54 protein-coding genes (2 of these 54 only partly in view) are annotated in these 57,671 nt (G+C 43.9%); 50 read left to right on the plus strand and 4 right to left on the minus strand.

Translation table 11 applies throughout. From position 1 onward, the window contains the following. The 6 genes from MHH93_RS12995 to MHH93_RS13020 all read left to right on the plus strand — a co-directional run. A protein-coding gene (locus MHH93_RS12995) for a segregation and condensation protein A (RefSeq protein ID WP_017687652.1) crosses the window boundary here: on the plus strand, positions 1-783 show its 3' portion. Its footprint begins 18 nt before the window's first position; 783 of the gene's 801 nt are visible here — the last part of the coding sequence; its start codon lies beyond the left edge, outside the window; its stop codon occupies positions 781-783. Next, positions 752-1,399, plus strand: a complete 648-nt coding sequence (scpB, locus tag MHH93_RS13000; protein WP_500054338.1) for an SMC-Scp complex subunit ScpB — start codon at positions 752-754, stop codon at positions 1,397-1,399. Before MHH93_RS12995 ends, scpB begins: the two co-directional genes overlap by 32 nt. Positions 1,400-1,559: 160 nt before the next feature. After that, on the plus strand, positions 1,560-2,297 hold the full coding sequence (locus tag MHH93_RS13005; protein WP_500054339.1) for a DUF2953 domain-containing protein: 738 nt from the start codon (positions 1,560-1,562) through the stop codon (positions 2,295-2,297). A 148-nt stretch (positions 2,298-2,445) separates the two neighbouring features. Continuing rightward, a complete protein-coding gene (ytfJ, locus tag MHH93_RS13010) occupies positions 2,446-2,928 on the plus strand; it encodes a GerW family sporulation protein (RefSeq protein ID WP_500054340.1) in 483 nt (160 codons plus the stop codon). A 160-nt stretch (positions 2,929-3,088) separates the two neighbouring features. After that, entirely contained in the window at positions 3,089-3,514 is a 426-nt protein-coding gene (locus MHH93_RS13015) for a phage holin family protein (protein ID WP_500054341.1), read from the plus strand. Next, positions 3,511-4,278, plus strand: a complete 768-nt coding sequence (locus MHH93_RS13020) for a peptidoglycan recognition protein family protein (RefSeq protein ID WP_500054342.1) — start codon at positions 3,511-3,513, stop codon at positions 4,276-4,278. The genes MHH93_RS13015 and MHH93_RS13020 overlap by 4 nt, the downstream gene beginning before the upstream one ends. Before the next feature lie 24 nt (positions 4,279-4,302). Here MHH93_RS13020 and MHH93_RS13025 read toward each other — a convergent pair whose 3' ends face one another. The 4 genes from MHH93_RS13025 to MHH93_RS13040 all read right to left on the minus strand — a co-directional run bounded on the left by MHH93_RS13025 (position 4,303) and on the right by MHH93_RS13040 (position 6,274). Further along, a complete protein-coding gene (locus MHH93_RS13025; protein ID WP_500054343.1) occupies positions 4,303-4,491 on the minus strand; it encodes a hypothetical protein in 189 nt (62 codons plus the stop codon). Between the two features lie 187 nt (positions 4,492-4,678). Further along, positions 4,679-4,906 carry a hypothetical protein gene (locus MHH93_RS13030; protein ID WP_105599493.1) on the minus strand — a complete coding sequence of 76 codons (228 nt, stop codon included), beginning with the start codon at positions 4,904-4,906 and terminating at the stop codon, positions 4,679-4,681. A gap of 173 nt (positions 4,907-5,079) precedes the next feature. Next, a complete protein-coding gene (locus MHH93_RS13035; RefSeq protein WP_500054344.1) occupies positions 5,080-5,349 on the minus strand; it encodes a hypothetical protein in 270 nt (89 codons plus the stop codon). A 184-nt stretch (positions 5,350-5,533) separates the two neighbouring features. Further along, positions 5,534-6,274 carry a GT-D fold domain-containing protein gene (locus tag MHH93_RS13040; RefSeq protein WP_500054345.1) on the minus strand — a complete coding sequence of 247 codons (741 nt, stop codon included), beginning with the start codon at positions 6,272-6,274 and terminating at the stop codon, positions 5,534-5,536. A 189-nt stretch (positions 6,275-6,463) separates the two neighbouring features. On the opposite strand from MHH93_RS13040, the gene MHH93_RS13045 reads away from it, so the two are divergent. From MHH93_RS13045 to MHH93_RS13260, 44 genes are all read left to right on the plus strand, one after another. Next, positions 6,464-7,123, plus strand: coding sequence for a glycosyltransferase family 2 protein (locus tag MHH93_RS13045; protein ID WP_500054346.1), 660 nt, complete (start codon positions 6,464-6,466; stop codon positions 7,121-7,123). Next, positions 7,101-8,192 (plus strand): glycosyltransferase, encoded by a 1,092-nt coding sequence (locus tag MHH93_RS13050; RefSeq protein WP_500054347.1) that lies wholly within the window; start codon positions 7,101-7,103, stop codon positions 8,190-8,192. Before MHH93_RS13045 ends, MHH93_RS13050 begins: the two co-directional genes overlap by 23 nt. Next, positions 8,176-8,814 (plus strand): hypothetical protein, encoded by a 639-nt coding sequence (locus MHH93_RS13055; RefSeq protein ID WP_500054348.1) that lies wholly within the window; start codon positions 8,176-8,178, stop codon positions 8,812-8,814. Before MHH93_RS13050 ends, MHH93_RS13055 begins: the two co-directional genes overlap by 17 nt. 212 nt (positions 8,815-9,026) lie before the next feature. After that, complete coding sequence (locus tag MHH93_RS13060; RefSeq protein ID WP_500054349.1) at positions 9,027-9,848, plus strand: YomU family phage tail tube protein; 822 nt, start codon at positions 9,027-9,029, stop codon at positions 9,846-9,848. 129 nt (positions 9,849-9,977) lie between these two features. Continuing rightward, on the plus strand, positions 9,978-10,457 hold the full coding sequence (locus MHH93_RS13065) for a hypothetical protein (RefSeq protein WP_500054350.1): 480 nt from the start codon (positions 9,978-9,980) through the stop codon (positions 10,455-10,457). 20 nt (positions 10,458-10,477) lie between these two features. After that, entirely contained in the window at positions 10,478-10,810 is a 333-nt protein-coding gene (locus tag MHH93_RS13070) for a hypothetical protein (protein WP_223199730.1), read from the plus strand. 67 nt (positions 10,811-10,877) lie between these two features. Beyond that, the gene (locus MHH93_RS13075; RefSeq protein WP_500054351.1) at positions 10,878-14,732 is read left to right on the plus strand and encodes a hypothetical protein; all 3,855 of its coding nucleotides are present in this window, start codon (positions 10,878-10,880) and stop codon (positions 14,730-14,732) included. Positions 14,733-14,746: 14 nt separating this feature from the next. Next, positions 14,747-15,397: an S-layer homology domain-containing protein gene (locus MHH93_RS13080; RefSeq protein WP_500054352.1), complete on the plus strand. Its 651-nt coding sequence runs from the start codon at positions 14,747-14,749 to the stop codon at positions 15,395-15,397. Positions 15,398-15,512: 115 nt separating this feature from the next. Further along, entirely contained in the window at positions 15,513-16,850 is a 1,338-nt protein-coding gene (locus MHH93_RS13085) for a hypothetical protein (RefSeq protein ID WP_500054353.1), read from the plus strand. Between the two features lie 15 nt (positions 16,851-16,865). After that, positions 16,866-20,006 carry a M23 family metallopeptidase gene (locus tag MHH93_RS13090; RefSeq protein ID WP_500054354.1) on the plus strand — a complete coding sequence of 1,047 codons (3,141 nt, stop codon included), beginning with the start codon at positions 16,866-16,868 and terminating at the stop codon, positions 20,004-20,006. After that, complete coding sequence (locus MHH93_RS13095) at positions 20,006-20,422, plus strand: hypothetical protein (RefSeq protein WP_500054355.1); 417 nt, start codon at positions 20,006-20,008, stop codon at positions 20,420-20,422. The genes MHH93_RS13090 and MHH93_RS13095 overlap by 1 nt, the downstream gene beginning before the upstream one ends. 18 nt (positions 20,423-20,440) lie before the next feature. Beyond that, on the plus strand, positions 20,441-20,851 hold the full coding sequence (locus MHH93_RS13100; protein WP_076331348.1) for a DUF8551 domain-containing protein: 411 nt from the start codon (positions 20,441-20,443) through the stop codon (positions 20,849-20,851). A gap of 11 nt (positions 20,852-20,862) precedes the next feature. Continuing rightward, positions 20,863-22,818: a hypothetical protein gene (locus MHH93_RS13105; protein ID WP_500054356.1), complete on the plus strand. Its 1,956-nt coding sequence runs from the start codon at positions 20,863-20,865 to the stop codon at positions 22,816-22,818. A gap of 13 nt (positions 22,819-22,831) precedes the next feature. Then, positions 22,832-23,968: a hypothetical protein gene (locus MHH93_RS13110; protein ID WP_076328285.1), complete on the plus strand. Its 1,137-nt coding sequence runs from the start codon at positions 22,832-22,834 to the stop codon at positions 23,966-23,968. A gap of 101 nt (positions 23,969-24,069) precedes the next feature. Further along, complete coding sequence (locus MHH93_RS13115) at positions 24,070-29,868, plus strand: hypothetical protein (RefSeq protein ID WP_500054357.1); 5,799 nt, start codon at positions 24,070-24,072, stop codon at positions 29,866-29,868. A 102-nt stretch (positions 29,869-29,970) separates the two neighbouring features. Beyond that, complete coding sequence (locus MHH93_RS13120; RefSeq protein ID WP_500054358.1) at positions 29,971-34,566, plus strand: hypothetical protein; 4,596 nt, start codon at positions 29,971-29,973, stop codon at positions 34,564-34,566. Between the two features lie 16 nt (positions 34,567-34,582). Continuing rightward, the gene (locus MHH93_RS13125; RefSeq protein WP_500054359.1) at positions 34,583-35,716 is read left to right on the plus strand and encodes a hypothetical protein; all 1,134 of its coding nucleotides are present in this window, start codon (positions 34,583-34,585) and stop codon (positions 35,714-35,716) included. A gap of 59 nt (positions 35,717-35,775) precedes the next feature. Then, on the plus strand, positions 35,776-37,542 hold the full coding sequence (locus MHH93_RS13130; protein ID WP_500054360.1) for a hypothetical protein: 1,767 nt from the start codon (positions 35,776-35,778) through the stop codon (positions 37,540-37,542). Between the two features lies 1 nt (position 37,543). Further along, on the plus strand, positions 37,544-37,897 hold the full coding sequence (locus tag MHH93_RS13135; RefSeq protein ID WP_500054361.1) for a hypothetical protein: 354 nt from the start codon (positions 37,544-37,546) through the stop codon (positions 37,895-37,897). Positions 37,898-37,910: 13 nt separating this feature from the next. Further along, positions 37,911-38,975 carry a hypothetical protein gene (locus MHH93_RS13140; protein WP_500054362.1) on the plus strand — a complete coding sequence of 355 codons (1,065 nt, stop codon included), beginning with the start codon at positions 37,911-37,913 and terminating at the stop codon, positions 38,973-38,975. A 3-nt stretch (positions 38,976-38,978) separates the two neighbouring features. After that, complete coding sequence (locus MHH93_RS13145; protein ID WP_500054363.1) at positions 38,979-39,932, plus strand: hypothetical protein; 954 nt, start codon at positions 38,979-38,981, stop codon at positions 39,930-39,932. Positions 39,933-39,948: 16 nt separating this feature from the next. Then, a complete protein-coding gene (locus MHH93_RS13150; RefSeq protein ID WP_500054364.1) occupies positions 39,949-40,740 on the plus strand; it encodes a hypothetical protein in 792 nt (263 codons plus the stop codon). A 14-nt stretch (positions 40,741-40,754) separates the two neighbouring features. Further along, on the plus strand, positions 40,755-41,315 hold the full coding sequence (locus tag MHH93_RS13155; protein ID WP_500054365.1) for a hypothetical protein: 561 nt from the start codon (positions 40,755-40,757) through the stop codon (positions 41,313-41,315). Next, complete coding sequence (locus MHH93_RS13160) at positions 41,312-41,707, plus strand: hypothetical protein (RefSeq protein ID WP_036672279.1); 396 nt, start codon at positions 41,312-41,314, stop codon at positions 41,705-41,707. Before MHH93_RS13155 ends, MHH93_RS13160 begins: the two co-directional genes overlap by 4 nt. Positions 41,708-41,721: 14 nt before the next feature. Next, positions 41,722-42,636, plus strand: a complete 915-nt coding sequence (locus tag MHH93_RS13165) for a hypothetical protein (RefSeq protein WP_500054366.1) — start codon at positions 41,722-41,724, stop codon at positions 42,634-42,636. Positions 42,637-42,791: 155 nt separating this feature from the next. Continuing rightward, a complete protein-coding gene (locus MHH93_RS13170; protein WP_500054367.1) occupies positions 42,792-43,115 on the plus strand; it encodes a hypothetical protein in 324 nt (107 codons plus the stop codon). Further along, the gene (locus MHH93_RS13175) at positions 43,084-43,281 is read left to right on the plus strand and encodes a hypothetical protein (protein ID WP_500054368.1); all 198 of its coding nucleotides are present in this window, start codon (positions 43,084-43,086) and stop codon (positions 43,279-43,281) included. The genes MHH93_RS13170 and MHH93_RS13175 overlap by 32 nt, the downstream gene beginning before the upstream one ends. A 233-nt stretch (positions 43,282-43,514) precedes the next feature. Then, the gene (locus MHH93_RS13180) at positions 43,515-43,931 is read left to right on the plus strand and encodes a Na-translocating system protein MpsC family protein (protein ID WP_500054369.1); all 417 of its coding nucleotides are present in this window, start codon (positions 43,515-43,517) and stop codon (positions 43,929-43,931) included. Positions 43,932-44,525: 594 nt separating this feature from the next. After that, on the plus strand, positions 44,526-45,092 hold the full coding sequence (locus tag MHH93_RS13185; RefSeq protein WP_500054370.1) for a sigma-70 family RNA polymerase sigma factor: 567 nt from the start codon (positions 44,526-44,528) through the stop codon (positions 45,090-45,092). Between the two features lie 135 nt (positions 45,093-45,227). Then, on the plus strand, positions 45,228-45,614 hold the full coding sequence (locus MHH93_RS13190; protein ID WP_500054371.1) for a hypothetical protein: 387 nt from the start codon (positions 45,228-45,230) through the stop codon (positions 45,612-45,614). 79 nt (positions 45,615-45,693) lie between these two features. Continuing rightward, positions 45,694-46,068, plus strand: a complete 375-nt coding sequence (locus MHH93_RS13195) for a hypothetical protein (protein ID WP_500054372.1) — start codon at positions 45,694-45,696, stop codon at positions 46,066-46,068. Next, positions 46,065-46,280, plus strand: a complete 216-nt coding sequence (locus tag MHH93_RS13200; RefSeq protein ID WP_500054373.1) for a hypothetical protein — start codon at positions 46,065-46,067, stop codon at positions 46,278-46,280. Before MHH93_RS13195 ends, MHH93_RS13200 begins: the two co-directional genes overlap by 4 nt. A 63-nt stretch (positions 46,281-46,343) precedes the next feature. Beyond that, positions 46,344-46,970 (plus strand): lytic transglycosylase domain-containing protein, encoded by a 627-nt coding sequence (locus MHH93_RS13205; protein WP_500054374.1) that lies wholly within the window; start codon positions 46,344-46,346, stop codon positions 46,968-46,970. Between the two features lie 66 nt (positions 46,971-47,036). Next, positions 47,037-47,840: a sigma-70 family RNA polymerase sigma factor gene (locus tag MHH93_RS13210; protein ID WP_500054375.1), complete on the plus strand. Its 804-nt coding sequence runs from the start codon at positions 47,037-47,039 to the stop codon at positions 47,838-47,840. Between the two features lie 161 nt (positions 47,841-48,001). Continuing rightward, positions 48,002-49,189 (plus strand): D-alanyl-D-alanine carboxypeptidase family protein, encoded by a 1,188-nt coding sequence (locus tag MHH93_RS13215; RefSeq protein ID WP_500054376.1) that lies wholly within the window; start codon positions 48,002-48,004, stop codon positions 49,187-49,189. A gap of 31 nt (positions 49,190-49,220) precedes the next feature. Beyond that, complete coding sequence (locus tag MHH93_RS13220) at positions 49,221-49,847, plus strand: nucleoside recognition domain-containing protein (protein ID WP_036672256.1); 627 nt, start codon at positions 49,221-49,223, stop codon at positions 49,845-49,847. A gap of 6 nt (positions 49,848-49,853) precedes the next feature. After that, complete coding sequence (locus MHH93_RS13225) at positions 49,854-50,387, plus strand: spore maturation protein (protein WP_440389932.1); 534 nt, start codon at positions 49,854-49,856, stop codon at positions 50,385-50,387. A gap of 63 nt (positions 50,388-50,450) precedes the next feature. Further along, a complete protein-coding gene (locus MHH93_RS13230) occupies positions 50,451-51,269 on the plus strand; it encodes a S1 family peptidase (RefSeq protein ID WP_500054377.1) in 819 nt (272 codons plus the stop codon). A gap of 197 nt (positions 51,270-51,466) precedes the next feature. Then, positions 51,467-52,216: a pseudouridine synthase gene (locus MHH93_RS13235; RefSeq protein ID WP_124116190.1), complete on the plus strand. Its 750-nt coding sequence runs from the start codon at positions 51,467-51,469 to the stop codon at positions 52,214-52,216. Between the two features lie 134 nt (positions 52,217-52,350). Next, the gene (locus tag MHH93_RS13240; RefSeq protein ID WP_500054378.1) at positions 52,351-52,878 is read left to right on the plus strand and encodes a redoxin family protein; all 528 of its coding nucleotides are present in this window, start codon (positions 52,351-52,353) and stop codon (positions 52,876-52,878) included. A gap of 14 nt (positions 52,879-52,892) precedes the next feature. Further along, positions 52,893-54,566 (plus strand): cytochrome c biogenesis protein ResB, encoded by a 1,674-nt coding sequence (gene resB / locus MHH93_RS13245; protein WP_500054379.1) that lies wholly within the window; start codon positions 52,893-52,895, stop codon positions 54,564-54,566. Further along, positions 54,563-55,825 (plus strand): cytochrome c biogenesis protein CcsA, encoded by a 1,263-nt coding sequence (gene ccsA, locus MHH93_RS13250; protein ID WP_500054380.1) that lies wholly within the window; start codon positions 54,563-54,565, stop codon positions 55,823-55,825. Before resB ends, ccsA begins: the two co-directional genes overlap by 4 nt. 139 nt (positions 55,826-55,964) lie before the next feature. Further along, positions 55,965-56,681, plus strand: a complete 717-nt coding sequence (locus MHH93_RS13255; protein ID WP_017687664.1) for a response regulator transcription factor — start codon at positions 55,965-55,967, stop codon at positions 56,679-56,681. Positions 56,682-56,736: 55 nt separating this feature from the next. Further along, positions 56,737-57,671, plus strand: the 5' portion of a protein-coding gene (locus MHH93_RS13260) for an ATP-binding protein (RefSeq protein WP_500054396.1). It continues 463 nt past the right edge of the window; the window shows 935 of its 1,398 coding nt (coding positions 1-935); the start codon lies at positions 56,737-56,739; the stop codon falls past the right edge of the window.

The raw sequence follows: 57,671 nt of genomic DNA on the forward strand, positions 1-57,671 counted from the left end.
AAACTGGAGACTTTTGAAGGGCCTTTGGATCTGCTGCTTCATCTGATTGACAAGGCTGAAATTCATATCCAGGATATTCCCATCAGCGATATTACCGATCAATACATGGCGTATCTGCATTCGATGCAGGAACTGGAACTGGATATTACGAGTGAATTTCTGGTCATGGCAGCAACACTGCTGTCGATCAAGAGCAAACTTTTACTGCCCAAACCACCGGTGATTGAGGACTTCGAGGATTATGATTATATGGAAGAAGAAGATTATGATCCACGTGCAGAGCTCATTGCACGTCTGATAGAATATCGCAAGTATAAGGGCATTGCGCGTCATCTTCATGAACGGGAGTGGGAACGCAGCCTTATATTTTCCAAAGAGCCCGAGGATCTGCGCCCTTATATGCCTGTAGAAGCTCCTTCGAACCCGGTTGAGGGTTTGCATACCTCTGACCTGATTGCAGCATTCCAGAAGGCACTACGCAAGGCTGAGAAGCGTACAACCGTAACCCGGATCAAACGGGATGAAATTTCGGTTAAAGACCGGATACGGGATGTCATCGGCGCTTTGGAAAGTATGGGGCCGGGAGGCAGACTGTTATTCTCCAAGTTGATGGATGAGCATATCTATCGCCATGAGATTGTCGTGACTTTCTTGGCAGTGCTGGAACTGATGAAGATGAAGCAGATTGTCTGTTATCAGGAACGGATGTTTGAGGATATCGTTATGGAGTGGAGAGGGGAAACAAAGAATCATGGATTTTCCGAAATTGAAATCGATTATTGAAGGCCTGCTGTTTTTGTCCGGAGAAGAGGGTCTTAGTATCAAACAAATTGCTGAGATCGTCGACCAGCGAGTGGAGCTTGTAACGGACGCGATTGAGGAGATGATTCACGAATTTTCACAGCAGGGTCGAGGTGTCCAGATTCTCAAGATCGCTGGTGTAGTTCAGTTGGGCACCTTGCCTGACCACGCTGTATATTTTGAGAAACTGGCATACTCCCCCGCACGCACGTCCTTATCCCAGGCGGCTCTGGAAACGCTGGCCATTGTGGCGTATCGTCAGCCCATCACCCGGGTTGAGATTGAGGAAATTCGCGGTGTAAAATCGGAACGGGCTATTCATACGCTTGTAAATAAGGACCTGATCATTGAAGTGGGCCGAGCGGAGGCAATCGGACGACCAATTCTGTACGGAACGACCAAGTCATTTCTGGATTATTTCGGACTGGCTTCAATTAAAGACCTTCCGGAACCAGGCTTGTTCGAAGATTCGGAAAACCTGGAGGAAGAGACACAGCTGTTATTCAATAAACTGGATTTGCAACAACTGGAACCGGAAAGTGCTGATCCGACAGATGATGCAAATCATGTCGACAGCGAGGATGATATTACCGATTAATCATTTTAAATTGTAAGATCTTATTAACCGACACCGTTAGTGGAGTCGGTTTTTTTGTGTAACAAATATGAAATGGGATTTTTAGGTCAGACGTGAATTTTTTCCAATCCAGAGTGCCATACTAGACGAGAAAAGAATTGAGGGCTTGGAGGTAAGGCCTGTGTGGATTTGGCTTGGAGGAATCGGTTTGTTGTTCGCATTGCTGATTGCCGCAGTCCTCATCTCAAATGTTCATGTACATTTTACATTCAACAAACATAAAAGTGATGATTACGCCAATATTAATGTTCGTCTTCTCTATGGAATTGTGCGGATTAACTATGAGATCCCAAGTATTGTCTTTCGCAATATGAAGGAAGGTTTTCTAGTTAAGACCGAACAGTCCATGAATCATTTCAGAGGGGAGGCCAAGGGAAGCGAGCGGGTCAACAAACGCAAAGTCAAAAAGTGGGCCAAAGATGTAAAGGTTATGCTAAGAGCGACCGATGCACTCAAGCTGTGGCTCAAGCAAACACTCATGCATGTGCATATGACTCAACTGTCCTGGTCTACCCACATCGGGGTTGGTGATGCAGCATACACCGCGGTGCTAACGGGCTGGGTGTGGAGTGTCAAGTCCATTATTGTTGGTTTTCTCACCTATCAGATCCGTTTCGATGATACTCCCGTGCTTCAGGTAATGCCGGTGTGGTCAGACGAAATGGAGTTCAGAACAGAGCTCGATTGTAGAGTAAAGATTCGGATCACAGCTCTTTTGATCGCTGGAGTTACACTGCTCACCCGTGTGCTCCAAGTCGAAGGCGGATGGCGGATGTGGCTCAAACTTCTTCAGGAACAGCGTCGAAGACGTAAGGAGAAGCGAAAGCAAAAGGAAAAACTTAGTGGGACAGCACTGTAGATGCCCATCTTAGTCGGTCCGATTTTGGGATTATGAGGTTGTAATTCAGTGATTGTACTTAAATTGCTTATTTACATAAGTCCCTTCAAGTTTGGGGATGATATGGTTAGATCAAACCTAGCTTACATTGAAACTGGAGGGAATTAAAATGTCAGATCATCCAATTCAAGGCTTAATGGAAACCGCTATGGAGAATATCAAGGCCATGGTGGATGTCAATACAATTGTTGGCGATGCAGTCGAAACACCGGATGGTACCGTGATTCTGCCAATCAGTAAGGTGGGATTCGGATTTGCTGCCGGTGGTAGTGATTTTCACGTCAATGGAGAGAGTAATGGCAAAAGTGGTGCTACGGGTACCTCCGCTGAGCATGCCAGTTCAGCTAAAGTAGCTTCTCCATTTGGTGGGGGTAGTGGCGGCGGTGTATCCATACGTCCTATCGCGTTCCTTGTCGTAGGCAAACAGGGCGTTCACATCGTACCACTCGATAATTCAACACATCTATTTGAGAAACTCATTGACTCCACCCCTTATGTTCTGGATCGAATTCAAGGCATGTTCCAACGCAATACAACACCAACGAATACAACAGGTGTACCCGTCACACCAGATCCATCAACTTATAGCTGAATCAGTTGGTCATGATCCCTCCCGCATCAAGCGGTGAGGGATTTTTGCTGTTTGCATAGCTTATGGTGAATTTTTTCGGAGGTTTCCATACTGAATGAGACTTATGTCTGTGATCCGCCTAACCTAGACATGAAATAGGTTATTTGAAGGGGGAACATGAATGCACAGAGACACCGTTTTTATGGTTTTGTTTGGCTGGCTGCTATCTGCAGTCGTGTACTTGGTAGGGGGAATTGATCACCTGTTTATTGCAGTCACCATCTTTGTGGGGCTGGATTACATTACAGGGGTGCTATCTGCATGGTATAGAAAGGAGTTATCCAGTAGGGTTGGGTGGTGGGGGCTTGCCCGTAAGACATTAACATTTGTTTTTGTCATTATTGCACATCAACTGGATATGGTTGCAGGTAATTCTAATGATTTTATGCGAGATGCAATGTTAATGTTCATTATCGGTACGGAAGGAATCAGTATATTGGAGAACCTGGGGAAACTGGGCCTGCCTGTACCAAAGTTTATCACTTCAGCTCTTTTCAAGCTTCGAGGCAATGAAGATCAAGTGGAAGACAAGGAGAATATGTCATGATACAGATCACCAAGGACTACATACCTGTTAATAAATACAGTCGAGCTGGACTGAAATTAAAAGCAAAACGTGGAATTGTGCTACATTATACGGCTTCTCCCGGAGCGCCCGCGAGGAATATTAGCAAATACTTTGCAAGTTTGGCACAGCAAGATTCCAATAAAGCAGTCAAAGGCCGTTATGCAAGTGCGCATTACTCGGTAGATCGAACTTCGATATATAACAGTCTGCCGGATGATGAACTGGCCTACCATTGTGGGAGCGCAACATACACGAAGGAAGCTTTAGCCAAGCTTGGGACATATCCGAACAATAGTACAGTGGGCATTGAGATGTGCATTGAAAAGGATGGCAGTATCCATGAAGATACATTCAATAATGTTGTAGACCTTGCGGTATACTTGATCAGGGAACGGGGCTTCCCACCTGTCTTCTTTACACATAAAGAAGTGGTTGGATGGAAGGAATGCCCACTCCCATGGATTAAACAACCAAGTGAATATGAAAGATTCAAGCAAGCAGTACATACAAAATTAAAACCGCTGCAACAAATAGCAGTCACGGAGGATGATGATATGAACACCGTTCTGAATTACGCACAATGGGCTTGGAATGAGTTGGATCAATACATTGGAGATGCCTACAACGACAAAGTCATTGACGATTGGGCATGGGTAGAGAAGGTACGCAAGAAGAAGTTAACTTATGGAGAGTTGCTGTTGCTGAAGGTCTTAATTGATGAACGCAGGCGTAAAAAGTCCTAACCGTGAGAGCGTGTGGATAAGGAATTAAGGATGCCTTCCGGTTAACCAAGAGTTAAAGTGTGCTGGATCTTTCAAAAAATAAAAATGTTGTATAATCACGATATGATCAGGATACTCAAGTTCATATTGGGTCTGAATGGAGAATTCATCGACGACTCCAATAACCGCGAGTTGATTTGTATCAATCACATTTGTTGTTGTGGGTGAGCTCATACAACCATCCTTTCGTATATTAAGCCAGAGTCAACAGGGGCGACGGAGAAGTCCGTGGTCCCTAGATGACCTATACGAGACAGGATGGGGAAGGTTAAGCTGATCTGGTTCAAAACTGGTTCAAAATTCATAAATATTGAAAAGCAGAACCCCACGTCGAATGTGATGTGGAATTCTGCTTATGTAACTACTCTTTTGAGAAAGTGTCCAGGGCCTCATCGGTAAGATGGAGTTCTGCAAAAGCCCTACATATCTTTTGGAAAGATCTAATCGTATTCGTTTCGTACAACATCTCAATGGGATCAAAACCTAACATAACAAGCGAATCCACTAGTTCTGTCTGATCTACTTCTGTATGGTGGAGCGCTTCAAGCATGGTTTCAATAACTACTAAAAATAAAATGGCTTTATTCACTGTCTCGATGGGTGTCCCCTCCTTTGTAATACTACTAGAATAAGCGGAGGAGGACGGAAAATAACGAGAAAGTCCAATTTTTTAGTGATGAATCTATTCAATCTAAAGGTGGAGAGAAAAATAGGTTGAGATAATTAAGAATCTGATGATAAGCTCTATCCTTATATGTAAGATTAAGCTTGTTCGTTTACTTCGTGGACAATAGAATCAATTAATTCATCATCAATCAGCGTGCTGGCTTTTTCGAGTGCCAACAAAATACCTTGCGGTTGTTCAAAAAAGACTGTAGAGAGTATGGGAGCAACCTCATCTAGATTAATCTTCTCAGCTTTGACCATACTGATCAAGGCAACAACGATCTCATGTCCCTCTACGTTACCTTCCATAAATCTTGTTTTTAAATGAGTTGCTACTATTTCGGTCTTTGACTGCGAATACGCCATTACTTTTCCCTCCAACGGTTCGAATATCTTAGCAGAGCTCCTCTTCATGCAAGTTTAAACCAGGTTAGATTAGGAGTTATCTTAACAATAATAAGGCAGATAGTTTAATTTATCAACAGCCACTAAGTCAATATAATCGGATTGGAAATACATTTTTTTTCAGTGAAAAAAGACCCGGAGAGGGTCATTTTTTGGGTCTGCCTTCCCAATAATCAGGGAATCCGTTGTAATCCCAGGCATTCAAATTTTCGCTGTCGGCTTGAATTGCAACATCTGCTCCGGAACCAAAGTCAACACCTACGGTTTGCAGTTCTTTGGCTTTAATAACCAGTACCTTCCCGGGTGCACCTGCACAGACCAGAGCAAGCTTCCACGGTGTCTGTTGGTAGATATGTTCCATTTGTTTGGATGCCGTGCTCACATTAGCCCAAGAGGGGCAGTCCACGGTTCCCACGATGCTTGTCCACCCGTATCTCCGCTCCAGAACTTCTCGATATTGCTCGGCTTTGGCCCCGCAGATCAGAATAGGCATGTTCTTGAATGTTTCATAGAATAACTTGAATCGGGCGATGTAATTATTCTCAAAAGCATAGAAGGTCTCTTTGGGTTCCACTTTGTAATAGGCAAGGCACATATCAAATAACGGTTTGAAATACCAGTGATCGGTCTGGATCAGATGTCCGACGTAGTCCGCTTGTCGCAGGCAGTGTACGATAATTTCTCTCGCACTCGCATTAGGTAAGGTTATCCCGCAATAGGTAGGATCGTTCAACCAGCCGTAATGAGACTTGATGAAATCCATAGTCAGAACGGTATCGTGGGCCAGAATGGTGTTGGAAGCATCCCCAAATCGTACAGAAGCATGGGCTTCTCCATCAGAGGCCATTTGGAACCAGTTGTGTATTAAATCTACACTCCCCAGCATGCAGGTCACCTTCTTCCCATGTGTGAATAATGTTTTCATCGGTATACATATTCATCAACTCCTTCTGTACTAGAATAGGAAAAATGCTTCGTTCTCTCTCTTCTTTTGAAGAATCACTACATTTTGTTCAACGCGCGAAGGTTATAGAGGAACAGTCTAGACTATGTAAAAAGGGAGAGGGGATGGACTGTGAAAAAAGTATATATAGGTAGTCCTGTGCGAAATCGGGCTTGGATTATGGAAAGGCACTTGCAATCACTTGAGCAACAAGCTGTGCAGAAGCAGTATATGTACATCCTGAATGATAGTGAAGATCAGACGAAGGATATCCTTGATCGTCACCACATTCCTTATCTGACTCACAATCTGGGGAGAACATATGGACATATACGTGGACAATATTCCTATCACAACCTGGCGTTGTTGAGAAATATGCTTCTGGATGAGTTTCTTAAATCGGACTGTGATTATCTGTTCTCGATTGATACGGATATCATCATTCCTGAGCATAGCCTGCAGCAGTTAATAGATAATGACAAGGATGTATGTTCCATGCTTATACGGAATCATCCAAAGTTGAAGGCTCATAATGCCATGATTGGCGGAAAACATATACCTGAATTCAAAGCGGGTTTGTTCCCGGTAGATCTGACAGGTGCCGTATATTTGATTAAGCGTGAAGTGATTGAAGCAGGCGTTCGATATGGTTCTCATCGAACAGGGGAAGATGCACCATTCTGTGAGCAAGCACGAAGATTGGGGTTTGAACTTTTTGTAGATACTCGGTTGCGCCCCATTCATGCCTATGCGGAAGGAGTGGAGTTGATTGCTCAATTGGCTGCTTCGTAGAAAGCAACGGGAAAATCCGGGTTTTGAAAGTATAGAAATGACTATCGTCTACCCGCCTGCACTTGACTGGAACCTCTTGTTCCAACGTCCTCAGCAATTGATGACCGCCTTCTCCAATATTCCAGGTGTACGGGCTATCTTTATCAATGAAGAAACGTACAAAAAGCAGAGCCGCCCGATTGAAAAGTTAAATGAGGATCTGTTCCTTGTGCAAAAAGGCGTGAACTACGATCACCTAGTCAAAGGGAAGAAGGTACTCTGGTTCTCGAATCCAGGCCAGTACAATTATTCGGATGGGCGGAAGTTTGATTTTACCGTATTCGATTACCTCGATAATTCAGCTGATGAGTTTGCTGTGTGGAAATCCTACATCCCGAAATGTTTTGACCGTGCAGATCTGATCGCTACAACTGCCAAGGTGATGTATGAAGCCCATAAACATGATGGTAAACCAATCTTTATGTGCCCTAATGGGGCAGATGTTCATCATTTTGAGAAAGCTCGAGCGGATCTGCCGAAACCGGCGGACTTCCCCGAAATTCATGATGGGCAAAAGGTGGTGGGTTTCCATGGGGCAATGGCATCGTGGGTAGATTATTCGCTGATTACCGCTATTGCGGATAAAGGTTATCGTGTCGTTTTGATTGGAAACAATGCCCTCTATCAAAAAAATATTGTGCATCCCCATGTGACTTGTCTTCCGCACAAAGATTATAAAGTGCTTCCTGCCTACATTGCTCAATTCGACGTCTGTATCGTACCATTCAAGCTGACAGAGATGATCCGTGGCTGCGATCCAATCAAGTATTACGAATATCTGTCTGCGGGCAAGCCTGTGTTAACGACGCGTATAGAGGAAATTGTTCATAAATACAGCGATGTAACTTACTTTATGAATCAGCATAATTGCGGAGTAATGTTGGAGAAAGCCATTCGTGAGAATAGTGCTTCCAGAATTGCTGAGCGAGTAAAAGTGGCTAAGTCTAATAGCTGGGATGGCAGGGCAATGGATGCCGTGAGGATGATTAATCAGGTGATGGGAGGCAGAAAGAATGAAAAAGATATTTAAACGAATGTTTGGTAGTCATTCGACGACTCCGCCAATGGAGCTTCCAGAAATAGAGATTGATGCGATGGAGTTCAATGTTACGACATACACCCCAAACACGGATACAACGATTGTATATCTGCCTGCGATCGATTTCCATAGTGAACGATTCGGGCGCCGTCCGCAGCGGCTGTTAAAGGCACTCGCGGAAGTTGGCTACAATGTAATATATATCAACTCCAGTGATGAATTCTATCAGGTAGATGCCTTGGAGTATCCTCATCCGGAGCTTCCAAACTTTGTCGTAGCCCGTGTGGGCCAGAATGTCCGTACGCTGTTTCAGGGGAATCGCGTAATCTATTGGGTGAACGATAGCCGACTGGCAAGTTCGGTCGAGACAGCCTATCCTGATCTGGTCGTATTTGATTCGTTGACCGATCCGTATCAATATGAGAAGCACAAGCACAAGATGGAAGCTGTTGCTGACGTTGTCTTTATTACTCCCGAGAGAATCTATGAGCATGGCAAATACTGCTCACATGTTCATCTGGTTACTGCCGATGAATTTGAGATCAAAGAACGAGCAGAACAGGTAGCGCAAATTATAGATGCTTTGCCAAACAGAACGGCCCCTCTGATGTAGGGGTCTTTTCTTTGATCATATGTAGGACGATTTCTTTTGCATTATCGTTAGGGAATGAAGATAGCGTTCTACACTATAAAAAGCAGAGACAGCAAACAGCCTGACGGGTTAAACGAAGGATCTCCCGATCATCACGTCTTTTAACCTGATCCCGGCATAAGCAAGTCTCCGTAGCTAAAATTACATAATTATCCTAAGGAGTGGACTGTTCAATGGCTAAAAAAATGATTATCAAAGGTGTAGGTACGTTCATGGCTAAACGCCTTCCAAAAGATCCGATGGGCGAAATTGAGGTCGTTACCCTGGGTACCCTACAAGATCTGAAAATTGACCTTAACGTGGAGCTTGAGGACATCTTTGGTGGTGACGGTCTGTTCGCGATTGATGTACTGGTGAAGTCCAAATCGATTGAAGTGTCGGCAACAGACGCCAAGTTCGATCTGGATGCAATCCAGCTAATGATGGGTTCAACGGTACAAGAGCAAGTGAAGTCTTATGTATGGGTGCTGAATGAGCAGTCTACAGTGGCTGCAGGCGTGTCCAATTCCGGATTTGCTGAAGCCAAACCGAAGCATGCGAGTGATATCTATGGAAGTAATGGTGATATTACGGTTCGTCTCAAAGATTCCAACATGTTGCTGAAACAACTCACTACTAAAGGAACGGCCGTAGAACCCAATGCATTCTTCTATGACGAAGCGAATGGTGTAGTTATTCTGAATGCTGCCCATATCGGTAAAGAGGTTGTACTGAACTACAAACGTGATGAAATTGTAGACATGGTTGATCTGTTGGTTGATGAAGTTCCATTCCCGATCTCTGTCATTCATCACGGTACGTTCCAGCAAAAAGATGGTTCGTATGCAGGTGTTGAAACCGAGCTGTTCATGTGCCGTGCAAAAGGAACATTCAGCATCAATGCCCAGCGTGCTGCCGCTTCTGCATCTGCAATCTCCTTGCAGATTCTTGATCCGGAACGTGCTGATGGAAAAATCGGCAGTATCAAACGCTTCAGCGCACCAAGCAAGATCTAATATCTAAAATAAGGTTGATTGCTCCTGGCAAGGTATCAAACGGCATCTGTGTCCTCCCCTTCACAGCGCCTTGCCTTGCCAGGTTTTTTATTATATGGGGGAGAATGTCCTGGGGAGGTCTTTAAATTCATGGAAACAGAACAAGAAAAAGCTGAGCATGAGCTTGCGGAAAAGCTGAATGAGGAAGCGGCACAACGAATCAAGGATGATCCGGAGAACAAACGAGTGACGCCAGAAGAAGTGGAAGCAGCTGAGCGAGCATTCTTTGAAGATGATGAGATTATTACGCTGCGGGATCGACGGAAATATCGTATTCCGCCGTGTAATCTGAAGGATGCCCGTCGTCTGATGAAATTGCTGAAGACGGTGAATATCGATGCCATTATTCTTAACTTCATCCCGACGGAGAATGATGAACTGGACGAAAAGCGGCAGCAGGATTTATTTGATGTATTGGCAATGGCATTCAAAAACTATCCACATATCGTGACCAAAGATGAGCATGGTGAGTATATCATCAATCGAGAATATCTGGACGAGTACCTCGATCTGAACACAGCTCGTAAAGTCATTGATATGCTCATTGGACTCAATGGTTTAAAAAAGTAGAACGCACCGAGGGGGAGTCTTTGGAGGGGACCGAAATTCGTGATACGGAAACACAGGAACCCGTTCACTGGGGAGAGATCTTCTTCACCCTCCATAAACACTGTGGGCTGAACAAGTGGGAGATTTGGGAGTACACACTCCCTCAGGTTGCGGAGCTGTGCAAGTCAGCCGAGAAATATATTCAATTTGAGGTTGAACTTATGACAGCACCTCTTCGCATGTTCGGTGGCGGTGGGGGCGAGGAAGTCGAAGAAGATGGGACCGTCAGACGTAAAAGAACCTTCAATGACGAGGATTACACGGAGATATCGGAAGATGATATCGGTATGCTTGCACAAGCGCTCGGAGGATAAGAGAGAGACATCCCGTTTTGCCTAAATGAAGGTAGAACGGGATTTATGCATAAAGGCGGTGATTCTATTGACTGAAATAGAAGGACAAGGAGACAAACACTCCTTAACACAAGAAATATTAACGGATAGAGATCAATTAACTGGACAAAAGGCAGCACTGAAAGGGAGCTACCTATCAGGTGTTAGCACGCTGGTTAGACGTGTGGAGACGATCAGAAGTGATATGCAGTCGCAAATGATTGAAACACTGACTAACGATCTGGAGCTTTTTTATCGTGGTGCATTCAGTGAAATGAAGGATGTAACTGCAACTGGAGCACAGGAGTTGTTAGACTCCGTGATGAATACGATGAAATATATTTCAGCAGGTGAAACCAAGGGGTATTCATCAACAATGCTCAAGCAATCATTTGACTCGTCACAGCAGATGGATCAACAGATGAGCCGGGCCGACCAGAATTTCGCGCTTAGATCGTCTGGAACATCCGAAGACAGTGGGCAATTCACACAAGCCGGAACGGTCAAAAATCTCCAACAGATTGCACTGCAGCATGGTATGGATCAGGAAGATGTAGGTCTTGCCTATCGCATTGGTTCTCGTAATTATGATCATGCCTCTGAAGCTGTCGCGTTTGCCGATGAAGTAGCCAAGCTGCATTCAGTGAGCAATATGGATGTAGAACAGACGGCAACAGGCCTGGAAGCTGTTACTTTGGCATCAGGCAGCAGTGGCTTTGATCTGTCCCAAGTTGCAGACATGATGATCAGGGCTTCAACGATATTGGATATTGGCATTCAGGACTTAATGAATATGATGCGTCAGACCCTTCCGAAGGTTGGGAACACTGATGAAACGACTGCACAAGAGGATGCATTAGCCAACTGGGTTAGTAAGGCTGGATTGTTGGTTCAGTCAAAAGGAGATAATCCGCAGCAGACTTTTACATCAAATCGGGTTAGATTCGATCTTCTTGCTGAACAATTGAAGGCTACGGATGCAAACACGTCAATCCATCAGCGCACAGGTAGTAGAGACAATCTTCAATTCCGACAACGAGAGATCGAGATCGCATTTCAGATTGCAACACATGAGGCGATGCAAGGATTGAAAGAGGAATTTGCAGAGCTGGGCGATTATCTGACCGCAGTTATGCGGTTAATTGGAGATCGTACGGGTGGTATTGTTGATCATATGGAATTGCTTAACCGAATTATGGACGAAGTCGGAGTTCAGGTTGCATGGGATAAGTTCGGTGAAGTGATGAATGAAGGCGATCAGAAAAGATATACTCCCACAACATCAGATCCAGGAAAAGTCGAAATTACGGGGAGCGTTGTTCCCGAGCCACTTCGAGTAACGAATGTGCAACGTGCTGGTGTAGCGCAGGAAATGGGCAGACAGCAGAGTCGTCTGCAGACTCTGGAACATCGCAGAACAGAAATTCAAAGTAGGGCCGCCTCCAAGCAAGATGATGTGGTTCGGGCACGGACTAACCGAGATCATAAACATAATATGTACAATCAGGCTATACAAGATGGGGATACAGGGGCTTCTTTCATTCATGCAGAAGAACGTGACGAAGCTGAGAAGCGAGTCAAAACGTATAGTCGAGAACTTCTTCTGTTGCGAGAAGAAATGCATTCACTCGATATTCAGATTGCAAAGACGAAGCGAAGTCTTGAGTTTCTAGGCCGAGAACTGGATGACACGAGTCGAGCAATGATGCAATTTGAACACCAAGCTAGAGTTTTGATGATGGCGATGGACGATATGGACCTTGATGCAGTTGAACTACGAAACAAGTTGTATTTCCTTAATGCTGAGTTTACATACGGTTCAACCGATGTTCAGCGCTACGAATCCGAGATCCAGAAGCTGCGTAAACAGTCAACGCTACTGAATGATGTTCTCTCCAAACTGAGAACCGAAGTCAATGAGTTGAATGCTTCTTTTAGACAGGGCATGATTGATGCTACAGCATACATATCCAAACTGAAAGAACTAGAACAGGTTCAGCTCGCGAGTATGATGAGTGGTCCAGGAGGATTACTAGTTGTTCCAGGCGCAGGAAGCGGTGGATCTCCTGTGAAGGAGGACAAGGAAGATTCAGCAAACAAACCTTTTTTAGAGAGACATCAAGATCTCATCAATGATGCAATTAAGGATATGGCTACATCAAAGATTGAGGAAGTTATGGATTTTGGCTCAGACAAGAAGAAGAAGGACAAGCCCAAGCGACGAGGGATTAAACAGAGATTCGAAGATATGAAGGAAGTCGGTAGTAAAAAAGCATTTTTTAACGGTCATGCACCTATTCGTGACAAGGATGGAAAAGTACTCAGAGGACCGGATAAGCCAGATGGAACCCCTGGAGATATCCTTACCCAGCGTGATATTACGATCGAGCGTAAGAAAAACGGAGACATCCCAGGGAAATGGGCAAAGCTCGGCAAGTTGGGTAAGACGATACTGAAACCCCTAAAAGCCGTTCCTTATCTTGGTGCTGCGATGACTGCTGTGGATGTCGTATCCGGTCTAGTTGATCCTCTGAGCAATATGGGGAAATCAGAAGCAGAGAAGCAAAGTATTCGTGCAACTAATAAAGAGGAACTAGCCAAGGATTTTAAAGATATGGAGCAATCCTCAGTTGTAGGTAAAGTGTGGAAAGGTCTTAACCTTGGAATGGATGCAGTTGTTAAGGGAGGAATCAGCAGCCTATTCGGAAACAATGCTACCAATAACAAGTTCGGGGATTACTGGAAGGGATTTAAGGCGGTATGGAGCGAAGACGGCGGAGATGCAGTTGAGAAGAAACTGGCCAAAGAGTATAACTACGAGCAAGAGAAAAAAGACGCTCAGGTTCAAATGGATAAAGAGTCAGGAAAGCCACCTGTCGATAACACTCAACAACAACCGCAGATACAATATATTCCACCCCAAATGCAGTACATTCCTGCTGCGGGCGGAATAGGAGCCATGGCAAATGGGTATAGACCTCAGCCGCAAAGCAACGGTATTGATGAAATGATTGCCAAAATTAATCGGCAGCTTAACAAATCGACAAGTGATAACGAAACCAATTACCAAGTCACTCGATCCCGTCTATTGATTAGTGGTGTTCGCGAAGATTCTGGTCAGATGCGCGCGCTAATGGAGAAATATTTGCAAGAGAATATCAAGTTCTTCGATAAGGCCATTGCAAGTTTACAGAAGACGTATGACAAGATGGCTGAAGGTAAAGAGAAAGATGAACTAGGCTTGGAGATCAATGAGAAAAAACAGCAGAAGGCGCAGTCAGAGCTTGAACTGAATGGTGTCAAAAACAGCCAAATTGATGAGCTTAGACGCAAGATGAATGATCAGTTTGAATTGACGGAACTGGATTATGATAAACGAATGTATGATCTCCTGGCGGCTAATGGGGGTAAGGAAGATGCACCAGAATTAATTGCATTGAACAAATCCCGTGCATCAGAAATGAACTCACAAATAAGTTCGATCAAGCAAGATTGGAAGAATCTGCTGAATAGTGGTGTGTTTAAACCGGGCTCGGATGAATATATGCAGATTTTTAAACAAATCCAATCATTGGGTGTAGAACAGTCCAAAAATTTGTATGAAATTAGCAAAAAAATGGATAAACCGATATCTTCATTCAACATTCCAGCAGGTCTTAAGGTCATGGATTACTTTGATTACATGACCACGAACAATACACATAAAAGTGTGATGGTTGGTTCGGGTGATGTTACGGTTCATGTGAACATTGATAATATGACAGGCAGCACAAAAGATGTGGAGAGGCTGACATCTACGTTGGATAAAACACTGCGGCAGAACAGTCCTGGTATTGCAAACCGAATGTCCGGCAATGTTGGTGCGGGAATGGGAACGAATCATATCCCTAGATATAGTAGATAAGGAGGAACTCTGATATGACTCAGCAAAATCCGTTTGGCTTAGTTAATGACCGGTATAAAAGAAAGCTGTATGTAGATACAGGCATGAAGTTCGAGCCAGTAAACGGAAGAATTATTGATCCGTACTCTTCACCTTCGCCCAATCCGCAAGTGAGGGAAATTAAAATGATTAATGCTCCCTCGCATTTTCATCAGATGGGCGTATCTTCGTACAAGGCCATCATTAACATCCTGTTTAAAGATAAGCAATCCTATCACGACTACGCCATGTACGTAGGCTGGACACACAAATTTTATGATGAGAAGGGCAATATCTATGTTGGCGTTGTAGAGTCCATCAAAGTTGACCCTATTTTCTTCCATCAGGATACGATGGATAAAGATCAAAAGGGGTACAAGGTCGAATTGACCATGACCCTAATCAAAAAAGATGGATATGACCGTAAGAGTGCGATACAGTTTCAGGATTTACAGACGACAGAAGGGAAGGACCACTGGGCAAGGGATTCCATTGAACGCTTGGCTGATTTGGGACTGACGGTTGTTACCCAATTGGATGGCACCCCAATTCTATATTTCAGACCGGAAAACTTCATAACCAGAGCAGAGTTTGTTACTTTCCTGATGCGTACCAAGCGTTTGCTGGAACGAACAATTCGAGAGTAGGGTGACCTACTCTCTTTTCTGTCTATTCTAAATATAGGAGGTGTTTATCATACGAAAATGGGTTGATGTAAACGAAGGGGACTGGTTCTATAACGATGTTATGGAAGCCACGAATATGGTCTTGGAAGATGGTGAAGTCTTTGTTGCCGGGATCAACTATAACAAGTTTGAGGAAGGCAAACCTTTTGTATATGAAGAAATCAAGGGGCAAGCGGGGCAAACCTCATTCAGTCTGCCTGTGCTGATTAAACCAACAGATGACAATCCATTGTATGTGTTTATTGACGGTGTTCAAACCATCTACCAAACGGCTGAAACTAATAGTAAGGGATTAACCGATGTGGAGTTGTATACCGGTGTAAAAGCAGGACAGGTGGTGTCCTTCTGTAGTTATGGTGAACCGTTGCTGGACAGTGCTTGGAAAAGGCCACCCGTGTCATGGACTGGAGATCTGCCCAGAGCTGTACTTAGTGCAGCGACGACCTATTTCTACGATCCATTCAGTCGTAATCATCAGGAATATTTGTATGCAGCAGGCCAACCGCTTCGCAGACTCAGTATTCCTTCCGAGGTATGGGCAGACACCATGGGAGACGCAGAGGCAGTAACCAAAATTGCAACAAAGGCGATTGGTTACCGAACGGATGTGTATTGTGTCAGCCCGGGGGGCTCGGTGTTTCTTCCTTTTAATCTGAACGGTGTCACCTGCAAGTTCAATTATTGGACGAAAAATAACAAGTTCATGAGTGAAAATATCAAAGCGACAACCCTCAAACCGGCATACAACAATTGTTTTTTTCCTAATGCCATTATACAGCGGGGAGAAGCCTTTCATCTGATTAACAAGTTACGCAAGGTGTTCTATGCCAGATTTACGGACATGGAAGCACCAACGACGGAGATTAATCAGCCTATTACGGCATTTCAAGGTCAACGGGTGTTTAGGCTTAACGGCAATTATCCGGCAGGTAAAAAGAAACTTAAAGTTACAGTGAAATTTAAAGACGAAAAAAAAGATAAAGACCAAGAAACACCGGCTTATTCGGAAATTGACAACCACACGGTTGTTTTTAATCAACCTTTCTCAGAGGGCGACGAAGTGACGTTCTATTATCTCAAAGATGTGAGCGAGAGGTTCGCAGACGTTGGCAAAGATTCGGCCATATATTATCGGGACAAAAAGGAGCGGGTAGAACAGTCCAAAGACGCTTTCTGGAAAATAGCCGTCTCGGAAATGGAAGACGAAACATTTGCGAACAATGATCCACTCATTAATGGCATTCCTATCAAGAAAAAGGTGGATGGTGCAGCGGAAGTCACGGATATGGGAAGACCTGTAAACGGCACAGACAAGGAAGAGATATGGTTCCTTGGAAATTCCGCTATGACACGGGCTGAAGCCGCAGCTTTCCTGGACCGATTCATGAAATGGACCATCGAGCGATTCAAGTAAGGGGGAGATTACAATATGATTCCAATTTCGGATGAGGTTATGAATGTGCTGTCCCAGCGTCTGAAGCTGGGGGAAGGAGCGCTTCCCAATATCCGTGTCGAAGTAGATCGGCTGGCCTTTATTCCGGGACGGACAGAAGAGTTCAGGCATATCGTAACCGAGCAGATACCCATCATTAGTACAGAATCCGTTTGGGTGGATGAGTCGAGTAATGGTACATATAATGGTTCGACTCAAGCGAATGCTCAGGAGATTTATTTTCCTGTCAAGGGTAAAACATTTTTCACGATTAAAGTTACAGATAATTTTGGTTCAGCCAGAGATGGCGGTTCTCGAAGTCATCGAGGCATTGATTTGTGGGATGAGATTGGAACGCCGATTTTGGCTGCATGGGCCGGAAAGGTTGTTCAAATTTCCTATAGTAAAACAAAGGGTGCTGGTAATGCCGTAAATATAAGACATGCAAACGGTGTAATCACCAAGTATTTTCATTTGAAAGAGATACTCTGTTCGGTGGATGATGAAGTAGCTCAGGGGGCTGTCATTGGAACGCTAGGCAATACGGGTGGCGTATATACCGGTGGGCATAAGGTGTCCGCGGCTGAACGTGCGGCGGGGAAGGGACGACATCTACATTTTGAGATCTGGGAAGGAGTCAATCCAACAACGAGAACAGGAGAAGGCGGTAAGGCAGTTAATCCTGAATTGTATTTCAAGGGCCAGCGCAAGTTGCATGGAAATGCCACAACAACATTTACTGATGTAAAGCCGGTTCAGGTCGAGGGATATCCCGGAGAGATCAAACTGAATGAGAAGTTCGACAAGCGAAACTGGCATGAGAAAGACGTTTATACGACCGGATTGAAATTTTCGGATTATGCCAAGATTGAATCGGGCTGGACTATGTTTGATTCAGGAGGCAAGTTGCTGTATACGTTTGAAGGCAAAGCCGCCGTAGCTGAATTCGAGATTAACGTGACGAAACTGAGTATGCCGACGCAAGGGCTGCTTAGTATTGGAATGGGGACTAATTTCAGTGATGCGGAAGGGGATTCTTTCGCTGTGGTGATTGATGGTAAGACGTATGCCTATGTCAATAAGTTTAACGGGGCATATGATCTGACCAAACTGACGGAATTGAATAATATTGTGATCCCTGCAAAAGCCAAGAGTATCAAGATTAAGGTGACGTATGGGGGCAAACAAAACTCCACTGTCCCAACCGGGTCTGTTCCTGCTTCAAGTAAGAAGTATAAAAAATTCGCCATTGATTATATTCGCATCCAAGAGTTGTTGCCTGCTCCGTTGAAGAATCAAAAGAGTGAAGAAGGGCTCGATCCATCTAAAGGATATTATCAAACGAACAGCTACACAGATTTTATCAATAATAGAAGGGTCGAAACGGATGTTATCCAGGTCGGGTCTTTTGTCTATATGGACACACAGGTTCTTCCCAATATCATTAGTGCCGAAATCGATGATCAGTTTGATTCTGAAGCCCGGGAAGCACGGCTGACGATCTCCAATCCAAGAGGATTCTTCTCCCCCGATTATAATCCTGCTCATTTTCCTGAGCTTGGGGGTGTACCGTCTCCATGGTCTTATTTCGCAAACGGATTCCATATCGGGGTTCTGAGTGAAAACACACCGATACGCATATACATGGGATATGGTCAGCACATGATGCGGGTATTTACGGGGCTTATTGACAAGGTGGACATCAATGGCGAGGGCTCCACGCTAGAGATTACAGCCCGAGATATGTATAAGCGTATTATCGAGAAGGTCATTTCCGAGAAAAAAGCCTATCCAGAAGTAGATGAGATTGATAATGTACCAGATCCGGTACCGCCTGCAGCAGTTGGCACGGACCGGACCTCAACCATTATTCAAGCTGCACAGGCCCAAGCTGCGGCGTATGGTGTACCTGATCACAAGTTTTTGCTTGCGATATGCAGGCATGAGACCGTTCTCGGAACACAAGGTAAGGGTAAAGATGAGAACGGCAGCTTTATTCTTGGATACGGCTGTCCTAGTGAGGGACCGTGTACTGAGAAGTACGGAGGTATTCAGGAGCAAATGAAGCGCGGAGCAGAACGGATGTCCAAGGCACTGGCTTCCAGAGGGAAAAAAGTGACTTCCAAGGCGGATGTACTTTATTTCCATAATGGTGGAGACATTGCCCCCATGACCTGGAGTCAGGATCGGGAGAATTGGGTGGACAAGGTATGGACCTATTATCAGGAGATGCTCGCAGACCCGGCAAGCTGGACCATTATAGCAACCTCCACTCCCGCAGTTACACCAATACCCGCTCAGCCTGTAGAATTTGAAAAGCCGGCCTGGGTCAAATCAACCGTTGTACTAGATCTGGTTAAACATGCAGGTATGGTGGGTTGGAGGGCAACCAGTGAGGATCGCTCTTATCCTGATTACGTGATTGACGAGACCTATCTGATTGAAGTGAATCAGAAGACGGGCAGGGTCATTGTCCCCGTACCGGGTCAGGAAGGTGAGTTTGAAGTCAAGGATGCGAGCACTGTGCTGACACCGAACGGATGGCTTAATCCATTTATCGAGGAATATGGCAGGACGTTTGAGCAATGGTCCACCAAAGTTACAGAAGCTGTGCAGGAGATAATCTCGGAGATACCGTATCGAAGCTACTGTGACCGTTATGGTACATACCGACTGGAACGTTTGAATTATGACAAACCTGTCGTGGCAGAGTTTTCCGAGAATGACAATCTGATCTCCATTACCAAATCCACGGATTGGTCCAGAGGAAGAAGTCACATCGTTGTTATCGATTCGAATGCTAGTCAGAGCAGTTTCGTGGACAAGGAGATTTTGCTCGAACTCAAAGGAGAAATCCGAACCATGGTGCTGGCCGTTCCTTGGGCGAAGACGGTTGAAGCTAAAAGACAGGTGGCAGAGCGAGCTTTTTTTGATATGAAACGCATGTGCCGTACGCTTCAGGTATCCATTCCTGCGAATCCTGCGCTTGATCTGCTCGACAACGTTATTGTGACAGATAAAACGACCACCACTCGGGCTGTATATACGATTAAAAGTATTAAAACCAGTTATTCGGTCGACCGTGGCATGTTACAGGTCATTGATATGATGTGGGCAAGAAAGGGAGTGATGGTGTAATGGCCGGCATTGTGAATGAAAATATTGTATTTCCCGTGCTGGATCTAATCCACCGGGAGCTTCGCAAATATAGCAGTATCTCCAATTCGAATGTTTCTCCTCTTGAAGGTGAGCCTTCCGTTACATTATATCGGGAGCATATGCAGGACCCGGACAGAGTGACAGGGGCAGACCTCTTGTATGAATCGGCATGGAAGGTTTCAATCTGGATGAAGTTTGGCTCAGAGGATGAGGAAGACTTTCCTTCCGGGGTGGGCTACTCCCACCCGGATTATGATTATTACAAGTATTTCAGGCTAACGCAGGTGACAGCCCGTACATATGATGCATCTGGAGAGTCCATGTTCACTTACAATATTGCTCTAAATTATGATGACGAAGGACGCTTAACTGGAACGAGCGTAAGTCGTATATAACATGTAGGAGGTGGTTCCATGGCATTTAATGTATCTTACATCGCGGGTGGCGTCATCGACAAAGTGCGCGAGCTGCCGTACCCACACTTCAGTAAAAAGACGATCCCTTTCATTCGGGGACAGATGTTGGACATTCCGGCGGCGAAGACTACCAAGTCGGATACGTTCACCTTGGCGTATGACACAGAGTTTCTGAGCATTGCGTTTGCTGCGAGTCACTACTGTGTCGGCGATTACTGGGAGCTGACGATCGGGACTGAAAAGGTGTGCCGCACCATTTATGCGAAGGAACTTCCCGAGTCGGTTTCCATGGGTAACAGTTTCGGAATTGTCTACCCGATTCCGGCTGGAACGACTATCACGTTTGACTTTTTTAACGCGGTGGCTGAAGCCAAGTCGGTCTGGTACAACATCAAATTTTTGAGATAAGGAGGGTGACGATGGCACTGCAAAAACCGCAGACGAACTTTGCCGCTTATATTGACGGAGAGTCGGAAGCACAAAAATTGATCAACACGCTGGCCGATGAAATTGTAGGTGCTGATATTCCTAAAGTAGAGGGCGGGATTGACGCCAATCGCTGGGAGAAGGTCTATGAATCTGATGGAGCTAAATGGGTAACTTACAGTAAAAATTATCACAAAGGCATTATTGGAATGTACACCCATTCTGATGGGAATCAGTACGAAGTTTACAAAATTCCCGATTGGACCGAGGCAAAAAGTCATACTGGAAATTCTGCGCTGGATAAGAGTGGGTGTCTATGGGAAGTAAGTCAAACTTACTTTGATGAGGTGCTGGAAGGCAAGACAGGACCTTCTCCATCTAATGTTGGGACCACTTTCGGTAACTATAAGACAGGGCGTAAGATTCAGGTCGTGCAGTTTAGTTATCAGGATACTCAGACTAATGAAACAAAGTATGTTGATATTCCTGGTTGTTTGGTAACCGTTGTTGTAGATAATTCAGTTCCGGATGGGTACAGAGCATATCTGGTACGACAGGTAATTGGAAACCTGGATGGCACAACAAAACTATCGAATGAATGGAATCAATTTGAGATTGTGACAGAGATGCCTACCGACTGGGCATATGCACTTAAACTAGCACCTAAAGGGAAATATCAATACAATCTATCTAGAAAAGTCAACCAGTATGAGTACTCTCCTTATTGGAACTGGGCTAGTATTGTTGATAGTTTTTATGAACCTGTAAAGCAAATTTACAAGTTTGATGAACTATTCTACACAGCTGATGTACTGAACAATGTAACAGCTCAGACCGTAGTGAAAGCAACGCCTACAGTTCCCACAGGAATTCAAGTTCGTGATTATTATGTCATGCTTGAGCAGCCAGCTCATGACTGGAATTACATTAACATCTACTATGGAGAAGGCTTCGAGGGGAAAGTTGCTCAAGGAAGCCAGCGCGAAACGTATGATGGGATCTGTGATCCTGAAACCATAACGATTGGGAAGGCACCTACAGTCATTGACCAATTGAAGGCACATTATATGTATTTGACATGGAATGATTCTTTAGCCATTAAACCTTTCATCCCACCGTCCACGAAGTGGAAGTTGGACTATGATGGCAAGACAGAGATCGTAAGCCCGGCAGCTCGCTTTTTCCACGGCAGACATTCTACAACATCATGGTTGCCTAACAAAAAACGCAGACCGGATTACCTGGTAGCTTACACTTTGTCGGTAAATAATGATCGAGTAGTTCTTGTTCTGGAAGGTGATCCTTCACCGAATATTCATAGCTATTACCGCAGTTTTGGATACATAGGCAAGATCGTTCCGTTCAATGATTACGACCATGGAGGAAACTTTGGTGTCACCGTTGGCATGGGTGATCTGCGAACAGATATGACAGGTTATACGAAAAATGATATTCTCACGGATCTTAATCCGGATATCTATGCCAAATACGGTGAGTACACTTCAAATGGTATGGACTCCATGTCCATGTTGAAGACACGCAGTAATGTTTTGTTCCAGCGGTATTACCCGGCATTTATTTCACATCTTCCGAACTATCCTTCTGTGGGTAAACTTCCCCCGGGTCTTTCGAAATTGATTGTAGATGCAGATGGGTTCCAGAAATCCCTCTGGACAGGAAAGTATCATGCTAGTCCAATCTACCTCGTGCATCAGGCAGAAGGATATCGGGGTTATATGGACGGTGTAGTTGCGATATACGACCATAACTTGGTCAATCGCGATGAATTAATCGTAGACACAGAAATTCTGAAAGATCCTTCCAAACCTGCATTGGGTACGTGGACTGAGGTTTACAAGTTTTTCAGTATCAAGAGTCCGTTGAATCTATTCAAGCATTCCCCATCACCAGATGTAATTACGATTGCATTTTTGAAAGAGATAAAATAAGGAGGATTACATAATGGCAAATTTTAAATATGTAGAAACAATCACCACTTCACAGGACGTGTTGACAAAACTGAAAGAGGAAGTTACAGGGTTTAAGAGTTTCCCATTTGAATCTACTGCAGGCGAGTCTCAGGAACAAAATCTGTGGGAAGTATTTTACGAAGAAAAGGATAGTAGTGACCGTATTCAGGAACTTATTCTTCGCGGGATCATGACGATTGGAACACAAGCAACTCCGATTACGAAACATTTCTATGTAAGTTTCATTAATCATGCTCTGGTACCACGCGTCGTTGCACCAGTTCCAGCCTATGAGGAGCATAGTACGTTGACTGTTCAGTTGCTTGAAGGATTCGAAGGCAGCGAACCAACTACACTACCAGTTACCACTCGCCCTACATTCAAGCTGACAGGGCATCCGGTACTCTACCAATGGGCACTGGAAAACTACACGCCAACGGATCGGAATAAAGAAAAACCGGTGTACATGTATGTGAATGTCATGAACAATCGTTTGGCGATGGTTCTCGTTGCTGACCCAGCAGTAAACTTCCTTGATTACAAAAAATCCTTCCTGTATGCAGGTGCATTGAAACCGTTCAAATACAACCTGAATGATGTAGACGGAAACGTAATGTTGACAGCCGGAGCAGTAATCGAAGAACCGGATATCTCTCAGATTGCCACAACAGGAACATACTACTACGGTCAATATACCTCTGCAGGTAATAACACACTTCAGATGTTGAAAACCAAATCGGGTATTGAATTCCAGCAGCACTATCCTTCCTTTATCACGCAAGCTCCACCGAAAGGTAAAGCTTATCAAGATCCAGAATTGGGGGATACGGGTTTGGAATTGGAGCCTCAAGGCTTCCAGGCATCCAAATGGACATCCAAATATCACTTGTCTCCGATCTACGTGGTTCACCCTTACGAGGGCTACCGCGGTCAATTCGATAACTGCATCGCGGTTACGAAGCATAATATCCTTCATCTGGATGAGTTAATTATTGATGTGGAAGGCAAGTCTTGGGACCAAGAGGTGTATCGTTACTTTGATACTGATACGGCACAGAATTTTATGAATCTGTCTGCTAACCAACGCATGGGTGTGGCTATTCTGAAGGAAGTCCGTTATACAGCGTAAGTTAAACTGAATCAAAGCTGAGTCGTATAGATTCAGTGAGAGGGAACTTTCTGAGACTCCACTCAGGGGTTCCCTTTTTTTAGTTGGAAGGGGGCAGTGACGTGAATCAAGTAGTCAACAAGTTTGATTTCACCGTTATAGATTACACGACAACTCAGTACGGTTACCTGTTTACAGTCGGAACTACAGGAAGCAGGCCTGAGGATTATCGATTTATATATATGCCTTACAGCCGGTATCCAAGTGTCCTGATGCTTGATTTCTACATGGCAAGATCGATCTCACATGGATTTAATCATCAACTAGTGGAAGCGATTCGCAAGGATCTGGAAGGAGAAGAACGATTTATTGTCCTGAGTGATGCTAAACAGGATAAAGAAGGACTTTTGCACAGTTCCATGGAAGGATCGAGCTCAGCTACCAAGCAAGGCGATGTCATGGAATTTTCGTTCGAAATGGAGCGATCTGCGTTAATTGAAGCTTTGGAGATGGATCATCAAGACGAAGGCCGCAGGCCCGGAGGATTAAAGGATTCATTCACTCATGAAGATATGTCAGAGGGCTGGCGCGTAGATAACGATAAAGAGTTAAAGATTGTCCGTAATTTGGGTCTAACTCGTAACTTTGTGAAGAACTTGGATAAGCTGGAGCCTGGAAAAATCAGTTTCAGGGTTAGTGAATTTGGGATGATTGCGGATTATGCAGATAGTGCAGAGCAAGATAGCAGTTCTGAACTGGTGATTAAGCAATTGATAAACTCTGTTCGAAACGATAAACCGGATATGGATGTGGCAGAGGTTTTCGAGAAAGTGGAGAAGATCATTGGACGCCGGACAAAAAAAGATTTTTTGTTAGAAGCCATTCAGGACCACTTCAGAAGTACAGAACTGGAGAGGAGTCTTCAGTCCCGGAAGGTTAGCAAACAAGATGTGGGAATTCTATATCGGGATCTGCTAGGTTTACGTGATGGTCACAAAGAAACATTTGCCGAACAAGCTGCCATGATGGGGAAAAGGGTAGAGGATCATCAGCAATTATCCATCTTATCGGATATGTCGACTGCTTATATTCGTCGATTTCAGGAAATTAAGTACATGCAATTTGATCGGACATTGCCTTTAGCTCAAAGAATTTCTAACACATCACAATTGACACTCATGCAAACACTAGGGACAGCTATGCGAGCAACAACGTTTGGTGGAACGACTACAGGCACAATTGTTCAAGCAATCAGAGACATCGAAGAGAATATGTTTCTTTCACAACTGAATCATGCTACGAGGGTTATTAAGAATGAAATGACAACTCACGAGAATGTACTTGCCAAACTGAAGGATCGTCAGTACCCGACTGTTCTACATACCGAAATGAGAAGTACGCGAGAAGTCGACAAGCAACTTTACTTTCATGATGATCTAATTCAAAGCAGCCGTGACCAACATCGTAATGCGTTAGTCTTTCGTGCAAGTGATACCCTATGGCATCCGCTCCAAGCTCACAGAATAATAGACAAACATCCGGCAACTACAGTATCTGGTATCATTTTGGCATCTAGAGATATAGGAACTATTACGGATGTGGAACGACAGTTTCCTTGGGCTGTTCGGGATCAAGCGGAAGATATGAACGTCATGGGTGATCTGACTACGGGACAAAGAGTTTATTTGGAGAAAATGTATATTGAGCATGAGCGTCCTAAGGCACGACGAATTTATGTGGTTCATAGTGAGGTGGACCGTCATGCGGAACAGGCTTATCGTGAAAGTATGGAGCACGGTTTTGTTTTCAGAGATTTGCAGGAGAGCAGAAGGATCAGTAAGGTCTCTGGGTATGTGGAGAGAGAAAGTAGGCTGGGCAAACGAGTGACTGTAGAGGCTCTTGAAGTACTTAACAAGCACTCACTTGGTGAAAGGGAAAACAAATTAGACAGCTATATAGAGAATAACTTCCATACTGCAAAAGCAGAGAAAAAGAATTTGTACATCCCGAACAGCGAAGAAGGTTCAGAAAGAAAAGCATCCTTTGAAAGTTATACGGCTGGTTCAACAACTGCAGAAAGAGCGTTGGCCCATGATTTGTGGTTACCTGAGTCTGAGGACCATTTGGCTGACAAAAAATTATTACGTTCTACCATGCTCGAAAAGTTAAATTCGTATGGAAAGAACGACGAACAGAAGCATGTACATCTGACAGAGAAACCACTTGTATTACATAGAGATCGTAAAAAGTTACATCTGGAAACGACCCTGCAATCCATCCGAGATCGTAGTCGACCGACCATGATTCGGGATGAGCTTTTGGACAAATTGGTTGGTGGAGGATGGTTGGGGAATAAAGCCTACCCTGGACATCTTGACGAGGAATTTATTGTTGGGGAGATCTTGGAGGACAGTCCGGCAGTCATCCTGGAAATGATGATGGAAGCTGTGAATCATGCAGACGCTTCGTTTTATTTTGATGAACCGTTTTTGGCTGGGGTTAGAGAGCGGGTAGATGCGTTAATCGATTGTGGGATCTTAACAGCTGACAAAGAAGGAACCAGATCAGGCATCATTTCCTTTAATTTCGAAGGTGCGAAGGAATCTCAGCTTGGGTATATAGGGACGGAACTCGCAGAAGCATCCAAAGAGTTGAGCATGACAGTACTTGAAGATGAATCTAGATCGGCTGAACTGAACAGACGTAATTCGACTCTAGAGACAGACGTTTTCGAGGGAGTGAAAGTAAAGGAAGATCAGCATGGCGAAATTACGGAAGTCATTTACGGTGCAGATTTTAATGCAAGACCGGCTATTATTGAGTTTGAAGATTCATTAGGTTACCTGAATTCTGGAGGGGGATTATTCCCGGATGACCCAGCATATGAAGGAAGTCAAGTTGAACGCAGAGGACAAGCCTTTGATGAGTACGGCATAGGCGCAAAATACAAACGGGACGGAATGGTTCTTGACCATGATGTTGTGAGTTCCAACATGAATCGTGAGAGCGTAATTCATACAGAATTTAATATGGGCGGGGTTTCCCGCGAACGTTATGGAATGATTGATGATGAATACACCATGGGTGGTACAAACTTGCGCCAGATGCTTCTGAACAGCGAATATGCTATTGGAACGTCAAAGACTCGTGAGGGATACTCGTATGATCAACAACCTATGGCTACTAATCCAACAAAAGAAGGTTTAATCAGTGGTGAGTACTCTATAGGCACAGCCAGGATTAGACAGTTGTATTTGAATGAGAGTTATTCGATTGGCATGATTGAACCACGTCAGGCAGCTACTGATATCGATTACTCACTGGCGACTATGGAATGGAGATCAGCACTGCTCAGCGACGATTATTCCATAAGCAGCGTGAAATATCGAAATGGAGTAGCTGAGATTGGATATACGCTTGGTTCTATGTGGGCAAGAGAAAGTGCGATGAATATTGAGTTTAACGCAGGGATGCGGCAAGCTTGGGAATCCACTTTGATAAATAATGCTTCTGAAGCGATTAGGGTAGATCGATATGGATCGGTTCAAGATGAGATATCCTTTGCCACTACTGTAATGAAATCTGCGAAGCTTGACGATATGCTGACGGCTCATTCCATCATGCGCAAAGGACAATTGAACGTTGAAATCATTTCGGATAACATGAACAGATTATCCCTCATGTTTGAAGATAACCATTTTACAAGAATCGTGAAAGAGGCATCAGTCCACGAGATTGAGAGTGAAGTTGTCAAGTTACGCTTGAGTGAATTGCATGGTGAGGGTTGGTACGGTGGTAAAGGGTTCAGAGATACCAACTTGGTTGAACTGATCTATGATTCGATAAAGAGTAAAAAGGATTCGGCACTGGATTATGATGTGATTCTTGCCTATAAGCATACTCATGATGTTTACCTTCATGAGACAACTGATAGCATTATTGAAAAGATTGCTAATCTTAAAGAACAACTTATAGCGGATAAACCGCAATATGGTTACATGGACCTCACGCTACCACTAGGCGGTACAAATCTGAAATATGCAGATGTTCCAGTGGAATCCGTGGGTGGGACGGGGCTCAGTTATGGAGATATACCTGTAGAGATTGTTGGCGGAACGAATCTGAAATACGGTGATGTTCCGGTTGAGATTGTTGGTGGAACAAACTTGAAGTATGGAACAACAGAGATTGTACTCTCAGCGGACAAACCCCAGTACGGCAATATGGAAGAGAATCTGCTCGCCGACAAACCGCAATATGGATATTTGGAAGAGAACATGTACGGTCTGAAAAATGCCAAAGATTCCACTAATGATGAGCAAATTCATGCGCTTAAAAACGGTAAAGAAGCTGATTTGATCCAAACGCTTGAGTTAAATAAAAAGGATCGATCAGCATTCTTGCATGAAAACCTTTTTGGAGGAAAAGCTGAGAGATGGGCTCATACCCATGAGACGATCAATGATGTAGTGAAGCTGCGAAATGGATCGTTGGATCAGGACATGTTCTACGGAAACAAGGAATTTAATGAATCCATTTTGGACATGGAACTGGTTGGCTTCCAATATAAACAGCTAGACCTGATCCTAAGCGAATATGCTTACCTTAAAACGAGAGACGTTCATATTGAAGATAACTCGTTCATGAGCTCCAGAAGTTCTTATGATGCGTATAACCATCAATTGGATGCTGGAATGAACTTGTTAAGAAGCACGACTCTGGATTGGGAGCAATTCGCAGCGGGGAAAATGGATCGATATGGTCATTCACATGAAATGGAAAGTGGCGTTGGGGGTGAGCGAGCCGGTGAGCATTTCGATGGGATATACGGGACCACACTCCAGAGGTTTGCATTCTCAGGTGACGAGTTAAGTTACGGAAATAGTCTACCATACACAAGCTACGTTGATAATGACGGCCAGAGCTTTGGCAGTAAGCTATTAGACCCGGGTTATCTTAGTGAAGATGATATTAAAGGGATAACAGAGGAACGTGAATCCAGCATAGAAAGAGAGTTGCCGACAGGTATAGCAAACGCCAGATTGTCTGAAATTGAGGATCCTGATTCTCTCATGGCTTCATTTGAAGAACGCTGTTCTCAAGTCATCACAGGTTTTATTTTCGCTGAAAGACCTGAGAAAAGAGCAGAGTATCTGGAACAGTTGCATGCGTTCCTTCCCGAGAGAACAGCTCATCTTATGGAAATGTATCACGAAGCCAAGATGGAACCGCGTGAGAGTTTCACACTGAATGATCACCCGGTGGCTAAACGGGAATCCGCTGATGCTTACATTCCAATGATGGACACCATGGCGCAGGGTCTCATATTCGATTATTCGGAAGATCTGCTGGATCGAGGAATGGATCCTGAGGACTGGGAAGGCGGGTTGGGTGTGCCGGAGGACTACGATCCGAATGATCCGTTTAATGTCTACTATCCGTATTCAAAGGATATGGATGCGCTGGAATTATCACAGTCAGATGATTGGACTAAATTCGGTCAAGGCGATTGGGATCGGGATCAATTGCTTGGAAAGTTTTATTCTAAGGAAGATACGAAGGACATCAGTGGATGGTATCGCAATAATTTCCTGGCTGAGACGTATAAGTTCTCCATTGATTTTAAGGTAGATACAAGTACGGATGGGGATGGCGCAGGAATTATTTTCAAATACTTTGATGAACATAATTATTGGATGTTTATGGTTCATGGAGGAGACAGCGATAACAGTCTGGATATGAGAACGCCGATGCAGCTATATAAAATCGTTGCTGGCAATCCAACTGCAGTGGGTTCTCCGATGCAACCTTTCAAGTGGGAGAAGGATAAATGGTATACATTGTCCGTGTCTGTCATGAAAAATAAACTCCAGATCTACACAGATTCGAAATTGCAATATGATCTGACGGGCACCGATTAACTCGGTGCTCTTTTTATCGTATAGAGAGATTGGGAGGTGATTGGTATGGGTCATACATTTGGTTTGTTCTCCAAATCACAGAAAGGTGTATTGTTCGCGAATATGAGAGCGAAGATTGCGGACGAAAGTTATAGCAACCCCAATAACCCTGCGTATCTACCGCAGAGTCCCAATGCACCGAGGAGTGAAACGGACCGGCATGGCGAAGAAAATAATCCTATTCTGGGTGATCCAGGGTACGGTCAGATCGGACGATGGCAGACGGTTCAATTGGATGCACTGGAAAACAGTATTGATCAAATCATTGAGCAATATCTGAAAGATAAGTCGTCGTATGCGAGTGTACGATGCCGTGAAGCACTGTGGAATATGTATCGCAGGATTGAATGGTGGGTAGAACAGCAGCAGCCTCCAGATAAAACACAATATCAGCGAGTACTGCAGATGATTAAAGATTGTATTCACAAGATTCTTGAAAATGCTCAGAAGCCTGGCGGTAGTCATCATGGTGTATCATTGCCGATCTGTCCGGCACCCTACTACCATCATTTTAGTGGGAATTACTTTAATCATTTTGATGCAACCGTATATGAGATTCCGCTCTTTTCAATGAAAAAGGACGTCCCGTTCTCGAATAAATTCCCTGATTTCTTCAGATATGTATCATCGACGGAGGATCAGGAATGGGTAGCTGTCCACTCCGTAGGCAGGAATGAACAATCTGGATCAGAGATGATCTTAAAACTGGATTTAGGGCTTCTGGAGATTGGCAACTCATCCAAAATCACATTTAACTGGCGTGTGAAGCGTTATGGACAGATCAGGTTCAAGTACCTGGCTAGTGCCAAGCGTGGTAATGGCATGCTGTTCTATATTAATGGGCAGCAAGTTGGGGGCGAATGGAGCGAGAATAGCGGATGGCAAGAAGCTGCATTTACGTTGCAGCCAGGACAGATGTACAAGTTCGACTGGCTGATCCGTAAAATGAGACCTGAAGTATGGCAGAACAATGGTATTTATATCAAGGATGTTGAAGTCGTTGAGATTGTGGATACACGTAAGCCGCCTGCACCAAAAGATTACGATCTGGATGGTGAGCATGTACATGAGTACGGTAATTGGGTAGTAAGATCCCCACAAAGTGTGGCACAAGCGCATTTTCAAGGTCAATTTATTGCAGATGATTTACGAAAGAAAACTATGATAATGGATTTGGACAACGAATGTAACGGAAGTATCTCATTTGCCTACAAAATGGGTGTAGATGAAGAGCCCTATCCTGATCATGATTATGAGTTGTTTTTTGACGATAAAATGCTTCAACGTACCCAGCGCGGGGATGGAGATCATGGCAGCTATGCTCGCTCAGCGCATGGTGTGGAGTGGATACTAAATGGGGAATATTCAGAAACGGAAACCGACCTTGCCAAGATTGAGTATGAAATTGTTGCAGGGCATGATACGACCATTGACCTGAAAGGGGTAGTTGAGGTCATTTGTCCCCCTCAAGAAATTGATCACTGGGAGCCCAGTCTTTATGGACAAAGGATTGGGAATTATCAATGGACAATGTCGGGAAGTCCCAGTTGGACTCGTCACAATGATACATTGCGTCTCGACGAACCAAAGCATGGTGATATGATTGCCCAAACAGAAGTGACTTTAGATGATGATGGCTGGTTTTTATTCAGTTACTCTCATCAATTGAGGACTACTGAAGCGTTCGAGGTAACAGTCAACGGCATATTAGAACATTATACAACCATGCAAAGTCACGGAGATCAGATACGAATCCCTTTGGAGGCTGGTATTAATTTAATACAGTTTTATATTCGAGATCGCTTGACCGAAGAACCACTCATACATGAGATAGATAAACCGTTCACCTATGGAAACAACACTGGCAATACATATCGTACCTTATCTCCGCTAGGCTCATATGTTGATGTGACAAGGAACTGGGATGTTACGGATGCTGGTGCAAGGACAGAACAACATGGAGATACGATTACGTATAAGGCGGAGTTGAACCCTGGTGCTAAGTTTAGTGTAAAAGAGCATATGCGTATATATCCGGCAATGGACGCCGGATATAATCCTGTCACAGGAGCTTCAAGAGATGAGAACGTGTTTAAAGAGATATTTAATGACGAAGGCAACTATGATGAGGCATTGAGGTTCATAGGGAGTTGGGATTGGAAAGAAGTTGTAGTCGGAGATGGCGTGATGTGGGCCCAAGGTCATGATCAGGATTTCATATGTGAGTTTGAAGCACAGTTAGACAACTCAGGATATATCTGCTGGCAGTATGGAGGGGAATTTGACACCGGCGAGAAACTGGAACTTCAAATTGATGGTGTTTCAGTCTGGACAGGGAGTCAATCCAATGGAGACGATGGAACAAATTGTATGTATCCATTACCATCGGGGAGTCACAATTTCCGCTGGATTTACCGGGATGGTAAGGCGTATGCACCAGGTAATGGTAGTACAGGCGGAGCAGAAAATGGATCAGCAAATTCCGGAGGGAATGATACCGGTAATGATCAATCAGGTATAGCAGTTAAAAGTCCTTTTGGAGAAGAGTGCTATCCAGCTTCGTTCAAGAATCATGACATTCAATATGGGCAAAAGCTTTATTCAGGTCAGTCTGATCGTAATGCTTTGTGGAAGGCTTATAATCAGGGACAGGTCTTCTCAGGATCTGGTGGAGCATATGCGATAGGTGTTACGAACAATAAATCCATTAAACGAGATTTTGTTGTTTCCGACGTTGGGACCATTCAATACTCGGAATATCTCACTGTATACCCCGTTCAAAAGTTAAAGGTATATGGATTAAGAACCCTTAAAGATTCTACTTTCAAAGCAGAAGCAGGAATAAAAGAGCCGGGTAAAAATTTGAATTATTACTCAATAGATGTCCGTAATACCAGACCAGGTAATAAAGATTCAGATTTTGGAAGTGAACACACCAGAAAAGTTTACGTTGAATTTTATTGTAATGGAAGCTTTGAAATCAGTTTCGATTATATGTGTTATCTATTTGATGGGGATGAGAAAGCCAGATTTCGAGTCCAGTATTACAAAGGTACACAAGTAGAGGCAAAACATGGTGTAGTCATCTTAGATAAGAAGAAAAATTTAGGGTACAACCAAGGAATAATTAACTACAAATCCATTACTGATAAGCAGTGGAAGGATGCAATACCTTTTAACAAAAAAGTGACTGTTAAGGAGCCGGGTACTTATACCTTGTGTATTGGACTTACGGATACCTTGAAAGACGAAGATGAAGATTCAAAAGGGATTCCTTATCATGCATCCATTAAGAACCTTCAAATTCGAACTGAAGATCCTGATGGTAAAAACGGAGATAAACTAGTTAATTATTCTATTTATGATAATAAAACCTATGTGGATGTTGAATTGACAAATACTAAGACTGGGGTAAAAAGCCTTCTTAAAACATTGAAAGTAGCAGGTGACCAAACAGGTGAAAGCATCCAAATTCCAACTAACCTAGAACCAGGAACTAAATATACCATTACATACACACTCCATAAAAATAAGGGCTCATCGAATGCTACGGGTCTTGATGCTGGTGGTTTCACGCTTAGTCATGGGAGCTTTACAGAGACCTGGGGCGCATATTGCACTGATGCGAAGGGGGGGATATATCTAAAGGATAAATCTCCCCATCCAGGAGAAGATTCATGGAATCCACCTGGCCCAGATACGACTGCGCCAGATGGTGGCAGTCATGCCTGGCTCGATGTTATTCGATTGTACGAGAATAGAGATAGGGCTTGTAGAGGCACCAAAATTGTCATTGAAACTTATGAGGACGGTCAACTATTAATTCCACCAAAAGAAGTAACAAATGAAGATGACCAAATCATTTCAGTTGAAGTCGAAAACACTTCAAATCAGAAGAAAAACTACGAGGTTCGTGTTCGATTCGAGCGAGGATGCCCGGGAGATGGCGCAATGATCTGGGGAGGGAAATTGAATATTGATGACATTATTAAAGTTGATCCATCCTGGGCAGAAGTGACACACTTCGAAGTTTGGAATAACAAACCAATCTGGATGGGCGGCTGCGATAACAGTAATATGCGCGTAAAAATTACACGTGAGGACGGAAAAGTGTTATGGGATGAAAAGTATTATGGAGACGGTTATCGTGGCTTCGAACTTAATGAAATGGCTCCCAAGCCTTATAGCAAGTATAAAGTGGAGATTACAACAGACCAGAAGGGGCAGATCAGCGACTGGACAGGAAAACGGTATCTGACCACCTTCCGGGTGCATGACTTCAAAGCCTACGAACGATGGGTATGGGTGCCTGAGCCGTTTGATTGTCAGCTGGATTTCTTCATTGACGATGAGCTTATCAAAACATTCACTCAAGAGGGTGGATACTATACATTTTCACATCCAGTGCCCAAAGGCAAACATGAATTCAAATGGGTGTTCACCTCACTTCAGGAAGTGGGTACGCGTAGTTACGAATACGCTAATCTGGACTGGATGGAGCTGACCAACTGGATCTGTGATGACGTCTATGTCATTCCTTACTGCGAAGGTGGTGGGGGAGACAAGTGTGTTGAAGCGCTTATTAAATGTTTGCTGGAAGTTTGGAAAGCAAGGCCCAAGATGTGTGTGGTCGGTAAACGCATCTGGTTATTCACGTAAAGAAAGGAGGATCTGTATGGGTGTTGCGAGATTGAAAGAGTCAGGCAGGGTATATGAGGATGCGTTCGCAAGCTCCAACCTGGATTCCAAATGGGAAGTACTCCCTAACGATGCTACTCGCTATGAAGCGGGTAGTGGCAGCCTGGTGCTCAAACATGGTCAAGATCCACTGTATATGTTCTATAAACCTCTGACGGATATGAAGCAATTCGTCATGGATGTGAAGAACAGTTACAATCCCGATACGGAGGGATGTTATGGTGGGATTATTGTTTTGGTAGACGAACATAATTACATGGAGATTGAAGAGTTTCTGGATATGTCCTTGCCAACGCCTTTGCTGAAGACTTACCCTTGGATACGTTTGATTCGAGATTATAACTATTATACGGCGTATTGGTCGGATGATGGCATGATTTGGAACATTATTGGTTCTGTAGAACTGGTGGGAGCTCCTAAAATAGGTCTCTATCTGAAGGGTGAAGGGGATCACCCCATGCATATTCAGTATATTCGAATCAACAAAGGAACATCTATTGCCGTAGACAATCTAACCAAAGGAACTGTGGTTGATCTAATCGATCAGAATGGTGTTGTGCTTGAGTCCAGGGTGTGCCGATCTGAAGAGACGGTTGTACATTTTAACATGGATCTATATCCATATCCGTTTGTGGGTAATTTCGGGATTAAGCTTCCGGATGGAAATCGGTTTCAGGCGATGGATTCTATAAAAGTATACAAGGGAGACCTTATGTATTTTGAGGTTACACCGGATTTGTATTATAAAGAGTCAAATCCTGAAACAGGAGAAGATTTCGATGTGCTTCTTTATCCTAACACGGATCGGTTTCTAGGCTATTTAACCGCAGGTGGTTCTGCTACACAAGAAGTTCGAATGTTTGCCAAGAATCCCATGATATCAGGAGACTTTAAAAATGTAACCTTTGCGCTCACAAGCGGGACGGATAAGGTTCAGATTGCGCCTGATGTTGAAGGCATTCCTGGTTCCTTCAGTTACTCGATTACCGCGTTCACCATTTTGCCGGGAGCGTCCTACCGATTCTGGCTGCGAATGGAAAGAGAAGAATCTCAAGACAGGTATGCTTCCCAGGTCAAATTTTCGCTACAGATGTATTCGACATACATATGACTTAATCGTATTGAAGAGATTACGTATAGATCATGTAAGGCATGAATGGAGGTGGTCAAATGTCAGTAAGAATTAACCAGTCTCATCGATCATCCGCCAAGAGCCATAAGGAATTGAGGGATATTGGGGCGCATACGCATGATGAGATTGATGCCTATCTTTCAGAGTTGGATGATGCTAGAGGGTCTGCACTCAGTCTAGGTGAGCGAATCACACGCGTAGAAGAGTCTGCAAGCGATAGCCGAGATGCTGTTAAAGATCATGAGCAGAGACTAGGCGATGTTGAGACTAAGGTTATCTCAAACAGCTCACGACTGGATGATGTTCAGCAGGATATTCTGACGGCAAGAGCAGATGTCAATACCCTTTCCAAGGGCCAGGATGACCATGAGAAGAGGTTGAGCCTCGCTGAGACGGAAATAAAAGAAGCACGTGGAGCAGAGGCATCCATAGATCATCGATTTGACACATTGGAGAAAGCGATTGAAGTTGTAGCGAAGCAACCTATTCAGGATCTCAGTGTTACCAACCCCACGTATCTAGATACAAATAACAGTGTTCAAGTTACGATTAATGCAGGACGAGCCAGTATCAATAAGGTTATTGTAGATCAGTTTACTCAAACATTCAGCATTCCAGACATTGTAGCAAATACGTCATATTATATTTTCCTTCATGAAAATGGGGAGTACTCTTACAGTTCAGATCAAAAAGAGCCCAAGGATGCCATGATCATTGGTGGACTCGATGTTGGAGTTTCTCCAACAACTTCACTCACTGCTTTGGATTTCAGGTATTTCTTAACAAAGGGTTCTATTGAAAATGACATGTCTCTATTGGGAATTCGTGTAGATGATCTGGAAAAAAACGTTGGTGAGCAAACCACAACAATTGCTACACATCATACGGCGATCGAAGCGATTGAAGCTCAATTAGAAGCAACTGCTGAAGAGGTTGTGGTTTCAAGAGAAGATAAAAACGGAGTCGTCTATGATGCTCTCAAGGACAGACTCGACAACATGCAGAGTCGTCTTGAACTCGCTGAGAGTCGAGGCACCATGGAGCATCAATCCGTGTTCCATTTCACTTCTGCTCCTAACAGCAGGTTGTCGACGACTAGGGATTTTCAAGTGCCCAGATATGTGATTGGTTCGAATTCCGCAGAGGTATTTCTGGATGGAATACGCATGGATGCAGGAGACGATTACATTGAATATAATGATACGCTTATACGGTTTACTTTTGATGTGCCCAAGGAAGCCAGAGTAACTGTCATTGGTCGAGGGTCTATTATTAACACCACTTCGGTAACCGAATATACCTACTATCCAGATGGAAAAGTACATACCGAGAAGATTGATGGAGGAATTAACCGCACCGTTGAGCACTTCTATAGCCCGGATGGAAATCTGGAACGACAGGAAGTTACCGAGAGTAACGGGCAGATCAAGTCTATTGAGTATCAGCGTGACAATACGGGTAAAGTACTGCGCGAAATCAACAATGGAGCTGAGTATTATGTGCTTCAAGGAGGCGCTACCTATGATGACTCAGACATCCGGAGGAGGCTTGTCTTTCTTGAAGGGAGTACACTTGAGCTCGATGTCGTGTATAACTACTTCTCCAATGGTGACATCGAGTCTGAAGAAGTGTTCTCCGCAGATATAACTCCGCAGCTATTGAAAAAAACATCGTTCACTTACAATGCAGATGGTACCGTTAAGACCGAGACATTGATCTATGACGGCCAAAGAGTTCAGAAGGCATTTGAATACGATGCTAGCGGTAACATCAAACAAGTAAAAATTAGAAAGGTTGTGATTTGACGTGACGAGGACCGTGCAGGATGTGAAATTTGCTCTACATACCATTATGGATAAATTAGTGGGCAATCACTCGGAGCCATACAGTACAGAGGAGATTGAAATTCTGATCTTTGCTTTTGAGAGCAATATTCTGTTTGATAACGTGGCTCATAAATTTCTGCCTTCACTGAAAGGGATACCTGAAATTCATGAGGCTGCTGCTAGTGGTGTGGAGACAGAACATGGAGTTGGGGACAAAGAACAGTCTTATCAAGAGAATCTCCTAACAGAGAGAAGCAACATGGTGAAATCAATTCTGTTAACCGCACTTAAAGAGAACATCTTTCACGAAATGAAAATCCGATTTGGTGCTTAAGGAGGTGAGATAGTTGGCTGAAAATATTTTGTTAGGTGCTTTGAGGAGATATGAGTTTTATTCGTATTGTACAACTTTTATTCAAACATTATATGATACGGTGACACAGGATCTATATGGAGATATTCACTGGGAGTGGACGTTCAGTAACAATAATACTTACGCTACCCCCAGAGCTTGGAATAATTCCAATTACACATCAGCAAACAATGGGACTATTACAGCGAAAAATAAAAAAGATCCTAGTATGTTTTTCACAATTTGCACTAATCTTGCACAAACGAATGCATGGTCCGATCGTGTATATTACAAAAATTATGTGTTACGAGCAGGTTTACGTAATAACGGTGATATAGTCACTCCTGATTTATATACACAAGTTGGTCATCTAAGTGAAATTCCATTACATACAGGGGATTCATACATAGCCAGCAGCAATACAACAAGCTCTCATACAAATGTCTATTTTAAATGGACCTTGTTCACCAGTGAACAATATATCTTTTTATATGGGGAACCTCAGAACAATATAGGGGTTGCATATCCTATTCGACTATACCTAGGAAGACTGAAGCCCTTCGAAGAAGAGGACCCATTAATCTCAAATGATTTTGTTGGTGTTTTTAGTCATTTTCCAATGGGACTGAATGACTCAGCAGATGAGTTGAAGTATCGAGCAGGTGGTGGCTATGTTAGGAGCTCTCGTAATGGAACTCCTAACGCCTTGTATAATTTAGCCACTAGTAGTCAGGTACCATCACCTGGAGTAGGTGGTAGATTCTTTATCTCCCCTTTCTATGTTTGGCATGATACAGAAGGAGCTAGAGGCGAATTCTATGGAATTCGAACCGCTGTATTAAAAGACGCTAGCAAGTATCCAGACGGATCCATTTTAGATCTCGGAGATGAGAGATATTATGTATTCCATACCAATTCTCAAGCTCATCCTTCAACTTTTCAGGGGTGGTTTACAACTGGCGGGAAATATATTGAGGGCCAACCCTACTTCTTCGACTCTCCCTTACTTCTCGGTGGAGGGCAGCGGGTGCTGCTTTTCGAAATTGAGAAGGAGGTGTAGGGCATGACCATGATTCGCAGACACGAGTTTACTAGTACGCTAAGCTTATTAACTTCAACACTTGTTAACACATTGAAAGATGCGCTTGATCCTTACTGGGATACCATACATACGGCCGAAACAACTTACGCCAACTGGGGAAATGCGCTGCTTACCAATAAAAAAAATGCATCCATGCGTTTTACCATGTGTGTATGGGCGCACGCCAGAGGAGTTAATATTCGCTGGGGACTAAAGAACCTGGGAAGCAATGCGGCATCACCAGATCTATTTGTAAATCCGCCCGTGGACTCAGATAAATTCATGATGGAAACGCCATTTTTGTGTCATAACGTGCAGTACAATGTGAACTATAAGTGGTCAGTAATCACGAATGAGGATATCTTGTTTATCCATGGAGAGAGTCTGAACTACCCGGAACGAGCTTACCCAGTACGAATATTTCTAGGTAAATGCCAGGCTTTAGAGCAAGAGGACCCGGCGATTGCCAATAAATTTTATGGCATTTTCCCACATATGCCTTTATCTGCTTCGGATAACAACATAGCAGATCAATATGATACACCGAGAGGTGTCGTTATGACTTCACGGAATGGAACGGAGTACGCATTGTACAATTTTGGGACAGAGTCCATCCCTTCTCCAGGTGTAGGTTCAAGATACTATGTTACGCCTTTCATGGTCTATCATCCATCTGAAGGAGCTAGGGGTGAATTTAAGGGTATGCGTTCCATTGTATTTAAAAACAGTGCGCAGCACCCGGACGGATCAATCCTTGATCTTGGCAATGATGGCAAGTACTACGTGTTTCATGTGGTAGATCAGGATTACCCGAATACAGACTATGGACGTTATTACTACAACTCGAACCAAGTTCCAGTGTATTCAAGGCCAAAGTTCTTTCATGGAGCCAGACTGCTTGGTGGCGGGCAAAGAGCTTTACTTTTTCAAATATAGGAGGTGTCGATGAGGGATGGCTAATTTCACAGGCAAAGTGAAGATGAATGAATTATTCGCGAATATTGTTCAGGGATTTAAAACGATTGCGGGTTCTCCTTGGTCCGTTTTTTACGAGACTGCGAGTGTGATTGTGCTGAAATCGGTGGGCACAACCGGCTCAGATAAACTGTTCTTCAGACTAGAGGTTGGAAACACGAAGGGAACATCGGGAAACAAATTGACCGTGAGTGTGGCTGAAGATGTGATGGCAACAGATGGTAGTATTCCTTTGGGCAGAACCGAAGTGAAAAAGGACTTCCTATGTCATACGAGTGCGGTTGATACGAATCTATTAATTGATTACCAAGTTTCAGTTCAACCCAACCGAATTATTATTTATTTGCAGGGAGATGTGAACTCGGTTACCGGTATATCCAATCTGGGTTACTTTGGAATTCTGAACAGGTATGCCACAGAGACAGATTCCTCGAGTTTGAGTGTAGGCCTCAGCTACAACGGAGATAACGGTATTCGGACGTTGCGCGATAAAGATAAACAGATGGTGAATAACATATATGATGCCTACTCTGCCATGCTTCCTGTTAATCCAGGCTGGGGGTCTCTTTATCATCTTGCTCCGGTTATTATGTGCAATGGTGTGGAAGGTCCGAGAGGCGAACTTATGGATATCTATGCGGTACCTTCTGCCGGAGTTTCTCATGGAGATGAGATCAAAGTGGGCACCAAAACATATAAGGTATACTCTCTATCGATTGGTGGACAAAGCTTCTTATCAGGAGCTACGGTTGCTGTCATGATGAATTAAGGTGGTGAATGGACATGGCTATACATCAAGGGAAAGTTGTAGGGACCGCCGAGAGCGGTTCTCTTTTTACCCAGAGTAAGGCGGTAGTTTTTCATGGCATTGGATACGATCTGGATGCTGTTCCGGTCACCATTGAAGGTAAGGAAATAGTCTATTCATTAGGCACGTTATCCACTATGGCTGAATTAATTGACATCTACCGTTGGGGTACATGGAGGATGCTGGACAACCATAATGATCAATTGATTGGATACGTTACGGATAAACATATTTATGGGCCACGAACCAGAGTGGGAGTTCCTGATGAAAAAAATATGATACTCAAGCATAAATTTTTGACCCAGTCCAGTGGAGTAGGTTTAATTCGTGATACCATAAGAGGCCTCAAAGTGAAACAAAATTTTGCGGGGCTCGATTGGTGTATTAAGGTCAAGATTCCTGTCCAGCAGGCGGGATTAGCAGGGAAAACGTGGGGGGATTGGTCGTACAGCGGAAGTGGCAACACGTCTGGCAATCATCTTCGTCCACGACGGTATCCGGATACACATATTCCTAGAAGGAGGGAAGACTCTTGAACAGGACATGGAAACTGATGGAGGAGATGAGAAAAGTGCTATTGCCGGTATCGTTTGCCCAAAGAGTAGAGTATGTTGGCGGTGGGGCGAAGGCAATGATTGATATTCCCATGGAACATCCTCGATTCATGATCAAAACGATCAGAGTCATTCCGTCCAGAGAGACGAATGTGGAAGTCCATGTGTTGAACAGTGCGGGTCCACATCCAGAAGTTCTCTATTTCAACAATGCCCAATACTCAACAGGAAATTTTATGGAAGGGATCTATGATATGATCGATTTGCCATATGAGGACGTAGATGGGACTTCAACACTTCACTTGTCGTTAAAAAATCTGGGTACAGATGTGGCCAACTTCGATATTGAGGTCGTTGGCTTGACTACGAGGTAGGAGGGGACCACCACATGGATATTGTTTCATTCAGCAAAGCTGCCAAAGTAGAACGGGAAGTTAAACAAGCCAGGGATTCTTATGCCACACTTGATGGCAGACTGGACGCGGTGTCAGTAGGAAACGTGGTCTCGGTCAGACTCAAAACAGAACTGCCCACCATAGGTGAATCAGGAAGATTATATCTGGTGCGCCAAGACTCAAGCAATCAAAATGAATCAACGACCTATACATACAGCAGCGGGGAATATGTAAAGGTGGGTGGTGATCGAGTTTCAAACCATCCGGAGAATGGAACCATTAATCTTAATGGCACAAGAACGGTGATCTATACCCATCCGGATACACACAGTGCTGACATGTTAACAGATGGAATTCATAACGTTATCATGACTCTGAACGAACGTGAGAAATTATCCAACATCGAGCGTGAGGCCAATCATTATACACATCCTGATACACATAGTGCCGATATGATCAAGGATGGAGAAACACATGTCAGCATGACTTGGTGTGAACGAAAACGCCTGAATGTCATCGATCCGTGGGAATCGATTAGCGACTTGGTGGATTATACAGATGTGGTTACCTATTTTGCTTATGATATGCAGGGAAGAGTTATTCGACAAGTCGTTACAGACAATTACACCGAGCAGCTTGTTAGAGAACCTGTACTGACCATGCCGGCTTCTCCAGAAGGTTACGCACAGGATGATTCCTTCTTGGTTATTTCCATTGGTGAGATTTATCGATATGACGGTCTGGAATTCGTGCAACTCCCACCTTTGGTTGATGTCATTTATCAGTATGATAGTGAGGGAAGATTGGTGGCGAAGTCCATCGCCAGAATGGGAACAACACCTGTTCAAACCAACTTCCAATATATATATGACTCATTCGGCAATCGCATAGCGGTTAAGAAATATTAATACGGAAGGACAGCATATGCTGTCCTTTTTTCTTTTAACAATGAAGTTATTAGTGTATATCCATCACCATATGAAGACTAGCATTAACACTTGGCTGATCAAGTCGTATAGAGAAAGTAGGATGAGAACGTAATTATTTCGGGAGGTAGTGTACGATGAATATTGAACTGACTGCTCATTTCTATTTCAAGGGAAGTGGGAAGAAAAAAACGGTGAACTGGATGGAAGATAATCCTAGATTACAACAGAAAGAGAAAGATTCGGAGAAGGTCGTACGTGAAATCCCGTTAACAGTGGATGAGGTTAAACAAGAATATCGACGACTTTTCACTAAACACAAGAACGAGGGGAAATCGATCACGCTGGAAGATACAGACGATGTGGTTCATATCATTGATCTTACGGATGTACGAAACATTGAATTGACTTCTAAGGAGGGGAATACAGATGCTGTACAGACTGACCTTCGCACTGAATGATGAGGAAATTGTGACTACCGAGATGACTTCGGATAAGGAGGATCTGGTTGGAGCAACCGAAGAAGCATTCGATTTGATCGAAAGATACTATGGAGCCAATGTCGCTTTGAATCTGATCGCATTTAGCTTGCTCAAAATAGAGCTCACCAATGAAATGATAAATTAAGCGTTTACGCTAACTAATGTTAGCTTTTCAGCATCAACTGCTAATTTATTTGAATAATTATAAAATATAGTTAATAAAGTGATATACCCCAAGCCTAGTTCTGGGGTCTATTCCTTTTTCATGAAAAGTTGATCGTGTCTTAATTTAATGCATCCATTGAAACTTGTCTTGTACAAGCAGTTTTGATTAAACTAGGTTGAATTCATATGTTCAAGTCAGTAGAAGGGATCAGGATGATTGGCAAGGAGGGATGGGACATTGAGATAAAAGACTTGGAAAGAGAGCTCGCAAAGCTGGCATCCAGAATAAGAAAAGATTTTACTGAACGCGGGCCGGTAGATACCAGAGTCTCTATCATGAATCATTTTATCATCTTAAAGTTTACAGCAAAATTCACCAAGCCTGAAGCATTCATGCTGGAACATATGCAATCACACTCAAGTCAAATTTTCGCTGAATACAAGATGAAGCTTGCACAGATGATGAGAGAAGATTTCAACCCCGTTTTCTCCTATATCAACATGGGTCTGAAGATCGAAGACATCGAAACAACATTTTTTGGCCCTGATTTTGCAGAACAGATTACAGTCTTCAAGATGAACAAGGATGTTGAAGTGCTGCTGAAAAATGATGAGATAAACATGCCTTAAGTCCTATTAACTAAAGTTTGAATTCTATACAGGTTCTTAGGAACTAATTTTTGTTGTTGACAATATCCTACATATTTCCTTATACTACCCTTATGGCGATTGAATAGATTAATAATCTTGACGAAGCCTATAACCTTGTTAAAGAACTTGAAGGCCATATCTTCGGTAATTGGGACGAAATAGATGTCAGACCAAGACCGACACATTCCACCATTTTGGTATTTTCCAGTGGTGCGCTCTGTGTTGGTCTTTTTGTTTGTAAAAAATGCTGCTTTACCTTTCACTGTATACTTCGTATATAGTCCGTAAAAGGCATCTAAGCGAACGAAATAAATAAATGTTGCGAACATTAGTTCGTATTTGTTATTCTGAATGTAATAGGATGGGAATGGGGAGGCGGATCAAAGGGAGATTTCTTGATCGTTTGTATGTAATTAGGCTTATTAGTTTCAATTGTGTGTAACAAGACTACATAGGGTATGTGAGATTTCGGGAGCAATATCGGGTGTGTATAGTAAAATTACGGGATAGTAACTAGATTGTAAAGAAAGTATAAGAACGACGATAATTAAAAGTTAATGGGGGAAATGGATTATGTCTGCTACAACTGCTATGGGTTTTGATGATTTATTTGAGATTGGGGATATAGACATGTTCCTGAATAAAGCTCAGGAGAAGTGTCGTCACAAGCTTAGAGGGAAAACATTTGCAGGGATGGAGAAAGAAGATGTGACCCAGGAGATTATGATCAAATTGGTTAACTCCCTGGACAAGTATGATGCAGAAAAAGCAAAAATGTCGACGTTTGTTGATCATCTTATCGAAAATAAAATCAAGGACATGTACCGCAAGTGCATGTCTGAGAAAAATCTCAGTGTGGTTAACGCTGTACAGATCATGTGCACGGATCAGAGTGGTGGCGATGAATCGGAAAGCTCAGATATTGCATTAGCGCTTGGTCATGCTGGGTTTGCATATGAGAATTTTGAGTTTGTAACAGATATTATGGAAAATATGATGCTGAACGAACGTGAGAAGCAAATCTTTAAACTTCGGACTTCGGGGTATGAATTTGTAGAGATTGCAGGAATGCTAGGTGTATCCAAGGCTCGTATATCCCAGTTATGGAAAGCGATTCGTGAGAAGTACGAAGCATTGTAGTCATAATTGGCAATTAATAGCCTAAGTTAGATGAAGATAGATTCAGTAACCTACATAGAACAAAGAGAGCACCCTTAACTGGGTGCTTTTTTAAGTCGTATAGAGTGATTAGTACAGAAAGAAAGGCGGAACAAGATGCTTAGTGTGGTGGTTTTAGGATTTACGATGGAACGTCTGGAGGGGTATTCGGATATCGCTTGGGCAAGTCATGATTCGTCAACAGCTTCTGATTTAAGCAACAGGGAGTACGCCTTGATCATTGAAAAAGTAGTTGTACAGGCTGATGCCGTCTTGGTTAATCTGGCTATGGATCATTTGACCTCTACTGATATTGTGATCATGCATCATGCTTATATACATAAAAAACCGATCTTGGGTGTAGGTTTCAGGGCATTAGAGCCTGTTATCGAAGATATTGTCTCCAAACGAGTGACTGATCTGGACACGGCTGTACTCCATATGCGGACGAACTATACGGTCCTAAGCAGCGGAACAAGTACTTCATCTGCGCCTCCAATTTAACTGCCGCTCCTATAACACGTATAGAGAATGTAAGGGCAAGAATATTCATTAAACTTTAACTTAATGGAGGAATAATTCGATGACACATATGATCAAAGCAAAAGAAGATAAATTAACGGAAGAAATCGTAGCCAGCATGATTGGAAAGTATATCCACGCACCAACCAATATGCATGAGGTGCAGACGCCAACCGGTGCAACAACCCAGGCTAACGTATGGTTTGCTGGCAGTGTAGCTGGATACGAAAAAGCCGTTATTGGGTTCAACTACGAAGAGGGTACCTTTCATGAAGAACCACAAACATTTTATAACGTTCATTTAACGGATGGTATGGGTTATATTCTGACAAGTGCTTACGAATTGGAGATTCATGAACTGACCGAAGAGGAGTTTAATCAACTCATTGAAGAGAAAAAGGAAGAAGAACAAGACTCATCTGGTGAAGAGCAATGAAGGTGTTGAACTACGCCTCGGATTTAGCTGTAAAAACGTTTGTGTCCGCTAGCGCTGCAGGTGTGGAAGAATTGATCAACGCATGGATGTTATCCAAACCAAACACATTCGTTAATGGACTGGAGTTTACCTCCAACGTTGATCCACTCAGCAGCATGTTGGAATTTGCAGCAATCATCGTATACCAGCCAAGTGAAGAAGACCAATCCTAACTTATACATGAGATTATTCCTTCTATAATATAGAGGCTTTCAGTAAGGAGGTGGGCGAATCTGTTGCTCACTTTAGAAAGAGTAATAGGAGTTGTTATTGCTTTTGTGGTATGGGCTTCGCAATATGGGAGTCTATCGGCATCAGAGCAGATAAAACAAGTAAAGCCAATGAAGCAAGAAAAACAAGAAGAACAACAGAAACAAGTTAAATCGGTAACTCCTGCCCACATACCAATGACGAATATGATTGAGCAATATATAGAACTCCATCATGAGAAAGCGGTGAGCCGAGCAAAGCTGCTGAAGTATGTGAAGTGGGTAGTCCAATATACGAAGGATACGGATATCGATCCCGTCTGGGTTCTGGCTATGATGTGGCAAGAGAGCCGAATGTTAGAGGAAAGTGTATCCTCCCATGGAGCGATTGGTTTACTTCAGATTCTTCCCAGCACAGCGAAATCGTTTGGAGTGAAGCAACAGGAGCTACATCAGCCTGAAACGAATATCAGGACAAGCATTATATACTTGAAATATCTTATGGATAAGTATGATGGAAATCTTCGTACAACAACCATTGCGTACAATCAGGGAGAAGGCAATGTAGCTAAGGGGAAGGCTCGCCCCTGGTACTACAATCAAGTGAAGGAACATCATAACAAGATGCTTGAGATAATGAAAAAAGGTCCATAAACATCAGTTAACAATGAAATTTGAATACTATAAGAACGTTTATCAATTTTACATAGGGAGATCCAAATGGGAAAATTTCCAGAACATATTAGCACGAATTTAAAAGTAGACAAGAAGCATTACACCATGGATGACGTAGAAAATATTGAACGTTGTAAGCTTGATGAATATTTCCTCGGGGATTGTATTCTGGTCAATGAGAACCTGATTTGGCATTCCGTTCATAAATATATTGGAAAGCCCGAAATGATTATTAAGAATCATTGTGTAGAGAAGGATGATATTCTTCAACTGGGCCGTCTGGGATTTATCAAAGCAATTAGGGCATTTGATACCGGGCGTGGCGTGAAATTTAGCTCATTTGCAGTCACTGCGATTGTCAGAGAAATCCGATGTTTTCTGAGAGATAGTGCAAGCATTATTCGTCCAACTCGGACAGCTACGGAATTAATTAATCGAATCAATCGACTTGAGCACGATATGAGCTACCTGCCACCAGCACATGAAATTGCATTGTTGTTGGATGAGGAAGTAGAGAAGATCAACAAAGCACTTCAAGTGGGTAAAGGTGTGAAGTACCTGGATGAGCCTGTAGGTGCTGATGATCAACAATCTCAATCCGTGACATTGATGGATACCATCTATAGTGGGGAGAACCTTGAAGAAGGTATTCTGGATAAGCTATACGTTGATGCGGTTATTGATTCGGTCAAGCGTAAGCTTAGTGAAAAAGAAGTGACTGTACTGAAGCATCGTGTAGATGGATTTAATCAAACCCAGACTGCAGATATGGAAGATATTAGCCAGATGAGAGTCTCCAGAATTATGAGAAAAGTAGCTAAAATGCTGGATAAACCGGATCAGACGTGATTTGGTCACAGCCCTTCATATCATTTATAACGTCTCATACATAATGTCCCTCCCGCATCAAGCGGTGAGGGATTTTTGCTGTTTTTGCCCTATGGGACATACTCCAAGTTGTCCGAACATAAGATAGTACAAGATTCCAAGTGACCCGGAGGAATGAATTGATGCGAAAAATAACGAAAGTTCTTGCATGCATGCTTATCCCTGTCTTCTTGCTGTCTTCCTTAGGGGTTACCCAAGCCCAGGCAACAATTCAAGGTCCGTCTACACATGCGCAAAGCGCTGCGCTCATTGATGTCACATCAGGCCGGATCTTATACAGCAAGGATGGGGATAAGGAACTGCGAATTGCCAGCTTGACCAAAATCATGACAGCGATCGTAGCGATCGAACACAGCAAGCTGGATGAGAAAGTGAAAGTGTCCCCCACGGCTTTTGCCAAAGAAGGATCATCTATCTATCTCAAGTTAGGCGAAGAGATGACGCTCGAGAACATGTTGTACGGGCTAATGCTCCGTTCAGGCAATGACGCGGCCTCTGCAATAGCAGAACATGTAGGTGGTTCGGAAGAGGGGTTTGTTCTGTTGATGAACAAAAAAGCGGAACAAATCGGTCTGACGCATTCCCACTTTATGAACCCTCATGGACTGGATGCAGAAGGGCATTATTCTACAGCCAATGACTTGGCCAGATTAACTGCCTACGCGTTGCACAATCCGGTGTTCAAACGCATCGTAGCCACGGAGGACAAATCCGCACCGAACCCCAATGAAAGCTGGGAATACTCCTGGCACAACAAAAATAAAATGCTGCGGATGTATGAAGGCGCGGATGGCGTGAAAACCGGCTATACCAAGAAAGCTTTCAGATGTTTGGTCAGCTCGGCAACACGCAACGGACAGCAGCTGGCCGCGGTAACGCTGAATGATGGAAACGATTGGAATGATCATGCTCGGATGCTTGATTTCGGATTTGAATATTTCCCATTGGTAGAGATCGCGAGGCAAGAACAGCCTGTGCAAAATACAGATGTCGTTACAGGCCGGGGATTTTGGTATCCACTGGCTGAGAGTGAGAAAAGTTCATTGACCAAAAAGTTGATTCTGCACGAAAATCGCGTCCAATCTGAAACGGAAGGGAAAAAACAATCGACAGACCCTACGTTTGGATTGGCAGGACGCATCGATATGCAACTTCACGGTAAACTTGTTGGCTCGATTCCGGTGTATCGCAAAGGCAGTTATATCCCACCTGAACCGAAGACAGATGAGACAACAATGGGTGGGATCGGAGACGTCTCTTCCTGGGCAGCAGCATGGCGTGTGGTATTAAGTCACCTGTTGTCTCCATAGTAAAATCGTCGTTGAAGGGAGGATATAACCAATGATCAATTTAATTTGGTTGCTTATGATCTTAATCGGATTTGCTTTTGCAGCCGTCAACGGCAATATTGAAGTGGTCACGCAAGCCGCTTTCGACGGAGCGGCAACGGGAGTCACAGTCTGTTTTGGACTGATCAGTGTGCTTGTGTTCTGGATGGGCATGATGAAAATGGCTGAGGATGCCGGCCTCCTGGCCCGGATTGCTAAGCTGCTTGGTCCGGTTGTGGGCTTCCTATTCCCTGATGTGCCCAAAAATCATCCGGCGATGGGTTATATTCTCTCCAATATGAGTGCAAATCTGCTGGGACTGGGAAATGCGGCTACACCAATGGGAATCAAAGCCATGCAACAACTGCAGGAGCTTAATCCGGATAAACAAACAGCTTCTCCTGCCATGTGCACTTTACTGGCTCTGAATACGGCTAGCATTACGATTATTCCGACAACGCTGATCGCCATCCGCTTAAACTATCATTCCGCCAATGCAACAGAGATCGTGGGAACAACATTGATGGCTACCATTATCGCTACACTTGCTGCTATAATCGCCGATCGCTGGTATCGGAACAGGGCTTTACACAAACCGCCGCGTATACAGAAAAGTGGCAATCCCGGCATGAAAGGATGAGCAACTTTGTTAACCTTCATCAACTGGATCTCCGTCTGGGCCATCCCGGTTATTATCGCGTTTGTTCCATTATATGCGTTTACCAAAAAGGTCCCGGTTTACGAATCCTTTGTTGATGGGGCCAAGGATGGATTCTCTACTGCAATCAGTATTATTCCGCATCTCGTGGGCATGATGGTCGCAATCAGCGTATTTCGTGCCTCAGGTGCACTGGATTTTGTGATTAGCCTATTCACTCCGTTGGTATCTTGGATGGGTGTTCCAGGCGAAGTGTTGCCACTCGGAATACTGCGTCCTTTGACTGGGACAGGCTCCCTGGCGTTTACAACCGATCTAATCAAGACCCATGGCCCAGACTCCATGATTGGACGTATGGCATCTACGATTCAGGGGAGTACAGATACCACGTTATATGTGCTGACTGTCTATTTTGGGGCTGTAGGCATAAGGAACGGTCGGTATGCACTCAAAGTAGGGTTGTTTTCCGATGTCGTTGGTTTTATTGCAGCCCTGGCCATTTGTTTGCTCGTTTTTGGTTAAACGATATCTCCTTTCCTTCCGATATATTAGATATGCTAGAATAATAGCGGAGGAGAGTGAGTCATGCAGAAGAGTTGGAAACGAATACTCCGTGTTGGAATGTCTGGCGTGCTTGCCATTGCAATGCTCGCAGGGTCAACGGGGCTGGCGGCAGCTCAAGCCGTTCAGACGATACATTTTACAGGTTACTTTGACAAACAGCTGCGTGCACAAATGGCAGTCACAGCGGATTCTTTTCCAGTCGTGAATGTACGGGTGGTCAAGCAGGATGAACCCGATATGGTATATTATGATGTGGGTACCGCGATCCTGATCTCGAAGGATGAAGTGCTCACGAATTACCATGTTGTTCAGAGTTTTTCTGAATTGTCTGATGGTGATGAAGGTACGTTGACTGTTGCGAGTCCAGGCTCGTTAGGTAAGCCAGTAAAAGCAAAGATTATCAAGACAGATCCGGTGACAGACATGGCGCTACTGAAGTTGGACAAGGAAATAGACGCCCAACCGGTCACATTTGCAAATGCAAGAGATAACCAGGTTGTCTATACGATTGGATTCCCCAAAAATCCTGCTGGTGATCTGGTCATCCTGGATGAAGATTTTCCTTCAACCTACAATACGATAGCCAAAAGCAGAGTGTTTAGTTCCCAAGCTTTGGATGTTCCAGGTAAAAAGGGAATCGGCAGTATTGTAAAATCCATGGCACAAGGTAATTCAGGTGGCCCTGTGTTGGATCAGAACAACCGGGTCATTGGTATGATGACATTTGTATACGGTGGACGTACCTATTATATTACTTCCAAAACATTGCAATCTTTCATTAAAGAGAGCGCTACGCCTGCCAAAAAACAGGTTGCAGTTGCCGGCAAAGTTTCCAATTAAATGGTTTGATGAAAAGGCTTATCTTTACGCCATCTGTGTTGAACAGGTCGTGTAAAAGGTAGGCTTTTTTTGCGTCCACCTCAAAGAAGAAGGAAGTCTAAAATGGATATTCGTGTCCCCAGTTTACAAAATCCTTGGATTATCCTTGTGATTTCCTTGCGTGATGGGTATCATTAGTGTGAGGTGACATGACAAACATGGAAAGATTACAAAAAATTATCGCACAGGCAGGCATTGCATCCCGCCGCAAGAGCGAGGAACTAATCCTGTCCGGCAAAGTAGAAGTTAACGGGGAGGTCGTAACCGAACTGGGTACGAAAGCGAACCCCGAAGAGGATATGATTACGGTTAATGGAAAACCGATCCGCAGTGAGAAAAAAGTGTACTTGATGTTGAACAAGCCAAAAGGCGTAATCACAAGTGCATCTGACCCGGAAGGTCGGAAAATTGTATCCGACTATCTGAAAGGTGTCAAGGAACGTGTATACCCTGTGGGTCGTCTGGATTATGACACAGAGGGCTTATTGATTCTGACCAATGATGGTGAGTTTGCACATTTGTTGACGCATCCAAAGCATCACGTGCCCAAAACGTATCATGCAACGGTTAAGGGCGTGCCGCATGGTTCGGCTCTGGAAAAATTAAAGACAGGCATTATGCTGGATGACGGCATGACTGCGCCTGCTGAGGTGGAGTACAAAGATGTGGATACAGCGGCCAATGAGTCGGTGATCTCCATTACGATCTATGAAGGGCGTAACCGTCAGGTTAGACGCATGTTCGAGGCGATCAACCATCCGGTAACCCGGTTGAAACGGATTTCGTTTGGTGGCATTTTGCTACAAAACCTGAAACGTGGTTTGACGCGTAATCTGACCAAAGAAGAAGTCAACAACCTGATTACCCTCGCACAATCAGAACCAGCCAGAAAAATGAAAAAAAGGTAATGTGAGGACACAGAATTTTCATAAAACCGCCGCAGTTTTGTGACGAAATTCGCTATAATTGTTCATAAGATGTTCACAGTTGTCTTAGTTCAATGATAAGCGAGTGTTAGAGTCACTTAAAAGGAGAGCAGCACATGGGGAAATCAAGAAGAACGGTGCAAATCGTCATTTTGACATTGATCCTGGTGTTGGGCGGATATGCGATTACCACATCGGTATCCGGCTCGAATGGCAAGCCAAAGGAAGGGGACAAGTCTCCTTCTTTTGAACTGCTGGGCCTGGATGGTCAAGTTCATACGTCTGACGAGTACAAAGGAAAAGCTTTGGTGATCAATTTCTGGGGCACGTGGTGTGAGCCTTGTGTTAAGGAAATGCCTGCACTTCAGGCGCAAGCTGATAAATGGAGGGACCAGGGAGTACAGTTTGTCGGCATTAATGTTGGAGAAGACCAGATGACCGTGGATAATTTTGTTCGGCAGGTTGGGGTTACGTTTCCAATCATGTTAGACCGTGAGAAAAACTCGGTTCGTGATTTTGGGATCTCTCCGATGCCAACAACATTCTTTGTATCCGATACGGGCAAAATCTCTACCATTCATATCGGGCAACTTGATTTGGACACACTTGACGCTCAAATTTCGCAACTGGCGAAGCAGCCCTGACAGGAGGTCTATTCGTGTTCCAAAATACCAAATGTGAGTGCGGACATCAGAATCCGGTTGGCACTGTACTATGTGAAGCGTGTGGGAAACCGCTATTGGAATCTGAAGCTAAATCGGATGCAGTGCTGGAAATGCGTTATGATGGCATGGCACGCCGTTCACAGCGTAGTAATCCCAACATCATTGACCGCATATGGAACTTCTTTTCATCCGTCAAAATTGCCGTCTATATGATTGTTTTCACGCTTGTCGGCTCTATGCTTGGCACGATCTATCCGCAAGAAAGTACATTTTTAAATATTGATCCTTCCGTGTATTACAAAGAAACATACGGTCAGTTGGGTCATATCTATTATCTGTTGGGTTTATCCCATACATACGAATCCTGGTGGTTTATCTTACTATTGGTGCTGATTGGAGCATCATTGGTGATATGCAGTCTGGATCGCGTTCTACCGCTATACAAAGCACTGAATAAACAGAAGATACGTAAACATACGCAATTCCTGACAAGACAGCGTCTGGTGTACCAAGGGACTATCGAAGAGGCATCAGAAGACTGGATTAAGAAAGCGGTTACGCCGCTTAAAAAGAAAGGCTACCGTGTGCACACTCAGGGTGATGCATTACTCGCCGAGAAACAGCGATTCAGTCGATGGGGCCCATATGTCATCCATATTGGACTCATTATTTTTCTGCTGGCGGTGCTGGCACGAGGGCTACCCGGCCTGAATCTGGACGAGCATGTCGCTTTTCCAGAAGGTGAGATCAAAAAAATCCCGAACACGTCGATGTATCTGAAAAATGAACAGTTTAATGTTGAATTTTACAGTGAGGAAGAAGTACCTGAGCAATTCCGTAACCTGAATAAGACCGTTCCAAAACTGTTCGAAACAAAAGTTGTTTTGTATGAATGTACAGCAGATTGTTCGGATCTCTCGAAGAAACCTCAATTAGCTGAGGTGGCCAGACATGATGTACGCGTGAATCATCCATTAAATTATAACGGTTTGAAAGCCTATCAGTTTGATTATGATCTAACACCTACTATTCGGTCCGTAACGCCTGATTTGGTCAATACAAAGACGGGTGAAGTATACGGGGCAATTAAGATCGATATGGTAGATACCCAAAGAACATTTGAAGCTGGTCCTTATAACTTAACGGTAAAGGAAAAGTTCATGGACTTTGGATTGGATGAGAATGGACAGCCCAAATCAAAATCGCCTTCACCTAATGCACCTGCTTTTCTCTTTCTCATTAAGGGGCCAGATCTGCCCGAAGAGGGGATACAATACCTTTACTTTGCGAAGCAGATTGATAAACAACGTTTTCAACAAGATGCGATTAACCAACAGCTGATTGGAGCTGAGATACCTTTACAGCTTGAAGTAGACAGCATGGACAAGGTTGATATTATTCAATCCGTAAGTTATCTCAATATAAGAGTGGATAAGGCAATGCCTTTTGTGTGGGTAGGAGCCGGCATTGTCATGTTGGGTCTGGTCATGGGTTTTTATTGGCATCATCGCCGCATCTGGATTCGTTTTGATGATCAACAGCTTACCTTGGGTGGACATACCAACAAAAACTGGTTTGGCTTCAGGCGTGAAGTGGCGGCTGTTTTGAAACAAATGAATTTGGAAGTGGAAGAGAAGTCGTTGGATAACGGGGGGAACCAAGCATGAATTTATTGGATTTCAGCAGCGACGCATTTATCGTAGCTTTCTTTCTCTATTGTGCCGCATTCTTTTTATATGGTGTAGCGGTAATGGGCAAAAAATGGAGCAATCGTGATCCTCTGGCGCATATGAATCGCTGGGGTAAACGAGCTTTCATTGCCTCGACTGTTGCTTTGACGGCACATCTTGTATTCTTTGCAACCCGATGGGCTGGGGCAGGTCATATCCCGGTTAGTAACATGTATGAGTTTATGTCTTTTCTGTCCATGATGATCATGGTTGCATTTATTGTTGTATACGCCATATACCGCAAGTCATTATTGGGTTTGTTTGCCCTTCCACTTACCATTATTATTATGGCGTATGCTGCTGTATTTCCTCAGGAGGTACAACCATTAATTCCGGCACTGCAGTCCATCTGGCTGAAAATTCACGTGACGTTGGCCGCGCTTGGTGAAGCATTCTTCGCTGTGGGTTTTGCCGCAGGGTTCATGTATTTGCTCCGCACTGTTGATTTCAGTGGTAAAGACAAGTCTTCAAGACGGCAACGAGGATGGGTGGAATTCACCCTGGTTACGATCGTCGTCGTTATCGGATTTATCGGGGCGGTATTTGCCTTTCGTGCAGCTGGTTATGAGGCAGTTTTTGTGCAGAAAACGGTCAGCATTGACACGGAGGTACAGGAAAATAGTACAATAGAGAAAGTGAATTATCGCATGCCTCCGATTTTTGCACCATATAATAGTGAAGTGGAGAGCATGACACCGTTTCTTGGCATGGAAAAACCTTTACTTGAGACGCCTTCCTGGATGAACGGGGTTAATGCCGGGCGCAAGCTGAATACGGTGGTTTGGTCACTTATTGTAGGTCTGATCCTGTATGGAATTATACGACTTCTTGTACGTAGACCACTTGGACAAGCATTACAGCCGATGCTGGACGGAATCGATGCCGATGATCTCGATGAGATTAGTTATCGTGCGATAGCCATTGGTTTTCCGATTTTTACACTGGGAGCATTAATCTTTGCCATGATCTGGGCTCAGATTGCCTGGAGTCGCTTTTGGGGTTGGGACCCCAAAGAGGTGTGGGCTTTAATTACATGGCTATATTATAGTGTGTATCTGCATTTGCGTTTATCCAAAGGTTGGCAAGGTCAAAAGTCTGCATGGCTTGCAGTTCTAGGCTTCCTGGTCGTCATGTTTACGCTGGTTGGTGTGAATCTGATTATTGCCGGATTACACTCTTACGCTGGAGCGGATTAGGACAGACTCGTCTTGCAAAGGTTGGGTTTAGAAACGGGAAACACACACGTACCTTTTTATTGAAGGGTATTCAAATATTGTTCGCCAGATCGAACATAATAGAAGTACTGAGGAGTTATTGCAAAGGGGCTGGAGAGGCATGGCTGAACATGAGAATCGAATACTGGTCGTGGATGACGAAGAGAGAATCCGCAGACTTTTGAAAATGTATCTTGAAAAAGAAGGTTATGAAATCGATGAAGCTGAGGATGGGGAAACTGCGCTGCGTAAAGCAACAGCAGGGGACTACGGACTGATTTTGCTTGATGTGATGTTGCCTGGGATGGATGGAGTTGAAGTATGTACCCGTCTTCGTCAGGTGAAATCAACGCCGGTTTTGATGCTCACTGCAAAAGGTGAAGAGATTAACCGGGTTCAAGGTTTCGAAGTTGGCGCTGATGACTATGTTGTAAAACCATTCAGCCCACGTGAAGTGATTTATCGTGTCAAAGCGATTTTGCGTCGATCTTCCGCGACAGCTTATCTCTCCAAGGAGAGCAATTCGAGTAACAACATCGTATTCCCGCATTTGGTTATTGAGCATGATGCCCACCGGGTAACCGCTGGTGGCGAAGAGATTAGTCTTACACCAAAAGAATATGAATTGCTGCACTACCTGGCAACATCTCCCGACAAAGTTTTCTCCAGAGAAGAATTGCTCAAAGATGTATGGAATTACGAATTCTTTGGCGATCTTCGTACCGTGGATACGCACGTGAAGCGTCTTCGCGAGAAACTTAACAAGGTATCGCCTGAATCGGCGGCCATGATTACGACGGTGTGGGGTGTGGGTTATAAACTGGAAGTACCGAAGTAGTTTTAGTTTCTGGAGATCACTGGTCGGGAAGTTATGGATCACTATTATCTGCCTTGTGGGTTGTGTACTTATAGCGCTGGGTCTTTTTTTGCTGCCTTACATTGATACGAACTTTGCAGAGTCCGAATCCAGAGATATTAAGCGATTGTTCACCTATATCTGTATTATCGGATTCAGTTTAACCACTTTTTTTGCATTGTTTCTATTCACCAAAATAACGCAGCCGATGCAGCAATTGATTCAGGCAGCCAATGCGATTCGCAAAGGGAACTACGGAACACGTCTATCCCTGGTAACCAGTGATGAGATTGGTGAACTGGCCAACACATTTAATCACATGGCTGCCCAACTGGAAGATAATATTCGAAACCTTAACCATGAGAAGGAACATTTGGCGAGTGTGCTTCGCAGCATGACCGATGCGGTGGTTACATTTGATGGTGAAGGCAAAGTTATTCTGACGAATCCACCAGGAGAGAAGATCATGCAGACTTGGTATGATCTGGATTGGGCGAAAGTGGACGAAGGACAAGATTTGGAGCAGTCCAACAAGTCTTCGCGCGATGTACCTGAGCCCCTTCTCCCTTTATTCAGAATGGTCATGGAGCAAGGTGGGGACCAGAACTCCAATGTTCATGTACAACAAGGCGTCTGGTCTGTTCAGATGGCACCGTTGTATGCTGACAGTGTTGTCAGAGGGGCGGTGGCTGTCTTGAGAGATGTCACAGAAGAAGTGCGTCTGGAGAAAATGCGGCGTGATTTCGTGGCTAACGTATCTCATGAGATACGGACTCCGCTATCCATGATGCAAGGCTATAGTGAAGCCCTTCTGGACGGCATGGCAACCTCACCGGAAGAGAGCGAAGAACTGATTCAGGTCATTCATGATGAGTCCCTGCGGATGGGCAGACTTGTTAAAGACCTGCTTGATCTTGCCCGGATGGAAGCTGGGCACACGGACATGGTGATGAAGGAAGTTGACCTCGGAGA

Origin of the sequence: Priestia sp. FSL H7-0729, assembly GCF_038005685.1 — a bacterium.
Classification (GTDB): Bacteria; Bacillota; Bacilli; order Paenibacillales; family Paenibacillaceae; genus Paenibacillus.

Bases quoted from the DNA above. Each gene is read 5' to 3' on its own strand.
- scpB (WP_500054338.1), top strand. From the start codon at position 752: ATGGATTTTCCGAAATTGAAATCGATTATTGAAGGCCTGCTGTTTTTG.
- ytfJ (WP_500054340.1), top strand. From the start codon at position 2,446: ATGTCAGATCATCCAATTCAAGGCTTAATGGAAACCGCTATGGAGAAT.
- MHH93_RS13015 (WP_500054341.1), top strand. From the start codon at position 3,089: ATGCACAGAGACACCGTTTTTATGGTTTTGTTTGGCTGGCTGCTATCT.
- MHH93_RS13020 (WP_500054342.1), top strand. From the start codon at position 3,511: ATGATACAGATCACCAAGGACTACATACCTGTTAATAAATACAGTCGA.
- MHH93_RS13025 (WP_500054343.1), bottom strand. From the start codon at position 4,491: ATGAGCTCACCCACAACAACAAATGTGATTGATACAAATCAACTCGCG.
- MHH93_RS13035 (WP_500054344.1), bottom strand. From the start codon at position 5,349: ATGGCGTATTCGCAGTCAAAGACCGAAATAGTAGCAACTCATTTAAAA.
- MHH93_RS13040 (WP_500054345.1), bottom strand. From the start codon at position 6,274: ATGCTGGGGAGTGTAGATTTAATACACAACTGGTTCCAAATGGCCTCT.
- MHH93_RS13055 (WP_500054348.1), top strand. From the start codon at position 8,176: ATGAAAAAGATATTTAAACGAATGTTTGGTAGTCATTCGACGACTCCG.
- MHH93_RS13060 (WP_500054349.1), top strand. From the start codon at position 9,027: ATGGCTAAAAAAATGATTATCAAAGGTGTAGGTACGTTCATGGCTAAA.
- MHH93_RS13065 (WP_500054350.1), top strand. From the start codon at position 9,978: ATGGAAACAGAACAAGAAAAAGCTGAGCATGAGCTTGCGGAAAAGCTG.
- MHH93_RS13080 (WP_500054352.1), top strand. From the start codon at position 14,747: ATGACTCAGCAAAATCCGTTTGGCTTAGTTAATGACCGGTATAAAAGA.
- MHH93_RS13085 (WP_500054353.1), top strand. From the start codon at position 15,513: ATGGTCTTGGAAGATGGTGAAGTCTTTGTTGCCGGGATCAACTATAAC.
- MHH93_RS13090 (WP_500054354.1), top strand. From the start codon at position 16,866: ATGATTCCAATTTCGGATGAGGTTATGAATGTGCTGTCCCAGCGTCTG.
- MHH93_RS13095 (WP_500054355.1), top strand. From the start codon at position 20,006: ATGGCCGGCATTGTGAATGAAAATATTGTATTTCCCGTGCTGGATCTA.
- MHH93_RS13100 (WP_076331348.1), top strand. From the start codon at position 20,441: ATGGCATTTAATGTATCTTACATCGCGGGTGGCGTCATCGACAAAGTG.
- MHH93_RS13105 (WP_500054356.1), top strand. From the start codon at position 20,863: ATGGCACTGCAAAAACCGCAGACGAACTTTGCCGCTTATATTGACGGA.
- MHH93_RS13110 (WP_076328285.1), top strand. From the start codon at position 22,832: ATGGCAAATTTTAAATATGTAGAAACAATCACCACTTCACAGGACGTG.
- MHH93_RS13120 (WP_500054358.1), top strand. From the start codon at position 29,971: ATGAGAGCGAAGATTGCGGACGAAAGTTATAGCAACCCCAATAACCCT.
- MHH93_RS13125 (WP_500054359.1), top strand. From the start codon at position 34,583: ATGGGTGTTGCGAGATTGAAAGAGTCAGGCAGGGTATATGAGGATGCG.
- MHH93_RS13130 (WP_500054360.1), top strand. From the start codon at position 35,776: ATGTCAGTAAGAATTAACCAGTCTCATCGATCATCCGCCAAGAGCCAT.
- MHH93_RS13145 (WP_500054363.1), top strand. From the start codon at position 38,979: ATGACCATGATTCGCAGACACGAGTTTACTAGTACGCTAAGCTTATTA.
- MHH93_RS13150 (WP_500054364.1), top strand. From the start codon at position 39,949: ATGGCTAATTTCACAGGCAAAGTGAAGATGAATGAATTATTCGCGAAT.
- MHH93_RS13155 (WP_500054365.1), top strand. From the start codon at position 40,755: ATGGCTATACATCAAGGGAAAGTTGTAGGGACCGCCGAGAGCGGTTCT.
- MHH93_RS13165 (WP_500054366.1), top strand. From the start codon at position 41,722: ATGGATATTGTTTCATTCAGCAAAGCTGCCAAAGTAGAACGGGAAGTT.
- MHH93_RS13170 (WP_500054367.1), top strand. From the start codon at position 42,792: ATGAATATTGAACTGACTGCTCATTTCTATTTCAAGGGAAGTGGGAAG.
- MHH93_RS13175 (WP_500054368.1), top strand. From the start codon at position 43,084: ATGCTGTACAGACTGACCTTCGCACTGAATGATGAGGAAATTGTGACT.
- MHH93_RS13180 (WP_500054369.1), top strand. From the start codon at position 43,515: ATGATTGGCAAGGAGGGATGGGACATTGAGATAAAAGACTTGGAAAGA.
- MHH93_RS13185 (WP_500054370.1), top strand. From the start codon at position 44,526: ATGTCTGCTACAACTGCTATGGGTTTTGATGATTTATTTGAGATTGGG.
- MHH93_RS13190 (WP_500054371.1), top strand. From the start codon at position 45,228: ATGCTTAGTGTGGTGGTTTTAGGATTTACGATGGAACGTCTGGAGGGG.
- MHH93_RS13195 (WP_500054372.1), top strand. From the start codon at position 45,694: ATGACACATATGATCAAAGCAAAAGAAGATAAATTAACGGAAGAAATC.
- MHH93_RS13200 (WP_500054373.1), top strand. From the start codon at position 46,065: ATGAAGGTGTTGAACTACGCCTCGGATTTAGCTGTAAAAACGTTTGTG.
- MHH93_RS13210 (WP_500054375.1), top strand. From the start codon at position 47,037: ATGGGAAAATTTCCAGAACATATTAGCACGAATTTAAAAGTAGACAAG.
- MHH93_RS13215 (WP_500054376.1), top strand. From the start codon at position 48,002: ATGCGAAAAATAACGAAAGTTCTTGCATGCATGCTTATCCCTGTCTTC.
- MHH93_RS13220 (WP_036672256.1), top strand. From the start codon at position 49,221: ATGATCAATTTAATTTGGTTGCTTATGATCTTAATCGGATTTGCTTTT.
- MHH93_RS13230 (WP_500054377.1), top strand. From the start codon at position 50,451: ATGCAGAAGAGTTGGAAACGAATACTCCGTGTTGGAATGTCTGGCGTG.
- MHH93_RS13235 (WP_124116190.1), top strand. From the start codon at position 51,467: ATGGAAAGATTACAAAAAATTATCGCACAGGCAGGCATTGCATCCCGC.
- MHH93_RS13240 (WP_500054378.1), top strand. From the start codon at position 52,351: ATGGGGAAATCAAGAAGAACGGTGCAAATCGTCATTTTGACATTGATC.
- ccsA (WP_500054380.1), top strand. From the start codon at position 54,563: ATGAATTTATTGGATTTCAGCAGCGACGCATTTATCGTAGCTTTCTTT.
- MHH93_RS13255 (WP_017687664.1), top strand. From the start codon at position 55,965: ATGGCTGAACATGAGAATCGAATACTGGTCGTGGATGACGAAGAGAGA.